The organism is Sulfuriferula multivorans (assembly GCF_003851125.1).
Classification (GTDB): domain Bacteria; phylum Pseudomonadota; class Gammaproteobacteria; order Burkholderiales; family Sulfuriferulaceae; genus Sulfuriferula; species Sulfuriferula multivorans.
Map to the genome: position 1 here is coordinate 1 of NZ_BGOW01000046.1, position 47,417 is coordinate 47,417.

Sequence of the window (47,417 nt, forward strand, 5' to 3'; positions counted from 1 at the left end):
AGATGTCATGTCGTTGATAGGCATCAGCCATTCGCGTCCACCGCAGTTTATGTAAAAAACTATTTTAACATATCACGTGACGACACTGTCTAGTACATTCTTCTGGATGACACGAATCAATCGCTGCAAAGGCCTACTTCATGCGGCTTCAGACTGTGCGCAATTTTCGTTTCGCAAAGTACGGTAAAATCATGCTATTTCAATCCCGGGCTTTTTTACCATGCACGTTCCCCACCAGTTGTTCGACACCCTCTCCGAATTTCCGCTCGGCAATGGCGGCATTGGCCGGTTTTATTCGCTACCTGCGCTGGAAGCCGCCGGGGTAGGGAAAATATCGCGTTTGCCGGTATCCATCCGCATCGTGCTGGAGGCCGTGCTGCGCAATTGCGACGGCCTGAAAATCACCGAGCAGCACATTCGCGAACTGGCCAGCTGGCAGCCCAACGGCAAGCGCACCGAGGAAATCCCTTTCGTGGTGGCGCGCATTCTGCTGCAGGATTTCACCGGGGTACCACTGCTCGCCGATCTGGCGGCGATGCGTTCGGCAACAGCGCGAGCGGGCAAGAATCCCAAGGTAATCGAGCCGCTGGTGCCGGTCGATATGGTGGTAGATCACTCGGTGCAGGTGGACGTGTTCAACCAGCCCGACGCGCTACAAAAGAATATGGAGTTGGAATTCATCCGCAACCGCGAGCGCTACCAGTTCCTGAAATGGGGCATGCAGGCATTCGATACCTTCAAGGTGGTGCCGCCCGGCATCGGCATCGTGCATCAGGTCAACCTGGAATACCTGGCACGCGGAGTGATGGAGAAAGACGACGTACATTATCCGGACACCCTGGTGGGCACCGATTCGCATACCACCATGATCAACGGTCTGGGCATCGTCGCCTGGGGCGTGGGGGGCATCGAAGCGGAAGCCGGCATGCTCGGCCAGCCGGTGTATTTCCTCACCCCGGACGTGGTCGGCGTGCACCTGAATGGCAAAATTCGCGAGGGGGTGACCGCCACTGACGTGGTGCTGACCGTGACCGAAATGCTGCGCAAGGCGAAGGTGGTAGGCAAGTTCGTCGAATTTTTCGGTGCAGGTGCTGCAGCACTGTCGCTTCCTGACCGCGCCACCATTGCCAACATGGCCCCAGAATACGGCGCGACCATGGGTTTCTTCCCGGTGGATGAAGCCACCTGCGCGTATTACGCGGCCACTGGCCGCAGTGCTGAACAGGTCGCTACCATCCGCAATTATTTCCAGGCACAGGGCCTGTTCGGTATCCCCCAGGCCGGCGACTGCGACTACTCGCAAATGCTGGAAATCGACCTGGGCAGCGTGGTACCCAGCGTGGCTGGCCCGCGCCGCCCGCAGGACCGCATCGAGCTGGATCACGTCAAACAGGCTTTCGCCGGGATGTTTGCCAAACCGGTGGCGGAGGGTGGCTACGGCAAGGCAACCGCAACGCTGGCGCAGCGTGTGGCACTCACGCCGGCCCCAGCCGGAACGGATATCGCAGGCGGTGGCGCGCAAAACAGTGACACCCTGCCGGCTGGTGGCACTGATCCGGCAATAGTGATCGAACGCGAAATGGTGGACAACCGCCCCACCCCAGACCATCTTGCCAGCAATGCGGTTTACACGGCTGCACAAGGCGGAACGCTCGGACACGGCGACGTGGTGATCGCCGCGATTACCTCCTGCACCAACACCTCTAACCCCAGCGTGATGCTGGCCGCCGGCCTGCTGGCAAAGAAAGCGCTGGAAAAGGGCTTGACCGCATCCCCCCATGTCAAGACCTCGCTCGGGCCCGGATCGCGCGTGGTGACCGAATATCTGAAAGCCGCTGGGCTGCTGGACGCGCTGGGAGAAATGGGCTTCAAGCTGGTGGGCTACGGCTGCACCACCTGCATCGGTAACTCCGGCCCGTTGCCTGCCGCGATTGAGTCCGCGATTACCGGCAACGACCTGATCGCCGCTTCGGTGCTCTCCGGTAACCGCAACTTCGAGGCGCGCGTGCATCAGAACGTGAAAGCCAATTTCCTGATGAGCCCGCCATTGGTAGTGGCCTACGCCATCACCGGAACCATGAACAAGGATCTGGCAACCGAGCCGCTGGGTACGGGCCGCGATGGCGCCCCGGTATACCTCAGGGATATCTGGCCGTCCCTGGACGAGGTGGCCGCAGTAATGGGCACCGCTACCAACCCGGACACCTACCGCAAACTTTACGCCGATTTCAGTGCCGACAACCCACTGTGGGCCGCCGTGCCGGCGCCAACTGGCGCGGTATACGACTGGGATGCTGCATCTACCTACATTCAGCAGCCGCCGTTTTTCGACGGTGCAGCGGGCGACAGCGGCGTGATTCATGGTGCACGTGCGCTGGCGGTGTTCGGCGATTCCGTCACCACTGACCACATCAGTCCGGCCGGGTCCATCAAGCCCAGTTCCCCGGCAGGAAAATTTCTGCAGGAACACGGCGTGGACCGTGCCGATTTCAACAGCTATGGCGCTCGCCGCGGCAACCACGAGGTGATGATGCGCGGCACCTTCGCCAACGTGCGTATCAAGAACCTGATGTTGCCCGGCAGCGAGGGCGGTGTGACGAAACACCAGCCCGATGGCGCGGAAATGGCGATCTATGATGCGGCCATGCAGTACCAGCAGGAAGGCACTCCGCTGATGATTTTCGCCGGCGAGGAATACGGTACCGGATCCAGCCGCGACTGGGCAGCCAAGGGTACGCGCCTGCTGGGCGTGAAGGCGGTGATAGCGAAGAGCTTCGAGCGCATCCACCGTGCCAACCTGGTGGGCATGGGTGTGCTGCCCTGCCAGTTCAAGGACAGTGTAGGCGCGGACACTCTGAAGCTGGACGGCAGCGAAACTTTCGACCTGCTCGGCCTGGAGCACGGCATCACTCCGCAGCAGGACGTAACATTGGTTATTCACCGCGCGGATGGTTCGACCGATACGGCAGCGGTGAAGCTGCGTATCGACACGCCGATCGAGGTGGATTATTACCAGAGCGGCGGTATTCTGCCCTTCGTGCTGGCGCAGTTGCTGGCTGACTGAGCGGCTACACCATGTCCGACCTGAACGATCCACGCGTATTTTTCGCCGCCGAACGCACGCTGCTGGCCTGGAACCGCACCTGCCTCACGCTGATGGCATTCGGCTTTGTGGTCGAGCGCTTCGGCCTATTCCTGCACATGCTCGCGCCGCAGATGCCCCAGCATCTAGAGCGCGGCATCTCGTTCTGGGTGGGACTGGGTTTCATCCTGCTCGGCAGCCTGATGGCCGTACTCGCAGTGATCCAGTACCGGCGTGTGCTGCGCACCCTCAAGCCGGTGGAAATCCCGGACGGTTACTGGATCAACATGGCAGCACTTTCCACCTTGTTACTCGCCGTGCTCGGCATGGTACTGTCCGCCTACCTGACCATAGGGCTGAAATAAATTTCGCGTATCGCTGCGATACGAAAACCCTCTCCCGTCCAATGAATAATCGACTCCCATGACCCGCAAAATTCTCGTCACCTCCGCCTTGCCCTACGCCAATGGCGCCATCCACCTCGGTCACCTGGTGGAATACATCCAGACCGATATCTGGGTGCGCTTCCAGAAAATGCACGGGCATGAATGCTATTACGTGTGCGCCGACGACACCCACGGCACGCCCATCATGCTGCGCGCCGAGAAGGAAGGCATCACGCCGGAACAATTGATCGCGCGCGTGCATGGCGAGCACCTGCGCGATTTCACCGGCTTTCACGTCGGTTTCGACAGTTATCACTCGACCAATTCCGAGGAAAACTGCGAACTGTCCAGCACGGTCTATCTAAAGCTGCGCGAAGCCGGACTGATCGAGCAAAAGACCATCGAGCAATACTACGATCCAGTTCGGGAAATGTTCCTGCCGGACCGCTTCATCAAGGGCCAGTGCCCAAAATGCGGCGCGCAGGATCAGTATGGCGACGGCTGCGAGGTATGCGGCGCGACCTATACGCCCACCGACCTGGTCAACCCGGTGTCGGCTGTGTCCGGCAGCACGCCGGTACGGCGCGAATCCGAGCATTACTTCTTCAAGCTCGGTGCCTGCGAAGCGTTCCTGCGCGAATGGACACGCTCCGGCGCACTTCAGCAAGAGGCTGCCAACAAGCTGGACGAATGGTTTTCCGCGGGACTGCAAAACTGGGACATTTCACGCGACGCGCCCTACTTCGGCTTTGAAATTCCCGACGCGCCGGGCAAATATTTTTACGTCTGGCTGGACGCACCTATCGGCTATATGGCCAGCTTCAAAAAACTCGCGGCGGAAAAAAACCTGGACTTTGACGCCTGGTGGCACAGTGATTCCGGCACCGAGCTATACCACTTCATCGGCAAGGACATCCTTTATTTCCACGCCCTGTTCTGGCCGGCCATGCTGAAAAACGCCGGCTACCGCACTCCGAACGGCGTGTTTGCGCACGGGTTTCTCACCGTCAACGGCGCCAAGATGTCCAAGTCGCGCGGGACCTTCATCACCGCCGAAAGCTACCTGGCCAGCGGCATGAACCCGGAATGGCTACGCTACTACTACGCCGCCAAGATCAACGGCAGCATGGAAGACCTGGATCTGAATCTGGCCGACTTCATCGCCCGGGTGAACAGCGACCTGGTGGGTAAATACGTCAATATCGCCAGCCGCACCGCGGGTTTCATCGCCAAGCGTTTTGACGGCAAACTGGCGGCCAGCCTGCCCGCCTCGGAATTGCTCGGCGAAGTTCAGCACGCCGCCACGCTCATCGGCGAATGCTACGAGACGCGCGAATACGGCAAAGCATTGCGCGAAATCATGCGTCTCACCGACCTGGCCAATCAGTACGTCAACGACAACAAACCCTGGGAACTGACCAAACAGAATGGTAGCGAGGCGCTGTTGCACGAAGTCTGCTCGGTCAGCGTCAACCTGTTCCGTCTGCTCACGCTTTATCTCAAACCGGTGCTGCCCAAGCTCGCCACCGAAGTGGAATCCTTCCTCAATATCGCCGCGCTGACCTGGACGGATGCCGGCACGCTGCTGACCAACCACAGCATCAACGCCTACAACCACTTGATGACGCGTGTCGAGCAGAAGCAGGTCGACGCTCTGGTGGCTGCCAACCAGCAAAGCCTGGAACCCACAGCCGAGACCCATTCTCCGGCACGGCACGCCGAGGCACAAGCCCACACCATCGCGCCGATTGCCGACACCATCACGGTAGATGATTTCGCCAGGATCGACCTGCGCGTGGCAAAAATCGTCAACGCCGAGCACGTGGAAGGCGCGGACAAGCTGATTCGCCTGACCCTGGACATCGGCGAAGGCAAAACCCGCAATGTTTTTGCCGGCATCAAATCCGCCTACGACCCGGAAAAATTGATCGGCCGCATGACCGTGATGGTCGCCAATCTGGCGCCGCGCAAGATGAAATTCGGCGTTTCCGAAGGCATGGTATTGGCCGCTTCAGGCGAAACGCCGGGCTTATATATCCTGTCGCCGGATGACGGCGCAGTACCCGGGATGCGAGTGAAATAAGACGGTCATGCCTTTTTTCCTGTTCCCTGCGCGGCAAAAATCATCTTGCCGGCATTCGCGCGCCATCTTCAGAAGCTTAGGCTGGTATCTGTATCCATAGTCTGTCCACGCCGCTCCTCTCGTCCCAGAAGCCGCAAACCTGTCAGCGCCTGCTGCAGAAAATCATCATTGCGTGACAGGGGATACACCATGTGCGCAGTCACCGAGAAATGGGGGGTGTCAGGCACACGGTGCAAGCGCTTTTTGGCAAGAAGCGCGCGGATCATACGCAGCGGAAAGTACCCCGAGCCGCCCGATGTCAACAGTTGCTGGATGCCTAGCCAACCAACGTTTGCGCTCAGCGCCGGAGGCGGATGGTCAGGAAAATGCAGGGAGAACTGGTGAAAGAATTCCGTGCCCCAGTCCACATGGACATAACCGGGATCGGGCCAGGGGCGCATCCTGTCGGTCGTTACCAATATCAGTGTTTCATCAAACAAGCGCTCCAGGCCCAGTCCCGGACGCGCTTCGGGCGTGTACATCAAGCCGATATCCAGTGTGTTCTGCACCAGGCCCTGCATGATATCCTGCTCGAAACCGATCTCCAGGCGCAAGGAAACCGCTGGAGCAGTTTCTCGCATCCATGCCACCCAGCGTGATAAAAAACCTTCCCATAAAGCGATCCGTCCGCTGACGGTCAAGCCGCCCGAATAACCATCCGGCAAACCCACATCTTGCCTGGCGATATCCGCGGTGCGCACCAGCGTCTGAGCGTGGCGCACGAAGCGGTGCCCGGCTGCAGTCAATGCCGCACCCTGCTTGCCCCGGCTGAATAATTTAGCGCCCAGTTTCTTTTCCAGATTCTGGATACGGGCACTCACAGTAGATTGGGTAACGTGTAGTTTTTCGGCTGCACCCAGGAAATTCCCTATGGCTACCACATGGAGAAAAGTACGCGCCTGTTCTATATCCATCTATCGATAATTCCGATACAAAGTATCATAATATTTCGTTTTTCTTATAAATAAAAGCATCTTAAACTGCCTGACTTTCAGGCGCCTTCAAGGTCGACATCAAGGACGGCGCCCTCGGAGCTTGACCATTCCCCCCTGAGCACATATCGACGGGATATCAAAGACCGGCGTTTGATCTTGCCTGAAAGGACAATTCGCTCAGCGCCAGGTGGATCACAATCTTGGATCATTACAGGAGCCATACCATGCAACTCTTCAGTTTTTTCAGCAGTTCAACCGCCTTCCGGGTCCGTATCGCTCTTGCGCTCAAAGGGGTTAGCTATGAATACCGAGCCGTAAATCTGCGCGCCGGCGAGCAACATCAGCAGGCATTCCTTGACCGCAATCCTTCAGGCGGCGTCCCGGTGCTGGTTGATGGGGATGTCAGCCTCGGCCAATCACTGGCCATTCTGGATTATCTTGATAGCCGCTATCCGGAGCCCCGCCTGACTCCCGCAGATCCGATACTACGTGCGCGAGTACTGGAACTGGTTAATGTAATTGCCTGTGATATCCATCCCGTCAACAACCTGCGGGTGCAACTGTATTTGAAAAACATCCTGGGCGTGACCGAAGAGCAGAAAAATATCTGGTACCGGCACTGGGTAGAACAGGGTTTTGACATAGTGGAGTGTTTACTCGCACGCCAGGACGACGCACCTTACTGCTTTGGTAACCAACCCACCTTGGCCGATTGTTGCCTGGTACCCCAGGTATGGAGTGCAGCGCGCGCAGGCTGCGATATCGCGGCTTATCCACGTATCGATCGGATCTATCGCCATTGCATGGCTCAGCCCGCTTTTATACAAGCAGCACCAGAACAACAGGCTGATGCGCCGCAGCAAACCTGATTCGCGCGCCACGGGGTTAAACGGCTTTACCAACCGATCCAGCCGCTATTCGCGTAAAACTATCCAACACTATCGTATTAAAGCATCGTCATCAATGAAGCACATTATAAAAAACCTTGGCATTACTCCCTCGCACCAGTTGCCCTTGCCCGGTCACCGTGAAAAATGGATTTCCGGCTTGGGTGGCGCAGTGGGTATTGCCCTGACGCTATGGATCAGCCAGTGGGTTCCGGGCCAACATGCAATTCTGATCGTAGCATCGATGGGCGCCAGTGCCGTATTGCTTTTTGCCGCCCCGCATAGCGCATTTTCCACGCCGTGGGCAGTTCTGGGGGGGCATGTTAGCTCTGCACTGATCGGGATTGCATGTGCGTGGCTCGTACCCAATCTATTCATTGCCACACCGCTGGCACTCGGACTGTCCATTGTTTGTATGTACTACTTGCATTGCATCCATCCGCCGGGCGGTGCCACTGCTTTTATCGCAGTGATGGGCGGACCGGAGATTCACGCGATGGGGTTCGGCTACGCACTTTTTCCCATCCTGGTGAATGCCGGCATTCTGGTAGCGGCAGCGATGGTCTTTAACCATCTATTCCGCGCTAAACAGGAAGCTCACATAGCGGAAGTAGAATCCCATCTGCATCTGCCGGAGAAATATCTTATTCGGCACAGTGATTTGGTCTACGCCTTGTCGGAGATTCAGTCCTACATAGACGTGAGCGAAGAAGATTTGTTGCGTGTTTACAATCTGGCGACAGAGCATGCGCATCCCGGCGAAATGGTGAGGGATAAATGATTTCCCGTATGCCAAAGTGGGGTAGCCGACCAGATCTTTCTTGAAATTCAGGACAAAAAAATGCCCGGCGCGTAACGCTGCCGGGCGAAATCCTCTTATTAAGGAGGAGGAGGAGACAACACTGAGCTCTTGGGAAAGAGCTGAAGATCAGCGTTATAAGAATTTTCTAATATTATTACTTTCATGTCAATTAATTTTCGAAAATTTCTTGCACAGATCGATCAGAAATCATTATCTATTTGATTTATTGTGGAAATAAAAAACGGGTGGAAAATCACCCGTTTTGATTTGCATAGAGTCCGGCTCAGAACTCGACTCGAACATTATCGCGGCTTAACCAGCCATTCAGTCCTTCGAGCAAACCATCATGCAGTTCCACGCGCCAGTTGTCGCCCAGTGCCAGTTCGCAGGCAGCCGGGCCATTGTGATATGCAATTCGTACCGGGCAACCGCCTTCCTGGGAGCGGTACGGCTGCAGTATGTCCAATAGCTTGCCGGCGCTGGATTGCCCGTTCATGGCAAGCTTGAGCGATTTTGCATAACGGGTACGCGCAGCGGCGAGGTCGTAGAGCTTGTCCACCATTACGCGCAAGCCACCCGAGTAATCGTCTTTCGACACCTTGCCTTCTACCAACAACAAGCGGTCTTCCTTGAGCCACTCACGATGCCGCTCGAATACCTCATTGAAGACCGGCACTTCGAGCGTTGCTGTTCCATCATCCAATTGGACAAAGGCCATTTTTCCGCGCCGCGTCATCTGCGCGCGCAACGCCGAGATAATGCCTACCAGCAATACCGGCTGAGGACTGGGTGCAACATCCTTCAGGCGCAGTTTAGCCAGCCCGGCCAGTTCGGGCGCGTATGCATCGAACGGATGCCCGCTGAAATAAAACCCCAAAGCGGTTTTTTCCTGCAGCAATTTCTCTTTCTCATGCCAGCGCGGCACATCCGCCAGAGATGGTTGACTGTCCGGATGATTGTCGAGGTCACCAAACAGGCTAACCTGATTGATATCTGCGGCAGCCTGCTCGGCTATTTCCAGGGCCATACCGACCGAAGCCAGGAGTGCCGCGCGGTGATCGTCGCTACTGTCGAAGGCGCCGGCACGAATCAGCGATTCCAGGGTGCGCCGGTTCACACTGCGCTTGTCCACACGCCGTACAAGATCGAACAGATCCTTAAATGGACCGTCTTTTTCGCGTGCCGCAACAATGGCGCTGATCGCTGCCTCGCCGGTCCCTTTAACTGCACCCAGACCGTAACGGATCTGTTTGTCATTTTCCGGGGCAAAGCGGTAACCGGACAGGTTGATATCCGGCGGCAATACCTCCAGACCATTGGCCACGGTATCTTCGTAGAAATTTTTCACCTTGTCCGTGGCATCCATATCCGCGGATAAGGTGGCGGCCATGAATGCCGCCGGATAGTGAGCCTTTAGATAGGCCGTGTGATAAGCCACCAGCGCATAGGCGGCCGAGTGTGATTTATTGAAGCCATAGCCGGCGAACTTCTCCATCAAGTCGAAGATGTAAGTAGCCTGCTTGGCATCGATTCCTTTTGCTACCGCACCGTTGACGAAAATATCACGGTGCTCGGCCATCTCTTCAGCCTTTTTCTTACCCATGGCACGACGCAGCAAGTCGGCCGAGCCCAGCGTATAGCCGCCCATGACCTGGGCGATCTGCATCACCTGCTCTTGATAAACAATCACGCCGTAGGTGGGCTTGAGGGTGTCTTCCAGCGTGGGATGCATGTAGTCCACACGTGCCTTGCCGTGCTTGCGGTTGATGAAGTCGTCCACCATGCCCGACTCCAGCGGACCGGGACGGAACAGTGCCACCAACGCCACCACGTCCTCGAAACAATCCGGTTGCAAGCGCCGGATCAAATCTTTCATGCCACGCGATTCGAGCTGGAATACCGCTGTGGTATTGCAGGCCTTCAGCAGCGCGTAGCTGCGCCTATCATTCAATGGCAGGGTTTCCAGGCTGAATGGTGCTTTGCCATCGGGCGACAATGCTGCGACATAACGCATCGCCCAATCAAGAATGGTCAACGTGCGCAGGCCCAGGAAGTCGAATTTCACCAGACCTGCTTTTTCCACATCGTCCTTGTCGAACTGCGACACGGCAGAATCCGAGCCTTCGGCAATGTAGAGCGGGCAAAAATCGGTAAGCTTGCCCGGCGCGATCAGCACCCCGCCTGCATGCATGCCAACGTTGCGGGTCAGATCTTCCAGCTTCTGCGCCAGGTCGAACAACTCGCGCACGTCTTCCTCGTTATCGTAACGATCCTTGAGTTGCGGTTCGGTTTCCAGGGCTTTTTGCAACGAGACCGGCTTGACTCCCTCAATTGGCACCAGCTTGGAGAGCTGGTCGCACAGGAGATAGGGCATGTCCAGCACGCGCCCGACGTCGCGGATCACCGATTTGGAACCGAGGGTGCCAAAGGTCACGATCTGCGATACGGCCTCGCGCCCGTACTTGTCCTTGACGTAGTTGATGACGCGCTCGCGCCCGTCCTGGCAGAAGTCCACGTCGAAGTCAGGCATGGACACCCGCTCCGGGTTCAGGAATCGCTCGAACAGCAGGTCGTACGGGATCGGGTCGATGTCGGTAATGCCAAGCACATAAGCCACCAATGAACCCGCACCGGAGCCACGTCCCGGCCCCACCGGCACGCCGTTATGTTTGGCCCAGTTGATAAAGTCTGCCACGATCAGGAAATAGCCGGGAAAACCCATCTGGATAATGGTGCCGAGCTCGAATTCCAGACGTTCCTGATATTCCGGGTAACGTTTTTCGCGTTCGGCAACGTCTGGGTACAGCAACGCCATGCGCCCAGCCAGCCCTTCCTGGGAACGTTCCCGCAAGTGCTCATCGAGTGTCATGCCCGCTGGCGTGGGGAATTGCGGCAGCATGCTTTTCCCCAGTTCCATGCTCAGCGAGCAGCGTTTGGCAATTTCTACACTGTTGGTCAGCGCTTCGGGAATATCGGCGAACAGCGCCGTCATTTCCGCCCGGGTTTTGAAATACTGTTCCTCGGTAAACATGCGCGGACGGCGACGATCGGCCAGCAATGCACCTTCCGCGATGCACACGCGCGCCTCGTGCGCCTTGAAATCCTGGCGTTCGGGAAACTGTATGGGATGGGTAGCCACCACCGGCAAATCCAGCGCCAGCGCCAACGGCAGCGTGGCCTGCAGACAGTTTTCAGCCTCGACATGGCCGCTACGCTGGATTTCCAGGTAATAGCGATCGGGGAACAGCGCCGCCCAGCGGCTGGCCGCAGCTTGCGCCGTGTCCTTATTACCCGCCAGCAGCGCCTGCCCCACATCGCCCAATTGCGCGCCGGACAGGGCAATCAGCCCGGTGGTACCGCTTTCACCAAACCATGTCTGGCGCAGTTCCGCACGACCGCGATACATGTTTTCACGGTAGGCGCGGGTCAGCAATTCAGACAGACGGCGAAAGCCGTCGCGGTTTTGCGCCAGCAGCAAAAGGCGACTGGGCCGATCGCGATCGGAGTCATTGCTCATCCACACGTCGCAGCCCAGGATGGGCTTGACGCCCTGGCTGCGCGCGGATTGATAAAACTTCACCATCCCGAATAAATTGGATAGGTCGGTTAAGGCCAGCGCAGGCATGGCATCCGCCACGGCGCGCTGCACCGCGTCGTCGATGCGTACGATGCCGTCGCTGATGGAGTATTCGGAATGCAGGCGGAGATGGATAAACTCGGGATCGGGCATCTGCTGATTTTACCCGGTTGCGGCAGGGTATAATACCGTCTGTTTATAAGCCTTTGAATCTCCGAATCATGCCAGCCATTCTTAACATCGCTGCTTACCGTTTTGTGCCACTGGAAGACCTGCCCGGCTTGCGCGAAACCTTCCGTGAACGTACCCGCGGGCTCAAGGGTACCGTGCTGCTCACGCCTGAGGGCATCAATATGTTCCTCGCCGGCGCTGCCACCGAATTGGAAGCCTTTATTGACTGGCTCACCGCGGATACGCGCTTTGCCGACATCGCAATCAAACGCAGCATGTCGGACGAAATTCCATTTAACCGCATGCTGGTCAAGCTGAAAAAAGAAATCATCACCTTTCATCAGCCTGATTTCGAACGTACCAGTCACCCTGCGCCCCAGCTCCCCGCCAGCGAACTGAAAAAATGGTACGACGAAGGCCGCGAATTCATCATCGTGGATACCCGCAACGATTTTGAATACCGCGTCGGTACGTTCAAGAATGCGGTAAATCTCAAACTACACAGCTTTGGAGATTTTGCAGCAGCCACCGAGCAGCTCAAGAACTATCGCGACATGCCCATCGTCACGTTTTGCACCGGCGGCATCCGCTGCGAAAAAGCTGCGCCATTCATGGCCGGACAGGGTTTCAGCCAGGTATACCAGCTGGAAGGCGGCATCCTCAAATATTTCGAGGAATGCGGCGCAGCACACTACGATGGCGAGTGTTTCGTGTTCGACAAGCGCGTCGCACTCGATGGCGAACTCAAACCTACGCAAACCAATATGTGCTTTGCCTGCCGGAGCATATTGACGCCTGAAGATCAGCAATCTGCAGACTATGTGCTGGGCGTATCGTGCCCGTACTGCGTGCACAAGCAAGCTGTAGCCTGACCGATTATCGCAGCACATATCCGGACGACATGGAAACGGGGGCCAGCAAGCCGCTGTTTTTCCGGTTATGGTAGATAATCGTGCGCAACAAGTTCAATTCATTTGAATATGAAAATCACCCTGGAATCCCTGCAAATTCTGGATGCGATTGATCGACGCGGCAGCTTTGCCGCAGCTGCGGAAGAGGTGTTTCGCGTACCTTCCGCTCTCACCTATACCATGCAAAAACTGGAAAGCGATCTGGGCGTGGCCTTGTTTGATCGTGCCGGACGCCGCGCCCTGCTCACCCCGGCAGGCCGGGTCCTGCTGGATGAAGGCCGTATTCTCTTGCAAGCTGCCGACGCACTGGAATGCCGGGTACAGCGTGTCGCCACGGGGTGGGAAACGGAACTGCGCATCGCGCTGGATATGATGCTCGATATCACGGCCTTATTCCCTTTGATTGAAACGTTTTATACGCAGATGAGCGGAACCCGCCTGCGTCTTAGCCACGAAGTACTCGGCGGTAGTTGGGATGCTTTGGCGACAAACCGCGCGGATCTGGTCATTGGTGTGTCCGGCGACGGACCACCGGGGGGTGGGTATGTCACACATAAAATTGGCGATGCTGAATTCGTCTTTGCGGTGGCTCCGGGCCACCCTCTGGCCACTGTGGATCAACCCATCACTGCACATGAACTACTCAAGCATCGCGCCATAGCCATAGCTGACACCTCACGTCAGCTTTCCACCCGCAGCAGCGGCCTGTTGGACGGACAAGACGTACTGACCGTACCCGATGTAACCGCCAAGCTCGCTGCACAAATTGCCGGGCTGGGTGCCGGTTTCCTGCCGCGCTCTATGGCTGAGATAGAGGTCACGGCAGGTCGCCTGGTGATATGCGAGGTGGCCGAACCAAAACCGCTGGTACCGCTCTATCTGGCCTGGCGCAGCCGAGACAAGGGCCGTGCGCTGCGCTGGTTCCAAAAACAGCTTGACGACCCCACTCTGGCATCGACTCTATTACGCAACGTCGCCCCTCAATCCTGAAAAACTTCGCACTGCCACTGTATAAAATAATCGATGTAAATGACACAAAAAAGCCGGGAATTCCCGGCTTTTTAAACGCTATTCCATCACCAGCTTGTTTCGCGTTCCGCCGTCGCGGAAATCTTGTGGATGGCAAGGTCTGCGCCGTTAAATTCATCCTCCTGGCTGAGGCGAATGCCGACAAACATCTTCAATAGGCCATAGACCACGAAACTGCCTATCAAGGCAACTGCAATACCCAGCAGGGTTCCCAACAATTGCGACATGAAAGCAACGCCACCGAGTCCCCCTAGCGCTTTTGCCCCGAAAATTCCCGCTGCCAGGCCTCCCCAGGTGCCACATAGGCCATGCAATGGCCACACACCCAACACATCGTCTATCTTCCATTTGTTTTGGGTAATAGTGAACATCCACACAAACAATCCTCCCGCAACCGCTCCTGTCACCAGCGCCCCCACAGGATGCATCACGTCAGATCCTGCGCAAATGGCTACCAGACCCGCCAGGGGCCCATTATGGATAAACCCTGGGTCATTACGACCAAAAACAAGCGCAGCCAGCGTGCCGCCGACCATGGCCATGAGCGAGTTGACCGCTACCAATCCGGTAATCTTGTCTATAGTTTGCGCGGACATGACGTTAAAACCGAACCAGCCCACCACCAGAATCCAGGCGCCCAAAGCCAGAAAAGGAATGCTGGAGGGTGGATGTGCAGCGATCTCGCCGTTTTTACGATAGCGCCCATGCCGCGCACCCAGCAGCAACACTGCTACCAGGGCAATCCAGCCCCCCACTGCATGGACCACAACAGAGCCGGCAAAATCATGAAAATTTGCGCCAAAACTGGTTTTCAACCAGTCCTGAAAACCATAATGGTTATTCCAGGCGATACCTTCGAAAAATGGATAAACAAAACCAACCAACGCAAAGGTTGCCGCAAGTTGCGGGGTAAATTTAGCACGTTCTGCAATGCCCCCCGAAACAATAGCCGGAATTGCAGCCGCGAAGGTCAGCAGAAAAAAGAATTTGACCAGTTCATATCCACTTTTAGCAGCCAGCACTTCAGCACCGCTAAAAAAACTTACGCCGTAGGCAATGCTGTAACCAATAAAGAAATAGGCAATCGTTGAAACACAGAAATCAGTCAGTATTTTTACCAGCGCGTTCACCTGATTTTTCTTGCGCACTGTTCCCAGTTCCAGAAAAGCAAAACCGGCATGCATCGCCAGTACCATAATCGCGCCCAGCAAAATAAACAGTACGTCACTGGAATTTTTTAAATTTTCCATATCTCTCCCCAATGAAAGATTAATTCATAAGCAATTTATGCACCAATATTTTTATATTAAATATATCAATTAGATAACTGTTTACATGTAAAAAATATGGATTTATTTGCATCAATTATGTGCGCTATAAACTAAATAGCACTTTATTGGTGCGCTATAAGTTTTCGAATATCACAACCCTGCTGAATAAGCTGATAATTCATAAGCGAGCAGGGAAATAGAAAAGGAGGGAAGCCAGTAGAGGGGAAAAGCCAGCCCGGGAATTACTTATCGATACGCTTGGCGTCAGAATCCGAACCGAGATTATCCAGTTCACGATCCATCTCTTCTTCTGAAAGCGGCTGATAGGTCTCTGAATTGACCGGTTTTGGCTTGGAAACAAAACTGGCAACAATAATGCCCAGTTCATACAGCAACCACAACGGCACAGCAAGCATGGACTGTGAAATCACATCTGGTGGCGTAAAAATCGCCCCGATGACAAATGCTCCGACAATCACGTAGGGACGAATTTCACGTAATTTGCTAACACTCACCACACCTATTTTGACCAACAACACGACTATGACAGGAACCTCAAAAGTAATCCCGAAAGCCATGAACATGGTCATCACGAAATCTAGGTATTTAGTGATATCGGTCATCACCGCCACACCAACCGGTGCCACGCCGGTAATAAAACCAAACACCACCGGGAAAACCATGAAATAAGCGAATGCCATACCACAGAAAAAAAGCACCACACTGGCGACGACCAGTGGCACACCCAGACGTTTTTCATGCGAATACAAGCCCGGCGCAATAAACGCCCAGATTTGATAAAGTATATACGGCAAGGCAATCAGGAAAGCTGCCATCAGGGTCACTTTAATCGGCACCAGGAATGGTGCAGTGACTTCGGTGGCAATCAGCTGACCTCCCTTGGGTAGGGCGTGCAACAGGGGTTCTGCAAGCAAGGTGTATAGATCATTGGCCCAGTGGAACAGGCCAAGGAAGATCACAATCACAGCAATGACCGAACGTAACAAACGGTCGCGCAATTCGATCAAATGGGAGATAAAGGTTTCCTGCGATGCGGAGTTGCTCATGCTTTGGTTTTATTTGGTTCAGGCGTAACGTTGTGGCTCTGGGGAAGATTGACGGGTTCCAGCTCCAGTTCGGCCTGAGGAGAATCAATGAAGTGAGTTTCTGCTCTTACCTGATTAGGCGCAGTCGTATCTGGCGTGTCAGCCTCTGACTCGGTGTGCACCATCCCTTTCAGGGCATTCTGTGCACCAATAACTTCTTCGGAGATCCTGTTTTCCGTATTCTCCAGGCTTTGTTTGAATTGTTCGCCGGCTTTCTTCAGCTCGTCCAGCTGCATTTCCCGGCTGATGTCGGATTTAACGGTGGATACATAGCGCTGCAGGCGCCCCAGCAAATGTCCTGCTGTACGCGCAACTTTAGGCAAACGCTCAGGGCCAATCACGATCAAAGCCACTACGCCGATCATTACCAGCTCGGAAAATCCGATATCAAACATAATTCAACCTAAGCAAATTACGCTCAAACTTTGGTTTTCTCTTTGACTTCGCCTTCAATGGTCTGGCCGCGGCTCGCGCCGCCATCAATTTTGTCTTGCTCACCCTCTTTCATCGCTTCTTTGAAGTTCTTGACCGCCCCACCCACATCGCTGCCTATATTGCGCAGTTTTTTGGTGCCGAATACCACCAGCACAATAGCCAGAACGATCAGCCAATGCCAAATGCTAAAGCTGCCCATGATTAGTCTCCTTGGTTAAATTAAGTGCGGCATCTTACCACCGCCGAATACGTGTACGTGCAGATGAAATACTTCCTGCCCACCACCACGTCCTGTGTTGATCGTAGTACGAAATCCGTCATTCAGCCCATGTTTGCGTGCCAACTCAGGCGCCAGAAGTAACATACGGCCAAGCAAGCCCTCATGCTGCGTCTCGCATTCCACCAGCGAGGCAATATGCACCTTGGGGATAATCAACAGGTGCACTGGTGCCGCCGGGTGAATATCGTGGAATACCAGCAACTCATCATTTTCGAAGGCTTTTTTGCTGGGCAATTCGCCCGCCACAATTTTACAGAAAATGCAGTCCGTCATTATTTACTCCGTGCTGCCTTCTCCGTGTGTCCGGATACGCCCTCACGGCGTGCCAGTTCATCAAGAACGTCCTGAGGGCCAAGACCCTGGCTGGCCAGTAGAATCAAGGTATGAAACCATAAATCAGCCGTTTCATATACGATTTTTTTCGGGTCGCCATCCTTGGCCGCCATGATGGTCTCGGCGGCCTCCTCGGCAACTTTTTTCAGCATGGCATCCAGGCCCTTGGCATACAGACTGGCGACATATGACGAGCCGGCAGCACTCGATTTGCGGGCTTCCAGGGTAGCGCCGAGACGTTCGAGAATGTCGCTCACTTGTGATAAATCTCCGCAGGATCCTTCAGTACAGGTTCGGTAGTCACCCACTGACCATTTTCATACTTCTTAAAAAAACAGTCATGCCGTCCTGTGTGACAGGCAATGCCGCCCACTTGTTCAACCTTGAGCAAAATCACATCCTCATCGCAATCCAGGCGGATTTCCTTCACCTTTTGCACGTGGCCGGATTCTTCGCCCTTGTGCCATAATTTCTTGCGCGAACGAGACCAATATACCGCCTCGTTGGTCTCTACAGTACGTTTCAGCGCCTCTCGGTTCATCCACGCCATCATCAACACGTCACCACTGCCGGCGTCCTGGGCGATCGCAGGCACCAGACCATCCTCAGTCCAGTTCACTTTGCTTAACCAGTTGTCCGATACGCTCACAATCTTACCTCGATCCCGTTTTGCATCATGTGAAGCTTGGCTTCATGCACGGTGTATTCGCCAAAGTGGAAAATACTCGCCGCCAGTACTGCATCGGCATGACCTTGTATCACGCCGTCGGCCAGATCTTGCAAGTTCCCCACGCCGCCGCTAGCAATCACCGGGATCGTTAGCGCATCCGATACCGCGCGCGTCAGCGGCAAGTTGAAGCCGCTCTTGGTACCATCGCGATCCATGCTGGTCAGGAGGATTTCGCCTGCCCCCATTTGCTGCATTTTTTGCGCCCATTCCACAGCATCCAGGCCTGTGGCGCGCCGCCCGCCATGGGTGTAGACCTCCCATTTACCATCGCTGCTGGCCTTGGCATCTATCGCCACCACGATACATTGTGATCCGAAGCGAGCCGCTGCGTCAGCCACCACCTGCGGGTTGGTCACGGCGGTGGTATTAATACTGACTTTATCGGCACCCGCATTCAGCAGACGACGCACGTCGTTGACCTCGCGTACGCCGCCCCCCACGGTAAGCGGAATGAATACCTCGGCAGCAACGGCTTCGATGATGTGCAAAATCAGGTCGCGCTGGTCAGAACTGGCGGTAATGTCGAGGAAAGTAAGCTCGTCCGCACCTTCACGATCATAGCGGCGGGCGATTTCAACCGGATCACCGGCGTCGCGCAGGCCTACGAAATTGACACCCTTGACTACCCGACCGGCTGTCACGTCAAGACAGGGAATAATGCGCTTGGCGAGCCCCATTATGCTTCTGAAAGCTCATCAGAAAGCTTCTGGGCAGCGGCGAAATCCAGCGTACCTTCATATATGGCACGGCCCGTAATCGCACCCATGATGCCTTCCTTTTCTGCCGCGCACAGATTACGCACGTCGTCCAGATTGGTAATGCCGCCGCTGGCAATCACCGGAATAGTCAACGCCTGCGCCAGCTTCACCGTCGCTTCGATGTTGACACCGGAGAGCATACCGTCGCGACCAATATCAGTATAGATCACCCCTTCCACGCCGTAGTCCTGGAATTTTCGCGCCAGATCAATCACGTCGTGATGAGTCATTTTGGACCAGCCTTCCACCGCCACTTTACCTTCCTTGGCGTCCAGCCCGACGATGATATGGCCGGGGAAAGCATTGCAGGCATCATGCAGAAAACCCGGGGTTTTCACCGCTGCCGTGCCGATAATGACGTAACGAATACCGTCATCCAGGTAGCGCGCAATGGTGTCGAGATCACGGATGCCACCGCCGAGTTGTACCGGCACATCTTCACCCACCGCGTCCACGATGGCTTTAATCGCGCCTTCGTTGACCGGCTTGCCCGCAAATGCACCATTCAAATCCACCAGATGCAGGCGGCGCGCACCTTGCGCAAGCCAGTGGCGCGCCATTTCGGCAGGGTCTTCGGAAAATACAGTGGCCTCTTCCATCAGGCCCTGTTTGAGACGCACGCAGTGTCCGTCTTTCAAGTCAATCGCGGGGATAATCAACATGGTATTGGTACTTGGAATGCCTATAGAGAACAGTGGGTATTGAAAGTGTCACATTGATTGGCAGAAATATTGCCGTCCCAGGTCACAAAATTACCCAGTAACGTAAGCCCGGCCGCCTGACTTTTTTCCGGGTGAAATTGCACAGCAAAAATATTGTTGGATGCCACCGCGCTGGTGAACGGGAACGGGTAGAGGGTAAAGGCTGAAACCATATCCGGGTTGCCTGCTTCCACATAATAGCTATGCACAAAATAAAAGCGCGCGCCATCAACAATGCCGCCCCACATCGGATGCGGCACTGCCTGGTGAACTTCATTCCAGCCCATGTGCGGTACTTTCAGCCGGTTGCCCGCGTTGTCATGCATCGCTACATTTGGGAAGCGCAATACCCGCCCGGGCAATATACCCAAACCGGCGACGTCACCTTCCTCGCTATGCTCGAACAACATCTGCATGCCCAGACAAATTCCCAGGAACGGCTTGCTGGCAGCAGCCTGCCTGACCACCTCGATCAAGCCACGCTCGCGCAGCTCGTGCATGCAGTCGCCCATCGCACCAACGCCGGGGAATACCACGCGTCCGGCATTCAGGATGACATCAGGATCTGTAGTGACTGCGACACTTGCAGCAGGTGCCACATGCTCCAGCGCCTTGGACACCGAACGTAGATTACCCATCCCGTAATCAATGACGGCGATATCCACATTCATGTCAGAGACTGCCTTTGGTGGAAGGCATCACCCCTCCCATGCGCGGGTCGGCTTCCACCGCCATGCGCAGGGCACGGCCAAATGCCTTGAAAATGGTTTCGGCCTGATGGTGGGCATTGGCGCCGCGCAGGTTATCGATGTGCAGCGTCACGCCCGCATGATTGGTGAAGCCTTGAAAGAATTCGTGGATCAGGTCCACATCGAAGGCTCCAATGGCGGCACGCGTATATTTCACGTGATATTCCAGCCCGGGACGCCCGGACAAATCCAGCACCACGCGCGATAACGCTTCGTCCAGCGGCACGTAGGCATGGCCGTAACGACGCACACCCTTCTTGTCACCAATTGCCTTGGCGAATGCCTGACCCATGGTAATGCCGATGTCTTCCACGGTATGGTGAGCATCGATGTGAAGATCCCCGGCAGCGTCAATTTCGATATCCATCACACCATGGCGGGCAATCTGATCAAGCATATGGTCGAGAAAGGGTACGCCGGTCTGGAAGCGGCCATTACCACTACCATCCAGATTGAGCGTCACGCTGATCTGGGTTTCCAGGGTGTTGCGGGTTACTTGGGCTGTACGCATGATTATTTTATTGAATGCTCTTAAACGGGCTTGCGCAGAATATCTGCCAATGCATCCACCAACGCAGCACACTGCACGTCGGTTCCTATAGTAATCCGCATGAATGGTGCAATGCGTTCCGGCTTGCTGAAATGCCTCACAATAATACTGCGTTCCCGCAATTTCGCTGTCAATTCCTTGCCATCATACTGCGGGTGGCGGGTCAGGACAAAATTCGCTGCCGAAGGCAATACTTCAAATCCGAGTGATTGCAGACTTGCAACGAGTTTTTCACGCGTACCGATGACCTTGCGGCAGGTCGATTCGAAGTAAGCTCGGTCCTGCATGGCGGCCGTTGCACCCGCCTGTGCGGGTCGACCCAATGGATAGGAATTGAAACTATCCTTGACCCGGTCGAGCGCTTCGATCAACTCGGCATTCCCCACCGCGTATCCGACACGCAAGCCTGCCAGCGAGCGCGATTTAGACAGCGTATGCGTGACCAGCAGCTGCGGGAAGCGTTTGACCAGACTAACGGACGACTCGGCACCAAAATCCACATAGGCTTCATCCACCACCACCACCGAATCAGGGTTAGCCCGCAACAGTCGCTCAATCTCGCTCAGCGCCAACGCACGGCCGGTGGGCGCGTTCGGATTCGGGAAAACAATGCCGCCATTCGGTCGCAGGTAATCATCCACACATATTTCAAAATTGTCGGTGAGCGGAACTTCGATATATTCGATGCCGTACAGACCACAATACACTGGGTAAAAACTATAGGTAATATCCGGAAACAGAATGGGCAAATCATGCTTGAGCAATGCGTGAAACGCATGGGCCAATATTTCATCCGAGCCGTTCCCAACAAATATATTGGCCAGCTCGATGTCATGATATTCGGCAATCGCCTGCCTGAGACGCTCGCTGTTCGGATCCGGGTATAGACGCAAACTGTCTGCGGCTTCTGCGCGTAGTGCCTCCAGCACACGCAAACCTGGACCATAAGGATTCTCGTTGGTATTCAGCTTGACCAGATTGCCCAGTTTGGGCTGCTCGCCAGGCACATATGGGGTCAGCCCATGTACCACCTGGCTCCAGAAACGACTCATAAAATTAATCCGTGATGATGCGATATTCAGCAGAACGGGCGTGCGCCTGCAAGCCCTCGCCATAGGCCAATGTGGCCGCAATTTTCCCCAACGTCCGCGCGCCTTGCTCCGATACCTGGATCAGGCTGGTGCGCTTCTGGAAATCATATACTCCCAGCGGGCTGGAAAAACGCGCGGTGCGCGAAGTCGGCAATACGTGGTTGGGTCCGGCGCAATAATCGCCCAGCGCCTCGCAAGTAGTGCGCCCCATGAAAATCGCGCCGGCGTGTTTGATCCTGGCCGCCCACACTTCGGGCTGATCCACCGACAGTTCCAGGTGCTCGGGCGCAATGTGGTTGGCAATGGCGATGGCCTCATCCAGGTCGCGTACCTCGATCAGTATGCCGCGATCACCGAGCGAGGCTTCAATGACTTCGCGACGTGGCATTTCAGGCAGAAGCTTATGGATACTGGCGGTCACGGCGTCTATAAAGGCTGCATCGGGACATAGCAGGATGGATTGCGCCAGCTCGTCGTGCTCCGCCTGCGAGAACAAATCCATCGCAATCCAGTCCGGATTGGTCTTGCCATCGCAAATCACCAGAATTTCAGATGGCCCGGCCACCATGTCTATGCCCACAGTTCCGAACACGCGACGCTTGGCAGCAGCCACGTAGGCATTGCCGGGACCGACGATTTTATCCACCTGCGGGATGGTGGCGGTGCCATAGGCCAACGCGGCTACCGCCTGCGCGCCGCCAATGGTGAATACACGCGTGACCCCAGCCACCGCGGCAGCCGCCAGTACCAGTTCGTTCTGCACGCCGTCAGGGGTAGGCACCACCATGATGAGTTCGTCCACACCCGCCACCTTGGCCGGTATTGCATTCATCAGCACCGACGACGGATACGCAGCCTTGCCGCCCGGCACATACAGACCGACTCGATCCAGCGCGGTCACTTGCTGGCCCAGCACGGTACCGTCGGCTTCGGTGTAAGTCCACGACTGCATCACCTGATGCTCATGGTAGGCCCTGACACGCGCGGCAGCGGCTTCCAGCGCATCGCGCTGAATTTGCGGCAGCTTGTCGAGGGCAGTGTGCAAACTTGCGATCGGCAACTCCAGCTGCGCCATGGTGTCAACATCCAGACGGTCGAAACGTTTGGTGTATTCAAGCACGGCGGCATCGCCATCGTGACGCACATGGATCAGGATATCTTCCACCGTACGTTCGATCGCTGCATCCTGACCACTTTCGAAGGCAAGCAGGCGGTCAAGTTCGGATTGAAACTGCGGCGAACGGGTAGTCAGCCGTTGGATAGTCAGCATGGTCTTTATCAATCTATAAACAGCAGTGGGCTTCAGCAATTGCAGTTCGATATTATACCGGCAAAGGCCCTGAATTCAGCGCTATTTATGGCAAAACTCTGAATTAGACAGAGTCCAGATTTTGGATTAATATTGCAATATTCGCAAGCTGGATACAAAAGGCAAACAGAAGCTATGGACATGAAGATGCAACAATACAGTCGCGACAACATGGCGGAATTACTACGCAGCCATGACATCAATCCTACCCATCAGCGTATCGAGATTGCCTACGCGTTATTTTCACGCCAGCAACATTTGTCTGCCGATCAGATCATGGCCATTGTCAACGACCGCCATTCGGAAACTTCCAAGGCCACGGTATACAACACACTCAATCTGTTTCTGGAAAAGAAGCTGATCCGCGAAGTAATCGTGGATCCGAACAAGGTTTTCTACGATCCCAATACGCAATTGCATCATCATTTTTACAATGTAACCAGCGGCGAGCTGACCGACATTGATGCAGAGGGCGTCACGATTTGCGGACTACCGCAATTACCTGAGGGCGTGATCACAGAAGGTGTGGACATTATCGTGCGCATTCGTCCTGGCGCTACCGCTCAAGCCCAGGAGCAGCTAGCCTAACGGCTCAAACATCACCCGCAAATCCTCCGCCGTCAATGTTGTGGCGGCGTGCTCGCCATCTCCCAGAACACCCGCAACCATGCTGCGCTTACGCTCCTGCAGCGCAAGAATCTTCTCCTCCACCGTGCCCTCGGTATAAAGCTTGTACACAAACACCGGATTGAGCTGCCCGATACGATGTGCGCGACCGGTAGCCTGGTCTTCCACCGCCGGGTTCCACCACGGATCATAGTGAATCACGGTATCGGCAGTAGTCAGATTGAGGCCTGTGCCGCCCGCCTTGAGACTGATCAGGAACAGCGGCACTTCACCCGCCTGAAAGCGATTCACCGGCGTCTCGCGGTCACGCGTTTGCCCGGTCAGTTTGACGAAATCGATTTCGCGTTCATCCAGCTCCTGCTCGATCAGGGTCAACATGCTGGTGAATTGAGAAAACAGCAGAATGCGACGGCCTTCCGCAAGCATCTCCGGCAACAACGCCATGAGCAATTCCAGCTTGGCGGACTCCTTCACCTTGCGCGCCGCGGGAATCGCCAGCAGACGTGGGTCGCAACATACCTGACGCAGTTTCAGCAACGCATCGAGTATCACGATCTGGCTCTTTTTGAAGCCCTGCTCGGCTATCGCGTTGCGTACTTTGTCCTGCATGGTCGCGCGTATGGTTTCATACAGATCCCGCTGGGCACCGCTGAGCTCGCAGGTACGCGGAATGTCGGTCTTGGCGGGCAGGTCCTGCGCCACTTCGGCTTTTGTGCGACGCAGCAAAAATGGCGCAACCCGTCGCGCCAAAGCATCGCGGCACAGGGTGTCGTGATATTTTTCGATCGGGTTACGGAATACACGCTTGAACTGCGCCTCGCTGCCCAATAATCCCGGTACCAGAAAGTGAAACAACGACCACAGTTCGCCCAGATGGTTTTCCATCGGCGTGCCGGTAAGCGCCAGGCGATGGCGTGCCACCAGCTTGTGCACCACCTGGGTGGCCTGGGCTTTAGGATTTTTGATGAAATGCGCTTCATCCAGTATCAGCAAGTGAAACTGGCATTCGGCCAATGCGGCACTATCGCGCGGTAACAGGGCGTACGTGGTCAGCACCAAATCATAATCGTTGATATTGTCAAAATGCGCCGCTCGATCCGGCCCATGCAAGACCAGCACGCGCAAACCCGGGGTAAATCGGTTCGCCTCGCGACGCCAGTTGAACATCAGACTGGTGGGCGCAACGACCAGGCTGGGACGATCCGCCCGGCCCGCTTCTTTTTCAGCCAGAACGTGGGCCAAGGCTTGCAGGGTTTTACCCAACCCCATGTCATCGCCAAGCACGCCGCCCAGTTGATATTCGCGCAGGAATTGCAGCCAATTGAGTCCGTCCTGTTGATAAGGACGCAACTCGGCATGCAAGCCGACGGGCGGCGCCACCGGCATTACACCGGAAAATTCACGGAGCTTGCGACCCAGCTCCAGCAACTTGTCACCACTGAGCCAGCGGAGCCGCGCTGCCGAATCGATATCGGCCAGACGCGCGGCGTGTACCGCGTTCATCTCCAGGCGCCCGGCGCCATCCAGCGCATCCCCATCAAACAGCTCCACCAGCACCGACAGCAGGCCGCGCACGCGCTCGGCAGGCAAGGCAATTTTTTTGCCGGAGGGCAACGCCGCCAGATAATGCCCGGTTACCGGCGCCTCACCCCGCAGCAGCGCTGCATGTGCCTCGTCGCTTAAATCGCGGACCAGCCCGGCCAGAATCGGCAGCAGACTGATGCGCTCGCCCGCCACAGTGATGCCCAGCTCCAGGCCAAACCAGTCGGTACCGGAAGTTTCTTCCAGATCGGCATCCCATTCATCTTCCGCCTCGGCAATATCCCAACGGAATTCCGGTGTACTCTCAATGCGCCAGCCAGCCTCAACCAGTTCCGGCAAGTGCTGCATGGCGAAATCCGCCCAGCTATCTTCGTCTTCTAAAGTAAACGCATCGCCAAGCTTGCTCGCACCCGGCAAATCAAGACGCTTGGCAGGAAAGAAATCCAAAGCCTCGAGCCGTTGCAGTGCAGCGCGCTCAGTCGCCTGATGCCGCTGCATGGCGAGCAACTCTTCGCCTACACGGCGATTCACACTGTCGCCTGCAGTATGAATATTGACGCGAGTCCCCTGGTAATCGAACTCCAGTCGCGCCAGATCCACATGTACCGTCTGTCCTGGGCGCTGCCATCCATAATGCACAAGAGGCGGCCCATCCATTTGCTGACTGGTGAGCCTGAGTACCGGTGTCGGGATCACACTGTCGATATGGCGGGTCTGCAAACGCGCCGGCGCCGGCAAGGCAGCAGGAATCTGCGCCAGACGCTGGGCGACGGCTTCCATTGCCTGCACGGGCACAGAGGGCGCGCTGGCAATGGTTTCGGCGACCGCATCAACCAGCCCGGATTCCAGTTCGCCACATTCGTAAGTGGCTGTATCCAGCCACCAAGGAGGCGCCAGCGCCAGTACCTGGGCTGGAGGTTGCGGCTGCAACGTCAAACGCTGGTCACCATCCGTTGCATCTACCCAAACCACTGTGGCCGGACGTACACCCTGATAGCGCAGCGGCGACGTTTCTGCAGATTGCCAGAATGCGCGCCCGGTCGATAGCAACTGGCGTAACGCGAGGGCACCGCGATGACCGCTCAGATAAAAACTCGGATCGATATCCATTCCACGTTCCAGCGTACGCAGCAATTCAACCGCATCCCAGTCGACTGGCGAAACAAATTGCGGCGGATTGGGGTTGTATAAAGACTTGAAGCCCGACCATGGCTTAGCCGAGCCATAGCCGCCCTTCTGCAGCAAGCGCGCCTTCATCAGACGCACCACCAGACGCCCATCAACCAATGGCTCAATCACATACAGCAAACGATCCTGCACTTCCGGAGAAAATTGCCCCTCCGGACTGGCAGCCTGTGCCGCCATCCCGAGTCGCTGCAACCAGTTGTCCAAACCTGGCGGGACGCCTTCCACCGATTGCCCCCCCTCTCCCAATGCCGCAATCAGCACTGCCGCGACGTGTTTGCAGTTGTACCCTACCGGGCATCCGCAGTGTCCTACCGGATACCAGCCTTTCGGGCTGTGATTCACACGGATAGTCACCGGATAAGGCTGCGTGCGCGAACCTTGCACACGCGCTGACATGTAACGCTTGTCCTCACTGCACTCCATGTCCAGCACGCGTTCCCGCCAGACCAGTTCGCGCCCGCGGGCCAGCCACGTCTCGGAAAAATGGTCGCGCAAATCGTGTTCGGATAGCGTCATGGATTTATCTATGGGCGAAAGGCGCGATTATCCCCCGTCTTGCCTATATAGTTCAACCATGGAATCGATTCTGAAGGATTTCCCTCCAAACAAGATTGCCGTATACCCGGCCATTCTCTATAATCCACGCCTTGTGCCGATGTAGCTCAGTTGGTAGAGCAGCGCATTCGTAATGCGAAGGTCACCAGTTCGATTCCGGTCATCGGCACCATCAGCAATTCCAAAGAAGTCCGACAAAGGCCGTAAACCAAAATAAATGCAAGGTTTACGGCCTTTTTCACGTCCAGAGCTGTCAGGACTGGATTTAACATGCAGGCCTACCCCTTCACTGACGGAATACAGCACTTCGGTTTCCTGGATTTACCAGTCCATCCATGCCGCTTTTTTGCCAAACTTGGATAAGTTGGTTTTGGGGAAGGCGATGGCCGGGACCATTCCAGGGTGTTGTGTGGGGAAATGGATTAGACTGGGCTGATGCGCAGACTGTTATGACCCGTTAGGCAGCACCAGTAAATCGTTGTAGCCAGGTGATGATTCGGCGCAGTAACTGTCACAACAATGCGGTAGCAGAGAGCTTCTTTCAATTGTTCAAGCGCAAGACCTATGCTGATTGGGAGGAAGCCCGGCAGGATGTTTTCCATTACATCGAGATGTTTACAACCCAAAACGCCGGCATAGTTTCAATAATGGGCCATCACCGGTAGATTTACGAACGTCAGTATTTCGAGCAGCTCAAAAGTGTCTAGTGAAGCCGGTACGATTCAGTGTGTGGCGGAAACGACAGCTTAAGGTCGGACCATCAATGGTCAACAAACTCGACATTCTCTGTGACCTGAAGCATCCCAAAAGTCCTGGCCTGCTCCTTATCGTGCATCAAAGCCACCTGCACGTTGATTTATTTCCTCTTAATGCAAAGAGGAAATCACAAATCGCCTACAGGCCTTTTTTAAGTCCTTCTACGGGAATTTAGAGCCCTCGATTTTCCGAAATTCGTGGGTTGCTGCCAAGATTATTTGTAGGTGATTCTTGCTTGCTGTCCCCAGTTCCGGGCCATGTAACAGTGCTGTAACACCCAGATTCACACGCTGTGTTAAGCGCTTCTGCTAGATCATTGCGGGGTGAGACCGCCGATTCATACCTCCGCCCAGCCGGCGATCCAGATCCGTCCAGCGACGACGTTCTATCCCTTGCCGCAAGTGAATTGCTTCCCTTTTTCTGCGTTCACTCGTCCTGCGTCGTTCGGACACATTTCGATGGTCGAGGTAGAGAAGGTGATTGATGCGAACAAACCGCACTTTCGAATCCAGCATCCGGGTAATGAAGAAGATCAAATCACGTTCGCGGTAATATGGGGTTTTACCTAACAATATGAACGGAATCACGGGGTCGCGCTGACGATCATGTGCGAGCCAATCCACAGCGGATTTATTGGGCGTGTAAGGTTGTAGTAAAGCAGCAGCCTCCTGCTCAGTCAAAATGGTATGGCTGGATGCGTCATCCATGATTCTGTTTCCCAAGTAAATATATTGTTCTGCATTATAGTAAACGAAGACCGCAACTTGGATGTTTTCGCTGGAAGGTGTGGATCTCCCTCTATGAGCGAGCCGGAGTTTTCCTTTTATGGGAAATGCGAACGGCTGGAATGGGAACAGACTACCCCGACTGGCAGTAGCGAAAGTGTCTATTAAAGCGAGGTTGATTCAAAGCACCGTGATACGCAATTCGTTTCATCATTGTTATCGTTATGTATATTCCCCCCGAATACGTTACCTTTACTTGTAAAAAAGGCTCACTTGGTTACCAAGTGAGCCTTTTTTGGCCAAATATTACGCTTTAATTACCCCATATAGCTCGCATCTGGCCTTCTTGGTTTCATTATGCTTATTGATCCGGCCAGTTGAAGTTTGAAGTTTTCATGCTGCATATTTCACGCGCGCATCCTGGAAATATTTTTTGACGCGTTCAGGTGAATTCTCCAGTGTCTGCATGTGCTCGGTTGTCGCGGCTTTCAGCCTGGCTTTAGTACGCATCGGAACCTTCGAATAAATAGCCTGTTTCAAGTCAGCGTTAAGCCGCTCTTCCGGGTTCAATTCCGGGCTGTAGCTGGGCAGGTAAAACAACTCGATCTGGTCTTTATGCGTCTCCACCCATTGCTTGACTGGCTTGCTGTGATGCACCCGCAGGTTATCCAGAATCAGGAACACTTTCTTCGCTGCGTCCTGGACCAGCGCTGCCAAAAACTCGATCAGCCTGTCCGAGTTGAACGCCTCATCAATGATCATCCAGCGCGTCTTGCCCTGATTGGTAACGGTGGCGATCATCGACAGTTTCTGGCGCGTGCCGCCCACTGCAAAGGTCACCGGTGTTTTACCCGCCGGTGCGTAACACCGGCCACGCACATCGGTGTTCACGACCGCTGTCTCGTCGCCCCAGTGTATCTCGGCCCCTTCGGACTTGGCGCGTTTCTCTATCTCTGGGTATTGCTGGTCTAGCCACTCCTGCACGGCCTCGGGCCGTTGCTCATAGGCTTTCTTGATCGGCTTTTGCGGGGTAAACCCCCAGCGTCTGAGGTAGTTGCCAACACCGCGCACCGACAACGTGATTGCGCATTCGCGCTCAATCAGCTGCATGACGGCTGCCCGGTTCCATAGCGCAAATTCCATCTTCAGTTGCTCCGGTCGCTTGTCGCAGATGATTTGCCGAACCCGGCGCTCTTGTTCATCAGTCAGGCGGCGACCTTCGCCAGCTTGTCTGCCGCGTGGTGTGGGCTTGAGCGTTTCCGATCCGCCCTGTGCGTAGCGGTCAATCGCGCTACGCACGGTCGGGTAGGAGAGACCACTCAACTCGACAATACGCATCACACCCATTCCTTTGCGATGCAATCGCACGACCTGCTTACGCCGTTCGTGCAGTTGCTCCAATGTTTGAAATCTTGCGTCTTCTTTATCCATGCGGGTGGGACTGAAATATATGCCCTAAGTTCAATCTTCATCGTGCCGAGTCAATAGACTTACTGCCGCAGCACAATCAACACCCGGGCGTTGTTAATGCAGCAGCGGCACAATCAGCAACGCAACAATGTTGATGATCTTGATCAGCGGGTTGATGGCCGGCCCTGCCGTGTCCTTGTAAGGGTCACCCACGGTATCACCGGTCACCGCGGCCTTGTGGGCTTCTGATCCCTTGCCGCCAAAATTACCTTCTTCGATATATTTCTTGGCATTATCCCAGGCGCCGCCGCCGGTGGTCATCGAAATGGCTACGAATATACCGGTGACGATGGAGCCCATCAGCACACCGCCCAGCGCCTTGGTGCCGGCACCCGGGCCCATCAATGCCGTCATGCCCAGCGCCACCACGATAGGCACCAGCACCGGCAGCAGCGATGGGATCATCATTTCCTTGATCGCGGCACGGGTGAGCATATCCACAGCTCTGGAATAATCCGGCTTGGCGGTACCCGCCATGATGCCGGGGATTTCCTTGAACTGGCGCCGCACTTCCACCACTACACTGCCGGCTGCACGACCCACCGCCTCCATACCCATGGCGCCGAACAGGTACGGCACCATGCCGCCTATGAACAAGCCGATAATCACTGCGGGGTCAGACAAGGAAAAGTCCACCAGTTTGCCGGCGTGTTGCAAGGTATGAGTGTAGTCGGCAAACAGCACCAGCGCTGCCAGACCGGCTGAACCAATTGCATAGCCTTTGGTAACCGCTTTGGTGGTGTTGCCCACGGCATCCAGCGGATCGGTGATCGCGCGCACGCTGTCAGGCAAATCAGCCATTTCCGCGATACCGCCTGCATTATCAGTAACAGGGCCATAAGCATCCAGCGCCACGATGATGCCGGTCATGGACAGCATGCCGGTAGCCGCAATGGCGATCCCATATAAACCCGCCAGTTGATAGGATACGAGAATGGCCACGCACACGGCCAGGACGGGTGCAGCGGTAGAGCGCATCGACACGCCCAGCCCGGCGATCACGTTGGTACCGTGACCCGTTGTGGAAGCCTGAGCGATATGGCGTACCGGCGCATATTCAGTAGCAGTGTAGTACTCGGTAATCAGCACCATCGCCGCCGTCAACCCGAGCCCGACCAGGCCGCACAGATACAGACTCATCACGCTGTAGCTGCCATTATCGGCCATCAGCCATTGCGTGACCGGGTAGAACGCCACGGCCGCCAGCACACCCGACACGATCAGGCCGCGATAGAGGGCGTTCATGATTTTTCCGCCTTCCCGTGCATTGACGAAAAACGTGCCGATCACTGAGGCGACGATGGATACGCCGCCCAATACCAGCGGATAAATCATCGCGCCGGTTCCCGCGGTATGCAGCATCAAGCCACCCAGCAACATGGTGGCAATGATGGTCACGGCGTAGGTCTCGAACAGGTCGGCTGCCATCCCGGCGCAGTCGCCCACGTTGTCGCCCACGTTGTCAGCGATGACCGCCGGGTTGCGCGGGTCATCTTCGGGAATACCTGCTTCCACCTTGCCGACCAGATCAGCGCCCACATCCGCACCTTTGGTGAAAATGCCGCCACCCAGCCGCGCAAAAATGGAAATCAGCGAGCCGCCAAAACCCAGACCGATCAGCGGCGAAATGTTGACCACCTCACCAGCCGGTGTAATCGCCGTCAGTAAAGCATAAAAACCCGCCACACCCAACAAACCCAGACCCACAACCAGCATGCCGGTAATCGCCCCGCTACGGAATGCCACTTTCAATGCCGGATTCAGTCCTTCACGCGCGGCCTCGGCGGTACGCACGTTGGCGCGCACCGAGATATTCATGCCGATGTAGCCTGCCGCGGCGGAAAGTATCGCGCCCAGCGCGAAACCAGCCGCGGTGAGTTTTCCGAGGAAGATAAAAATGAGCACGAACAACACCACACCCACCATGCCTATGGTGCGGTACTGACGATTGAGATAGGCTTGTGCACCTTCCTGAATCGCCGCCGCAATTTCCCGCATGCGCTCGTTCCCGGTGGGTTTGGCCAGCACCCATTTAATGGAAACCAAGCCATAGATTATGGCAAAAACAGCGCAAGCGAGCGCCAATACTAGACCATCCGACATACTTCATCCCTCCTTGGACTACTTGTGCAAATCGGAGCCTGTTCCGGCCGGCTCATTGCCCTGCGACTTTTTATTTTTTTCAGTACGGCTTGCCGATGGCAAGACCACCCTCAAAACGCATACCCGGCTCAAAGCCGAAAATATCGGTGAGATTCAACTCCTGTATTAATTGGTCGACCGCCTCCTGACCATGCTCGCGCTGCACTTCCGAGAGGATAAGCTTGGCGGAATTGCCGTTATAAAAGCCGCCAAAATCGGCTTGGACAGCAAGCAACTGGCGCGCGCGGTCTAGGGTCATCGTGGATTTTTTTGGTTTAGAGTTGTGCGCGCATCAAATTGAAAACGGCTTCAATTTTTTCGCCACTGCCACATTCTTCAATGTCACATATTGCGGCAAGCCGTTTTCATATTTTGGATAGTCCTCGCCCTGAATCAGCGGCGCCAGGTAACGACGGCATTTTTCGGTAATGCCATAGCCATCCTTGCTGATGAAGTCGCGCGGCATGAATTTCTCGACGTTGGCGACCTTGGACAAGGGTGCCATGCCGATCTTGTATTTGTAGGGCGAATCGGAGATGCGATCCACCGTCGGCATCACCGAATTGTGCCCCTTGATGGCCAGCTCAACGGCCTTTTTACCCAACTCGTAAGCCTGTTTCACATCAGTCTTGGAGGCGATGTGCCGCGCCGAACGTTGCAGGTAATCCGCCACCGCCCAGTGGAACTTGTAACCGTGCGCTTCCTTGATCATATTGGCCACTACCGGTGCAGCGCCACCCAGTTGGGCATGACCGAAAGCATCGCGGGTTCCTTGTTCGGCAAGGAACTTGCCATCTGGATAGTGGCAACCCTCGGACACCACAATCGTGCAATAGCCGAACTCCTCGACTTTTTTCTTCACCGCAGCGAGAAATTTTTTCTGATCGAATTCGATTTCCGGGAACAGGATGACCACCGGGATACCCTGCTCAGCCACCAAGCCGCCCGCTGCCGCAATCCAGCCGGCGTGGCGGCCCATCACCTCGATCACGAATACCTTGGTCGACGTCTTGGCCATGGAACGCACGTCATACGAAGCTTCCAGCGTAGACACGGCAATGTACTTGGCTACCGAGCCGAATCCGGGGCAGCAGTCGGTAATAGGCAGGTCGTTGTCCACGGTCTTGGGCACGTGGATGGCCTGGATCGGGTAGCCCATGGCTTCTGACAATTGCGAGACCTTGAAGCAGGTGTCGGCGGAATCTCCGCCGCCATTGTAGAAAAAATAACCGATGTTATGCGCCTTGAACACTTCGATCAGGCGTTCGTATTCGCGCTTGTTGGCTTCCAGGCTTTTCAGCTTGAAACGGCATGAACCGAACGCACCAGAAGGGGTGGAGCGCAACGCGGCAATGGCCGCATCGGTTTCCTTGCTGGTATCGATCAGGTCTTCGGTCAACGCTCCGATAATGCCGTTGCGGCCTGCATAGACCTTGCCGATCTTGTCCTTGTGCTTGCGTGCGGTTTGAATCACCCCGCAAGCCGATGCATTGATAACTGCGGTGACGCCGCCGGATTGTGCGTAGAAGGCATTTTTTTTCGCCATTTATGTTTTCTCCATGCTAAATAAAAAACGCCAGCGGATTGCTCTGCTGGCGTATGGTTTTAACTGATGTCTTTACCGGTTTTTCCTGAAGTCACTCCGGCCTGTTCTTTTTCGTGGTCGGCCTGCACTCTCAGCAATACCAGCACACAATCGCCGAGGTCATCGTATTCCTCGCGCCCGGTGCCGAACATTTGATGCACCCGGTAAAAAAACATGCTGCGGAAGCGTCCTTCGCCCACCTTGGCGATCACGAAACTGCAATCACGCTGTTTCCAGAACAGGCATGGGCAGGTGGTCAGTTCGCGGTCTTCCGGATACATGCGCAGTTCGGTGTCAGCGACATCCACTGGCACATCGTGCCCGTAGCGTTCCTTGACCGCACTCTCCACAATGCTGCGTTCGGTATCGCTGAAATCCGCGATAGTGTTTCCCATGAAGGTTTAACCCAATGCCTGGAAAATGGAATCGCGAATCCCTTCCACTTTGCCGGTACCTGTCACCTTCACGTATTTCGGCGCCCCCGCCGCACCACTTGCCGCCCATTTTGAATAGTAGGCCACCAGTGGCTCGGTCTGTGCGTGATACACATCGAGGCGTTTTTTAACGGTTTCTTCGGTGTCATCGTCGCGCTGGATCAGGTCTTCGCCGGTGGCATCATCCTTGCCGGCGACTTTGGGCGGATTGAATACCACATGATAAGTGCGCCCCGAAGCCGGATGGACGCGGCGGCCCGACATGCGCTTGACGATTTCTTCATCCGGCACATCGATTTCGACCACGTAATCTATCGGTACCCCAGCGGCCTTCATTGCTTCAGCCTGCGGGATGGTGCGCGGAAACCCGTCAAACAGAAAACCCTTGGCGCAATCAGCCTGTTTGATACGATCTTTCACCAGACCGATGATGATATCGTCTGAAACCAGCTGGCCGGCATCCATCACGGCTTTGGCAGCTTTGCCCATCTCGGTGCCGGCGGCAATCGCGGCGCGCAACATGTCGCCCGTGGAAATCTGCGGGATGCCGTAGCGTTCCTTGATGTAATTGGCTTGTGTACCTTTGCCCGCACCGGGGCCGCCCAACAGGATCAGTCTCATCTCTTCTCTCACTCCATGATTTATTTGCTATGACAGCCCAAGAGGGTATTGGATTTAGGGCCGATTTGAACAGTCAATTTTTTTTATTCAAACATAAAACCAGTTTCAAACCCATAGCTGGCGCACCATTGCGAGATCTTCAGCGGTATCTACGCCGGGCTGCGCAGGCAACTCGCTCACGGCCACACTGATTTTATGGCCGTGCCACAGCACGCGCAGCTGCTCCAGCGATTCAAAACGTTCGATGGGTGCCGGCGTGAGCCCGGCGTATTGTCGAAGAAAACCTGCCCGATAGGCATACAGTCCGATATGGCGAAACACCGGCAGACCGTCCGGCAAGCTTTGTCCCGCCGCAAAAGCATCGCGCGGCCAGGGAATCGGCGCACGGCTGAAATACAGCGCGTAGCCTTCAGCGTCCATGACCAGCTTGACCACGTTGGGATTAGTCAATGTCGCGTAATCATGAATGGCATGGCAGGCGGTCGCCATCACTGCCTCCGGGTGCAATCGCAGCTCGCGCGCCACGGCATGAATCAGAGCGGGATCAATCAACGGCTCATCACCCTGTACGTTGACGACGATGGTGTCATCATCCAGGGACAGCATGTCCGTCACTTCCGCCAGGCGATCCGTGCCGGACGTATGATGGCTCGCGGTCAGCAAAGCCTGATAGCCGTGTTCCTTAACCGCTGTGATGATGCGCTCATCGTCTGCCGCCACCCATACCGCACTGGCGCCGCTCTGCGCTGCGCGTTCCGCCACACGCACCACCATCGGTTTGCCGGCGATATCAGCCAGCGGCTTGGCAGGCAAGCGCGTGGAAGCGTAACGTGCCGGGATGACGGCGATAAAATCGGACATCAGACTTCTTCGGTTTCTGCCAGCCTGCGCGCTTCGCCCTCCAGCATCACCGGAATATCGTCACGAATTGGGAAAGCCAGGCGGTCGGGTTTGCAGATCAGTTCCTGTTCGTTTTTTTTATAGACCAGTGGACCCTTGCACAGCGGGCAGACAAGAATATCCAGCAGTTTGCTATCCATGGCGTTTTCCTAGTTTGGTGAGCACGAGTCCGATCAGGTCGGGTTGTATGGACGCCTGTACCGGTAGCGCCCACATGTTTTGATGCGCGAATGCGCTACATTTTACCGCATCTTTACTGGTCATCAGTATCTGGCCAGGGTAAGCCAGATCGGCGGCCCGGTAGACATGATGGTCCGGGAAAATATGACACTGGGCGCTGATGCCCAAGCCAGCAATCTGGTCAAAAAAGCGCTGCGGATGGCCGATGCCGGCTACGGCATGAATTTCCTGCCCGGCCAATTCTGCAGCACTCACACTACGCGAAGGATCCGCGAGGTTTACAAAACTCGTGCCTTCCATGTGCATCGAATAAACGGGTAACAGCGCAGGCAAATTCAGCTGCGCCGTCTCGGGCTGGTTCACTACAATGGCATCCACGGCATCCAACCTGGCCACTGGTTCGCGCAGCGGGCCCACCGGCAGCAAGCGGCCATTGCCAAATCCGCGCGCCCCGTCCACCACGGCGATTTCCATATCGCGCGCCAGACGGTAATGCTGCAAGCCGTCGTCGGAAATCAGCACATTCACTTGAGGATGGGCAAGCAGCAAGGCGCGTCCTGCGGCATGACGGTCACGCCCCACCCATACAGGACATTTGAGCAACTTCGCCAGCAACACGGGTTCATCGCCCACGTGCGCCGCATCGCTGTGTATGCCGACCTGCTGCGGAATGTGGGTACTGCCTCCATAGCCGCGACTGATCACACCAGGATGCCAGCCACGTGCTGCCAATTCCTGCGCCAGCCAGGCGACCAGCGGAGTTTTGCCGGTGCCCCCGGCGTTGATATTGCCGATCACGATGACGGGCACCGGCAACTTCAGCGTGCGCAGCATGCCGCGCCGATATAACCGCCTGCGCAGAGCAGCCGCCAGACCAAATACCCAGCTCAACGGAATCAACAATGCATGCCAGAGTGTAGTGCCCTGCCACTGCCGCGTGATCCAGGTACTCACCATTCAAATACCCGTTCCACCAGTTCGCGGCTCACCGATTCCGCCAGCCGCCGCTCCTGCCAGAACAGACGCCGCGCAGTGTCGGCTTGATTGCGAGCGGCAATCGGCGCATCCCGGTAGCTGAACCATAACGCGGCGATATCCGCCATCTCCGGCACGGCTTCTGCCAGCGCAGCTTTGGGCAAAGTCATGCCGGGCGAACGCGACAATGCCGCACCGCCCGCCATGGCCTGCCACAACACTGCCGCATCAAACCGCGCCAGATGAGCCGCCGTCACCGCTGCCGCAATCCCCGGCAACCACTTGTTGTCATCCACCCATAGCACGCTGCCGCCCGCAGGCGGTTCACGGTTCCATCTGCTCATCGCGATCACAGCCGCGTGCGGACGTTCACCGCTGACAAACAGGATATCCTGCGGCGCGTGCGCGAAGAGCGCCTGCGCCAGTTCATCCGCAGCGCCGGGGCTGGCGCCATGCAGCCACCATAAGTGGCGTTCAGCATTGCCATTAACCAGCGATTTGAAATTGGGATCGACCTGTGCCTCGGTCAGGATTGCATGCATGTCAGCGACGGGGGCCTGGTGGATCGCGGTAGCGGATTCATTGCTCGCATAGACACGCTCGCAAGCGAAATCGATTTGACCGGGAACATTCACCGCCAGCAAATGTGCCCGACCCGCCAGCGCCGCCAGCAAATTCGGCCGCTGCCGGGTATCTACCAACACCACGCCATACGGCTCGAAGCGCTCGAGTACCCGCGCGATTGCCTTGGGATGATCGCACGGCGCATACCCCCATCCCGTCTTGTCGCAATCATCCAGTAACGCCAGCAGTTCCGGGTATTCATGCTCGTAAGTCAGTACCAGGCGAATATCCAGCCGCCGCGCCCGGATGGCGCGCAGCAGTTCGACTGCCAAGCGCACGCTGTCGCGTTCCGCCCCGGCGATGATCCACACCACTTTGCCGCGTTCACCCATTGGCTTTAACCAGCCCCACCGGGCAGCAACGCGGTGCAACAATCCTGCCTTGCGGTCGCGCCGATCGGCCAGCCACAGGCCAAGGCGGTTGCTGCCAAAGGGGTCGGACCAGGAATTGGCTGCGGGATGATTCATCGGGAATCGGGAAACATCGGCTGGCGGTAGCCAGCCAGGAAAATTAACGGACTTGGCCCCGTTCGGTAGCAAAGGTGACGCGCACCAAGCCCGCTTCACGCGCGGCTTCCATCACGTTGATCACTGACTGATAGTTGGCTTTGGCGTCGGCATTTATAACAATCACCGGAGCAGTCGTACCGCTTGCCGCTTTTTTAAGGGCGTCGGATAAACTCGCCACATTGGCGAAATTCACTGTGGCATTATTGATCTGGTAATTTCCTGCGGCATCGACAGCCACATTGATTTGAGCCGGTTTTTCCTTGGCTGGCTCACCGGCTGCCTGGGGAAGATTGATTTGCAGTTCCGAGAATTTTGCGTAGGTGGTGGTCACCATCAGAAAAATCAGAATCACCAGCAACACATCGATCATCGGAATCAAATTGATTTCCGGTTCATCCCGATGTTGTCCGCGCTGGAAATTCATGCCCGCTCACCATGCACCATTTCCACCAGCTTGATGGCCTGCTGTTCCATCTCAACCACCAGGGCTTCTACGCGGGTGCGAAAAAAACGATAGAAAATCATGCTGGGGATGGCCACGATCAAGCCAAATGCAGTGTTGTATAGCGCAATTGAAATACCATGTGCCAGTACCGCCGGGTTTCCACCTGATGGCGTTTGCGCACCGAATATTTCCACCATGCCGATCACCGTGCCGAGCAGTCCCAGCAAAGGCGCAATCGAGGCAATCGTGCCCAGTGCGGTGAGAAAACGTTCAAGATCGTGAGCTGCTGCGCGTCCGGCTTCCTCGATGGACTCTTTCATGACCTCGCGCGGCGCTTTGGCATTGCGTAAACCCGCGCCAAAAATGCGCGCCAGGTGTGAACCCATGGACAAACGATCCAGCATTTCCGCAGTCACACCTTGCTTGCGGTATTCCTGGATGACACCTTCAAGCAGGCCACGGGGTGCAACTTCTTTATGGCGCAAAGAAATGAAACGCTCAATGATGATGGCAAGCGTCAGCACCGAGGCTAAAATCAGCGGCCAGATCGGCCAACCCGCTGCTTCAATTATGGCTAACACGCATGAACTCCCGGAATCGAAAACGTGCGTCACTTTAGCTCGGCAAGCCAGTTTGGGCAAGGGTCGTTACTGAACTATCGATATTGCCATTTCCAATTTGCGCTGCTTAGCGCATATTGCTCATAATGCAACTGCAAAGAGAAGGCTAACATGCCAGCTCGTAAGCATTTTTTCAAGTTGCCCACAAAACCTGTGGATAACTTTGTGGGTAACCTGTTCGGCACGCCCCTAAGTAACCAGCGGATAAAGAATTTTTATCCGTCGCTGTATTTTTAATCTAATAATTTTCTTTTAAAAACATAAAGTTACAAAAAACACCTATTGCATCAACCCACTATGCTCAAAGCCCATGTTAAATTCCTGTGACTGTGGAAGAACTTCTTGACAAAAACATGATCACCCCCCTGTTATCTCCTCTCACTCCACCGCTTAGTGTCAGCGCACTCAATCGCCTGGCACGCGAAATGCTGGAACAAACGCTTCCGCTAACCTGGGTCGCGGGCGAAATTTCCAACCTCACGCGGGCGACCTCGGGGCATTGGTATTTTTCGCTCAAAGACGCCAGCGCCCAGGTACGCTGCGTCATGTTTCGAGGGCGCAATCAATTTATTGACTGGCGGCCGGAAAATGGGATGCAGGTGGAAGTACGCGCTACGCCAACGCTATATGAAGCGCGCGGCGAATTTCAGCTACAGGTGGATACGCTGCGCCGCGCCGGACTGGGTGCGCTGTTCGAAGCATTCGAACAACTCAAGGGAAAATTGGAGCGGGAAGGCCTGTTTGAGTCAGCCCGCAAACGCAGTCTGCCCCGCTTTCCACAGTGCATTGGCATTGTCACCTCGCTCCAGGCGGCAGCATTGCGTGACGTGCTCACCACCCTCAAACGCCGCATGCCGGGTTTGCCGATAGTGCTATATCCCACACCCGTTCAGGGAGCGGATGCGGCACCGCAGATCGTGGCCGCATTGCAAAGCGCATATCGAAGAGCCGAATGTGATGTAGTGATTTTGTGCCGGGGTGGTGGCAGTATTGAGGACCTTTGGCCGTTTAACGAAGAAATGGTAGCGCGTACAATAGTCTCAAGCCCGATTCCCATCGTGTGCGGTATCGGCCACGAAACCGACTTCACTATCGCCGATTTCGCTGCCGACCTGCGCGCCCCAACTCCCACGGCGGCGGCAGAACTGGTCAGCCCAAATCGCACCGACCTGATCCACAAACTGGTGCTTCACCAGACCAGACTGCTGCGTCAGGCACGGCATCAGCTTGATACCCTCAGCCAACACCTCGACTACCTGGCACGTCGACTCATTCATCCGGGCCGTAGACTGGAAGCACGCCAAGCTGCCCTTGGCAATCTCAACCAGCGCCTGCATCAGGCGATGGCAACTGCACAGGAACGGCGCAACTGGCACCATCGCGCACTCGCCCGGCGACTGCAGCAGGCGCGCCCCAACTTCTCCACCTGGCAGGCTATACTGGCTACCCAGGCTGCCGGACTGATACGGGCCATGCACCAGCATCTCACCCATACCCGACAGAATACCGCTCGTCTTGTCAGCCACCTGTCTCACCTCAACCCGGAAGCAGTGCTCCAACGCGGTTACAGTATTGTGCTAAACGAGCATGGCGTTATTGTTCATGACAGCGATCAAATTCGCATTGAAGAATCCCTCAACATCCGATTGGCGAGTGGAAGTGCCCGGGTAAGAGTCACAGACAAATCCACATAACAAAATCAAGCTCAACGAGACAGGCCAAGATATTAGTGACTGCGAGCAAAAAAAACGTTAATTTACCCGAGAGCAACATACTGTCTGGTACCGATTACTTATATGAATCGATCTGCTGAAAGACGCCAATACAAACGGTTCTGGGTATTGCAACCCGCAACTCTTAAAAATAGCTGGGCTGGGCTATTCCAATGCGAGATCCATGACTTTTGCCCTAAAGGCATTCTCGTCTCATTAACGGGATCCAGTGCAAATCTCGCATCCATTGCCCAACTCCAGGATCAGGCAGTAACCATTGAATTTCGTCCGGATCCGGCAGGTGAGGATGTATATCGACTCGCAGGAAATGTCGTAAGGATTAACCAGAATTCGCTGGGAATCGCCGTAGAAAACTTCCCGATGAATGCGTTCCTTGACTTGACACGCATAGCCAAAGAAAGCGCGTCGGATAATGAATCGATTTCTACGAATGCCTTTCCGCAACACCAGCTGGATGCAGCAAAAATCTCATGCCACAAGCAATTTCATGCATTCATTAAAGAGGCGATCCAGAATTTTTATGAAACCGTGGATAACAAACTGACTATAACTTCCAGCAATATTTCTGATTTCACTGCGATCAAATTCATCCAAAGCCTCTATCCGCTGCTTTCTTCCCGACGCCCAGAAATCGAGCAGGCATTTCTGGGGGCGTCATATCTCCAGCAATTATTCGATCAACGCCCCACTTCACCGGATAAGCAGCAAAGCGAAAAATTATCGCTGGTCGATATTGACGACTTTGAGGACTGGCTAAATCTCTCCCAGGTAATCAATGAATTGGGTTTTGAGCACCAGTCTGCAATAGAAAATTTTCTAATCCGATTTAAGGTGCTGGTTTCAAAAGCCGCCACTGCACACGATAATCCATACGGCCCGTATTTCATCTTTCAAACTTTTCGCAAAGCCATATCAGATATCAAGCTGAGCAATCCAATCAGAGCAGTTCTGTACAAGGCTTTTTTTGAATCCTTGTCCCGTTCTTTTGAAGAATTTTATCAAGGTCTGAACGAAGCTGTCGCATTCGTGCCATCGATCAGAAATGCCAAAATCGCTGCCGCGCAAGACCGTGCAATGGCTCAGAAAACAAAAGATTTCGATACCGCCAAAAATCCGGGCCAGCAGGTCCACGAATCCGATCTGGAGAGTAAACCGGCATCCACCCGACACCCAGCGGGCGCGGCTTCAGACTCCGATAACGAGCAGCGTGAATACCAACTGGACAATCTGCTCCAGTATTTGAGCAATCCTAAAGCGGAGTTCAAAACACCGATCGACCATTCCGTTTTCGGCGGCCACCCGGGTTGGACAGACGCACTTGCCAACCGTGCGAACAGCCTGATACCAGCGATGAACAGCCTGTTCAATGCTGCCCACCACACACAGGAATATAACGCCGGATATGGCATGCAGCCTTCCTCGAGCGTCAACATCATTGAGGGTGGAGCCAATCTGAAACAGATCCTCGATGTGCTGGATAACGTCAGGCTTCGGCAGAGCAGCGGGGCCGAACAGAACGGTCATATTTCAATCAAGCGGCGACTGACTGCGGAGTTACCCCAACTTGATGACAGCGAGACCAGCAAGGATAAGCATTTCCAGGCCATTCGACTGTTTGACGCACTGGTCAGCAAACCCCTTGCGGACGATGTACTGGGTTCGGACATTCGTTCCATACTCAAAAAGCTCGAGGTGCCGCTGCTCAAGCTGGCTTTGCTGGATGAAAAATTTCTGGAATCGGATGCGCATCCAGCCCGCCATACGGTAAACCTGTTCGAGCGCTACTACGTGGCCGCCGATGATTTCGGGAAAATTTTCGATCCCAAGCTGCTCAAGCTCCTGCATCAATTGGCCAACCGCGTAGTAGACAATTACGAGATCAACCCCGCGGTCTTCGACGAAGTCAACGGAATATTGGCGAACCTGCTCAAACCCGTCGAAAATGTCCGGAAAAAAAATGCAAACCGGATTCAATTGATCAGTGAGGGCGGAGAAAAAATCTATCTGGTTCGGGATCAGGTTGAACAGGAAATTCGTTCATCCCTGGGCGGCAAAATGGTGCCGAAAATCATCCCGTTTTTACTCGATGCAGGTTGGCGCCATTATCTTCAATTGACCTCCCTGCGCAAGGGCCAAGACAGCACGGAACACCAGCGCGCCCTGACGCTCCTGGATGACTTGCTCGAATTGCTGGCTCCGGATGTGATCAACGCGGGAATCGACGCAAAAAAAATTCAAAACCTTGTCACCTATATCTCTGCAAAGCTGAAAGAAATACTGCACAACGAAGACGCCATTGAAGAAATCACGCAAAGCTTGTCAAAACAACTGCAAGGGAAACAGCCCATCGAATTTCAGTTCCATGGCTCGGATCACGTCAATACCACAAGCAAAAACAACCCAGGCGACGCTGAAATCCATCAGATACATATGGGGGACTGGCTGTCCTTCGAGCAGGAGGGCATCCAGGTACCTCACCAGCTGGTCTGGTCAAACATTTCGCAAACTCGATTCGTGTTTGCCAATCGCTCGGCAACCAAAAAACGTCATCTGGAGCAGCACGAACTGCATCAAGCTATCCAGAACGGTATGGCCATCAAAATACCTGCGCTCGATGCGCCATTCATGGAGCGCTCGGCACACAAGGTGATGCTCGATGCCTACGAACGGCTTTACCACCAGGCAACGCACGATCCCGAAACCGGCCTGTTAAATCGCAAAGGCCTGATCAATCAGATTGAGAAAATCATAGCTGCCGGTGTCGCAGACAATCAAAGCGATATTCTGTGCCTGATGATGTTCGACCAACTCAAGGCCATCTACCATAGTTGCGACCAGAACGAGGCTGAGGCATCGTTGCTGGCCATAGTGGAGTCTTTAAGCAAGGAGATTCAGCCCATCGACCTGTTTTCACGTTTGGGCGAAGATACCTTTGCAGTCCTGTTCAGAGGCCGCACCCTGGATAAAGCCAATTCCGCTGCCCAAAACATGGTCTCTCTGATCAAGGAACACCGCATCACATGTCAGGGAAAAAGCTTTGTATTAGGGGTAAGCGCAGGCATTGCCGAGCTTACTGCAGGTATGGATTCCCCATCCACGCTCATGCAAAATGCGGGCTCGGCTTGCGTGGCTGCCAAATCGATGGGTTCAAATACGGTTCAGCGTTATGAGAACAGCAACTTGCACATCCGGTCCGAGCAGGCACTTTTCGAGTGGGCCGGGATAATAGACAAGGCACTCAGCGAAGACCTGCTGTATTTGCGTTGTCAAAAAATTCGGCCGGTGCTTGCCGATAGCGGTGCTTTACCCCATTACGAAATTCTCCTTGGCCTGAACGACAGTTTGGGTATCCAGCCATTTGACCTCATTCGCGCCGCCGAACGCTGGAAACGCAGTCCCGATCTTGATCTCTGGGTACTGCGAAACAGCTTCCAATGGATACGGGAAAACGCCACACGGCTTGGCGCCCTGAACGGCTTCTCGATTAATCTCTCCGGACTGTCGCTGGTCAATGAAAACATCCTTGATTTTATCCAGGATGCGCTGGACAAAAACGACCTTCCGACTGAGAAAATAATATTCGAAGTAACTGAGAGCGCAGCCATAGAAAGACTGGATGCCGCTCAAACGTTTATAGACAAAATCAAGGCTTACGGCTGCCGTTTCTCACTGGATGACTTTGGCAGCGGCTATTCTTCCTTCGCCTATCTGAAGGGGCTCAAAGTGAATTACCTGAAAATTGACGGCGCATTTGTCCGCGATATGCTGAAGGATCCTGCTGACTATGCCATGGTCAAATCCATGCACGAAATCGGACACTCGCTTGGCCTGCTCACCATCGCAGAATATGTGGAAAACGACGCCATTCTCGCCAAGCTCAAAGAAATCGGCATCGATTACGCACAAGGTTACGGGATTGAAAAACCCATGCCCTTACACCAGCTGCTTCCCATTTAAGTGGATTGCCCCCGCTCGCGAGCCAGTTCAGCAGCCACCATCGACAATACCTTCTGGCCGGCCTCGGCCGCACCGGGTTCGATCTGGATGATGTCCTGCATCCCGCGTAGCCAGGTCAATTGACGCTTGGCCAGTTGCCGCGTGGCAAAAACGCCACGATCACGCATCTCGTCCCGACCATACCCACCTTCCAGATAATCCCACACCTGCCGGTAGCCGACACAACGCATGGATGGCATCGCCGCATCCAGTGGGTATTTCTCGCGCAAGGCGCGTACCTCGTCAATCAGTCCGGCGCCAAGCATGGCGTCAAAACGCTGTGCTATCCGTTCATGCAGCAACGCTCGGTCTGCCTGCACCAGTGCAATCGGCAACAGTTGATAGGGCAATGCGGCCGCGCGGCCGGCGCGCCAGTAATCCGACATCGGCCTGCCGGTCAGCCGTACCACTTCCAGCGCGCGCTGGATACGCTGCGTATCGGTCGGCTGCAAACGCGCTCCGGATTCAGGATCCAGCCGCGCCAGTTCGGCATGCAATGCCGGCCAACCCCGATCTGCAGCCTCGGCCTCGATGCCTGCGCGCAAGCCCGCATCCGCCTGCGGCAAATCCGTCAACCCCTCGCGCAGCGCCTTGAAATACAGCATGGTACCGCCCACCAGCAACGGTACCCGCCCGCGCGCGGTGATGTCCGCCATCAAGGTCAGCGCATCGTCGCAAAAGCGCGCCGCAGAATACACCCCGGTCGGGTCAATCAGATCGATCAAATGATGCGGCGCGGCAGCGAGCGTCGCCGTATCCGGCTTGGCCGTACCGATGTCCATATCGCGGTAAACCAGCGCTGAATCCACGCTGATGATCTCCACCGGCAACCGCTGCGCCAGTTCCACCGCCAGCCCGGTTTTTCCGGAAGCCGTCGGCCCCATCAGGAAAATTGCCGGCGGCAGTCCCGTCACAGCGCGTCCAGCGGGCTGGCCACACCGCGCCCGCCCTTGTTCAGCACATGGGTGTATATCATCGTGGTGGCCACATCCGAATGACCCAATAGCTCTTGCACGGTACGGATGTCATAGCCGCCTTCAAGCAAATGCGTAGCGAATGAATGGCGCAGCGTATGCGGCGTAGCAGGTTTAGTCAGGCCCGCATCGCGTACCGCCTGTTTGATCGCACGTTGCACGGATTGATCCTGCACATGATGGCGACGCACCTCGCCACTGCGCGGATCTGTTGAAAGCTTGCCCGCCGGGAAAACATATTGCCATGCCCACTCACGTTCAGCCGCCTGATATTTGCGCGCCAGCGCATTCGGCAAATACACAGCCCCGTAGCCTTGCTGCAAATCCGCTACATGCAGTTCGCGCACCCGGCTCAAATGCGTTTGTAAAGCTACAGTCAGCGAGATGGGCAACATCGTCACCCTGTCTTTAGCGCCTTTACCATCACGAATCAGAATTTCATGGCGCTTGAAATCCACATCCTTCACCCGTAACCGCAAACCCTCCATGATGCGCATCCCCGTGCCATAGAGCAGGCTGCCAATCAGCCAATGCGTCCCACTCAAACGGGTCAACACAGCCTGCACCTCGTCGCGCGTCAACACCACAGGCAAACGCCTGGAGGTCCGCGCCTTTTCCACCTTATCCAGCCACGGCAATTCCATATCCAACACTTCTTTGTAGAGGAACAGCAAAGCACTCTTGGCCTGATTTTGCGTACTGGCAGCCACATTTCCGTTCACGGCCAGATGCGTCAAAAACTGCTCTACCGCCGCCGCGCCCAAATCGCGCGGATGACGCTTGTCAAAATACAGTACAAAGCGTTTAATCCAATCCACGTAAGCCTGCTCAGTACGGATACTGTAATGCTTGAGGCGGATTTTTCCCCGCACTTGATCCAGCAATTTGGGCGCTGTTAACGGTGAAGAAATTTCCATAATTCGTAGGATAGGCTAAAACAATGCAACACAATGAAATTATTATAATTTTAATTTTTAAAATAAAAATAGGCAACTATTTGACGCAATATCTTGCGTCAAATAGGATGCCTACATTACGTTAGGGAGCTCGCCACGTGGACACATCCACTCTTGCAAATGAAATCGCTGCGAAGGTCATCGCTGACACTTCGTTTTGGGTTTCTGTTGTTGGGCTTGTTGGCGTTGTTGTGGGAGCAGTCATCACTGTTGGAGGAAACTTTGTTCTTCACTGGTTTCAAGACAAACCACGCCGGGAGCTTGACGAAAAAAGAAAAAAACTCTTGGACAAAATGCTTCGCGATTTACGATTCAAAGAGCATTGGCGCAAACTCACAACGCTGTCTCGCGTAGTCGGTGCAGATGAAGAAACAACAAAGCGACTGTTAATTGAACTCGGAGCCCGAGGCTCCGAAAAAGACGATGATTTATGGGGGTTGCTTGAGTACCACCCACTTGAGAAGCTCGACCAATAGCTCCCTAACATGGCGTTCCAGCGGACCGGCTGCAAGCGGCGCTGCGCGCCACTCGCAGCCGTCCGCTGAACTTCAACGTTAGCCCTTAAAATGCCACGCAAGCCTGCTCATCATTCATTTATTAAAGCCATTATTGAAGGCCAAGTTAAACGCGTTCGAAATATGTGTC

The 47,417-nt window shown here is 55.2% G+C and carries 42 protein-coding genes, 1 tRNA gene and 1 pseudogene; 13 read left to right on the plus strand and 31 right to left on the minus strand.

Annotated features, from left to right (window positions below; translation table 11 throughout):
- Positions 1-220 precede the first annotated feature (220 nt).
- The 3 genes from EI185_RS16595 to metG are packed head-to-tail and all read left to right on the plus strand — an operon-like array spanning position 221 to position 5,551.
- A complete protein-coding gene (locus EI185_RS16595) occupies positions 221-3,064 on the plus strand; it encodes an aconitate hydratase (protein ID WP_124706269.1) in 2,844 nt (947 codons plus the stop codon).
- 11 nt (positions 3,065-3,075) lie between these two features.
- On the plus strand, positions 3,076-3,447 hold the full coding sequence (locus EI185_RS16600; protein ID WP_124706270.1) for a YidH family protein: 372 nt from the start codon (positions 3,076-3,078) through the stop codon (positions 3,445-3,447).
- 58 nt (positions 3,448-3,505) lie between these two features.
- Positions 3,506-5,551, plus strand: a complete 2,046-nt coding sequence (gene metG, locus EI185_RS16605; RefSeq protein ID WP_124706271.1) for a methionine--tRNA ligase — start codon at positions 3,506-3,508, stop codon at positions 5,549-5,551.
- A 68-nt stretch (positions 5,552-5,619) separates the two neighbouring features.
- On the opposite strand, the gene EI185_RS16610 is transcribed toward metG, so the two are convergent.
- Positions 5,620-6,504: a LysR family transcriptional regulator gene (locus tag EI185_RS16610; protein ID WP_124706272.1), complete on the minus strand. Its 885-nt coding sequence runs from the start codon at positions 6,502-6,504 to the stop codon at positions 5,620-5,622.
- A 245-nt stretch (positions 6,505-6,749) separates the two neighbouring features.
- Here EI185_RS16610 and maiA point away from each other — a divergent pair, with 245 nt between their 5' ends.
- The gene (gene maiA / locus EI185_RS16615) at positions 6,750-7,394 is read left to right on the plus strand and encodes a maleylacetoacetate isomerase (protein WP_124706273.1); all 645 of its coding nucleotides are present in this window, start codon (positions 6,750-6,752) and stop codon (positions 7,392-7,394) included.
- Positions 7,395-7,488: 94 nt separating this feature from the next.
- The gene (locus EI185_RS16620; protein ID WP_223247900.1) at positions 7,489-8,193 is read left to right on the plus strand and encodes an HPP family protein; all 705 of its coding nucleotides are present in this window, start codon (positions 7,489-7,491) and stop codon (positions 8,191-8,193) included.
- 304 nt (positions 8,194-8,497) lie between these two features.
- Here EI185_RS16620 and dnaE read toward each other — a convergent pair whose 3' ends face one another.
- The gene (gene dnaE / locus EI185_RS16625) at positions 8,498-11,944 is read right to left on the minus strand and encodes a DNA polymerase III subunit alpha (protein WP_124706275.1); all 3,447 of its coding nucleotides are present in this window, start codon (positions 11,942-11,944) and stop codon (positions 8,498-8,500) included.
- Between the two features lie 68 nt (positions 11,945-12,012).
- Here dnaE and EI185_RS16630 point away from each other — a divergent pair, with 68 nt between their 5' ends.
- Both EI185_RS16630 and EI185_RS16635 read left to right on the plus strand, forming a co-directional pair.
- The gene (locus tag EI185_RS16630) at positions 12,013-12,834 is read left to right on the plus strand and encodes a sulfurtransferase (protein ID WP_124706276.1); all 822 of its coding nucleotides are present in this window, start codon (positions 12,013-12,015) and stop codon (positions 12,832-12,834) included.
- 108 nt (positions 12,835-12,942) lie between these two features.
- On the plus strand, positions 12,943-13,863 hold the full coding sequence (locus tag EI185_RS16635; RefSeq protein WP_189836448.1) for a LysR family transcriptional regulator: 921 nt from the start codon (positions 12,943-12,945) through the stop codon (positions 13,861-13,863).
- An 86-nt stretch (positions 13,864-13,949) separates the two neighbouring features.
- Here EI185_RS16635 and EI185_RS16640 read toward each other — a convergent pair whose 3' ends face one another.
- The 13 genes from EI185_RS16640 to hisD form a co-directional block, all read right to left on the minus strand.
- Entirely contained in the window at positions 13,950-15,152 is a 1,203-nt protein-coding gene (locus EI185_RS16640; RefSeq protein ID WP_124706278.1) for an ammonium transporter, read from the minus strand.
- A 263-nt stretch (positions 15,153-15,415) separates the two neighbouring features.
- Complete coding sequence (gene tatC, locus EI185_RS16645; protein WP_124706279.1) at positions 15,416-16,240, minus strand: twin-arginine translocase subunit TatC; 825 nt, start codon at positions 16,238-16,240, stop codon at positions 15,416-15,418.
- On the minus strand, positions 16,237-16,674 hold the full coding sequence (gene tatB / locus EI185_RS16650; RefSeq protein ID WP_124706280.1) for a Sec-independent protein translocase protein TatB: 438 nt from the start codon (positions 16,672-16,674) through the stop codon (positions 16,237-16,239). Before tatB ends, tatC begins: the two co-directional genes overlap by 4 nt.
- A 23-nt stretch (positions 16,675-16,697) precedes the next feature.
- Entirely contained in the window at positions 16,698-16,913 is a 216-nt protein-coding gene (tatA, locus tag EI185_RS16655; RefSeq protein ID WP_124706281.1) for a Sec-independent protein translocase subunit TatA, read from the minus strand.
- A 15-nt stretch (positions 16,914-16,928) separates the two neighbouring features.
- A complete protein-coding gene (locus EI185_RS16660; protein ID WP_124706282.1) occupies positions 16,929-17,267 on the minus strand; it encodes a histidine triad nucleotide-binding protein in 339 nt (112 codons plus the stop codon).
- Positions 17,267-17,584, minus strand: coding sequence for a phosphoribosyl-ATP diphosphatase (locus tag EI185_RS16665; protein ID WP_124706283.1), 318 nt, complete (start codon positions 17,582-17,584; stop codon positions 17,267-17,269). The genes EI185_RS16660 and EI185_RS16665 overlap by 1 nt, the downstream gene beginning before the upstream one ends.
- On the minus strand, positions 17,581-17,976 hold the full coding sequence (gene hisI, locus EI185_RS16670) for a phosphoribosyl-AMP cyclohydrolase (protein ID WP_124706284.1): 396 nt from the start codon (positions 17,974-17,976) through the stop codon (positions 17,581-17,583). The genes EI185_RS16665 and hisI overlap by 4 nt, the downstream gene beginning before the upstream one ends.
- The gene (hisF, locus tag EI185_RS16675; RefSeq protein ID WP_124706285.1) at positions 17,973-18,734 is read right to left on the minus strand and encodes an imidazole glycerol phosphate synthase subunit HisF; all 762 of its coding nucleotides are present in this window, start codon (positions 18,732-18,734) and stop codon (positions 17,973-17,975) included. Before hisF ends, hisI begins: the two co-directional genes overlap by 4 nt.
- Positions 18,734-19,477, minus strand: coding sequence for a 1-(5-phosphoribosyl)-5-[(5-phosphoribosylamino)methylideneamino]imidazole-4-carboxamide isomerase (hisA, locus tag EI185_RS16680; RefSeq protein ID WP_124706286.1), 744 nt, complete (start codon positions 19,475-19,477; stop codon positions 18,734-18,736). Before hisA ends, hisF begins: the two co-directional genes overlap by 1 nt.
- 20 nt (positions 19,478-19,497) lie before the next feature.
- Positions 19,498-20,187 (minus strand): imidazole glycerol phosphate synthase subunit HisH, encoded by a 690-nt coding sequence (gene hisH / locus EI185_RS16685; RefSeq protein ID WP_124706287.1) that lies wholly within the window; start codon positions 20,185-20,187, stop codon positions 19,498-19,500.
- A 1-nt stretch (position 20,188) separates the two neighbouring features.
- Entirely contained in the window at positions 20,189-20,776 is a 588-nt protein-coding gene (gene hisB, locus EI185_RS16690; protein WP_124706288.1) for an imidazoleglycerol-phosphate dehydratase HisB, read from the minus strand.
- 20 nt (positions 20,777-20,796) lie between these two features.
- Entirely contained in the window at positions 20,797-21,867 is a 1,071-nt protein-coding gene (gene hisC / locus EI185_RS16695) for a histidinol-phosphate transaminase (RefSeq protein ID WP_124706289.1), read from the minus strand.
- A gap of 4 nt (positions 21,868-21,871) precedes the next feature.
- Positions 21,872-23,176 carry a histidinol dehydrogenase gene (gene hisD, locus EI185_RS16700; protein ID WP_124706290.1) on the minus strand — a complete coding sequence of 435 codons (1,305 nt, stop codon included), beginning with the start codon at positions 23,174-23,176 and terminating at the stop codon, positions 21,872-21,874.
- A 180-nt stretch (positions 23,177-23,356) separates the two neighbouring features.
- Between hisD and EI185_RS16705 the strand changes: the two genes are divergently transcribed.
- Positions 23,357-23,803 carry a Fur family transcriptional regulator gene (locus tag EI185_RS16705; RefSeq protein WP_124706291.1) on the plus strand — a complete coding sequence of 149 codons (447 nt, stop codon included), beginning with the start codon at positions 23,357-23,359 and terminating at the stop codon, positions 23,801-23,803.
- Here EI185_RS16705 and EI185_RS16710 read toward each other — a convergent pair.
- Entirely contained in the window at positions 23,795-27,088 is a 3,294-nt protein-coding gene (locus EI185_RS16710; protein WP_124706292.1) for a DEAD/DEAH box helicase, read from the minus strand. The two genes, EI185_RS16705 and EI185_RS16710, sit on opposite strands and share 9 nt — an antisense overlap.
- A 135-nt stretch (positions 27,089-27,223) precedes the next feature.
- On the opposite strand from EI185_RS16710, the gene EI185_RS16715 reads away from it, so the two are divergent.
- Both EI185_RS16715 and EI185_RS16720 read left to right on the plus strand, forming a co-directional pair.
- Positions 27,224-27,299, plus strand: a tRNA-Thr gene (locus tag EI185_RS16715).
- Positions 27,300-27,618: 319 nt separating this feature from the next.
- Positions 27,619-27,834: pseudogene (locus tag EI185_RS16720) on the plus strand (IS3 family transposase); the annotation flags it as partial.
- Between the two features lie 357 nt (positions 27,835-28,191).
- On the opposite strand, the gene EI185_RS16725 reads toward EI185_RS16720, so the two are convergent.
- From EI185_RS16725 to EI185_RS16785, 13 genes are all read right to left on the minus strand, one after another.
- Positions 28,192-28,590: a hypothetical protein gene (locus EI185_RS16725; RefSeq protein ID WP_124706293.1), complete on the minus strand. Its 399-nt coding sequence runs from the start codon at positions 28,588-28,590 to the stop codon at positions 28,192-28,194.
- A gap of 411 nt (positions 28,591-29,001) precedes the next feature.
- A complete protein-coding gene (locus tag EI185_RS16730) occupies positions 29,002-30,039 on the minus strand; it encodes an IS630 family transposase (protein ID WP_124706294.1) in 1,038 nt (345 codons plus the stop codon).
- Between the two features lie 93 nt (positions 30,040-30,132).
- The gene (locus EI185_RS16735; protein WP_124706295.1) at positions 30,133-32,181 is read right to left on the minus strand and encodes a sodium-translocating pyrophosphatase; all 2,049 of its coding nucleotides are present in this window, start codon (positions 32,179-32,181) and stop codon (positions 30,133-30,135) included.
- Between the two features lie 79 nt (positions 32,182-32,260).
- Positions 32,261-32,479 carry a hypothetical protein gene (locus EI185_RS16740; RefSeq protein ID WP_124706296.1) on the minus strand — a complete coding sequence of 73 codons (219 nt, stop codon included), beginning with the start codon at positions 32,477-32,479 and terminating at the stop codon, positions 32,261-32,263.
- Positions 32,480-32,512: 33 nt separating this feature from the next.
- Positions 32,513-33,766 carry a 6-phosphofructokinase gene (locus EI185_RS16745; RefSeq protein ID WP_124706297.1) on the minus strand — a complete coding sequence of 418 codons (1,254 nt, stop codon included), beginning with the start codon at positions 33,764-33,766 and terminating at the stop codon, positions 32,513-32,515.
- 59 nt (positions 33,767-33,825) lie between these two features.
- A complete protein-coding gene (locus EI185_RS16750) occupies positions 33,826-34,200 on the minus strand; it encodes a hypothetical protein (RefSeq protein WP_124706298.1) in 375 nt (124 codons plus the stop codon).
- Between the two features lie 6 nt (positions 34,201-34,206).
- On the minus strand, positions 34,207-34,860 hold the full coding sequence (gene adk, locus EI185_RS16755; protein ID WP_124706299.1) for an adenylate kinase: 654 nt from the start codon (positions 34,858-34,860) through the stop codon (positions 34,207-34,209).
- 105 nt (positions 34,861-34,965) lie between these two features.
- Complete coding sequence (gene kdsB, locus EI185_RS16760) at positions 34,966-35,721, minus strand: 3-deoxy-manno-octulosonate cytidylyltransferase (RefSeq protein WP_124706300.1); 756 nt, start codon at positions 35,719-35,721, stop codon at positions 34,966-34,968.
- On the minus strand, positions 35,721-35,900 hold the full coding sequence (locus EI185_RS16765) for a Trm112 family protein (RefSeq protein WP_124706301.1): 180 nt from the start codon (positions 35,898-35,900) through the stop codon (positions 35,721-35,723). Before EI185_RS16765 ends, kdsB begins: the two co-directional genes overlap by 1 nt.
- The gene (gene lpxK, locus EI185_RS16770; protein WP_124706302.1) at positions 35,893-36,897 is read right to left on the minus strand and encodes a tetraacyldisaccharide 4'-kinase; all 1,005 of its coding nucleotides are present in this window, start codon (positions 36,895-36,897) and stop codon (positions 35,893-35,895) included. Before lpxK ends, EI185_RS16765 begins: the two co-directional genes overlap by 8 nt.
- A complete protein-coding gene (locus tag EI185_RS16775) occupies positions 36,891-38,006 on the minus strand; it encodes a glycosyltransferase N-terminal domain-containing protein (protein ID WP_124706303.1) in 1,116 nt (371 codons plus the stop codon). The genes lpxK and EI185_RS16775 overlap by 7 nt, the downstream gene beginning before the upstream one ends.
- Before the next feature lie 43 nt (positions 38,007-38,049).
- Entirely contained in the window at positions 38,050-38,472 is a 423-nt protein-coding gene (locus tag EI185_RS16780; protein ID WP_124706304.1) for an ExbD/TolR family protein, read from the minus strand.
- Positions 38,469-39,074 (minus strand): MotA/TolQ/ExbB proton channel family protein, encoded by a 606-nt coding sequence (locus EI185_RS16785; RefSeq protein ID WP_124706305.1) that lies wholly within the window; start codon positions 39,072-39,074, stop codon positions 38,469-38,471. Before EI185_RS16785 ends, EI185_RS16780 begins: the two co-directional genes overlap by 4 nt.
- Positions 39,075-39,466: 392 nt before the next feature.
- On the opposite strand from EI185_RS16785, the gene xseA reads away from it, so the two are divergent.
- Positions 39,467-40,807, plus strand: coding sequence for an exodeoxyribonuclease VII large subunit (xseA, locus tag EI185_RS16790; RefSeq protein ID WP_124706306.1), 1,341 nt, complete (start codon positions 39,467-39,469; stop codon positions 40,805-40,807).
- Between the two features lie 399 nt (positions 40,808-41,206).
- On the plus strand, positions 41,207-44,803 hold the full coding sequence (locus EI185_RS16795) for a DUF1631 family protein (protein WP_189836449.1): 3,597 nt from the start codon (positions 41,207-41,209) through the stop codon (positions 44,801-44,803).
- Here EI185_RS16795 and miaA read toward each other — a convergent pair.
- Both miaA and EI185_RS16805 read right to left on the minus strand, forming a co-directional pair.
- The gene (miaA, locus tag EI185_RS16800) at positions 44,800-45,726 is read right to left on the minus strand and encodes a tRNA (adenosine(37)-N6)-dimethylallyltransferase MiaA (protein ID WP_223247902.1); all 927 of its coding nucleotides are present in this window, start codon (positions 45,724-45,726) and stop codon (positions 44,800-44,802) included. The genes EI185_RS16795 and miaA overlap by 4 nt on opposite strands.
- Positions 45,727-45,752: 26 nt before the next feature.
- Positions 45,753-46,733, minus strand: coding sequence for an integron integrase (locus tag EI185_RS16805; RefSeq protein ID WP_124706309.1), 981 nt, complete (start codon positions 46,731-46,733; stop codon positions 45,753-45,755).
- Between the two features lie 137 nt (positions 46,734-46,870).
- Here EI185_RS16805 and EI185_RS16810 point away from each other — a divergent pair, with 137 nt between their 5' ends.
- Positions 46,871-47,248, plus strand: a complete 378-nt coding sequence (locus EI185_RS16810; RefSeq protein WP_124706310.1) for a hypothetical protein — start codon at positions 46,871-46,873, stop codon at positions 47,246-47,248.
- Positions 47,249-47,417 lie beyond the last annotated feature (169 nt).

Coding starts and splice junctions, on each gene's coding strand:
- EI185_RS16635 (WP_189836448.1), top strand. CDS start 12,943: ATGAAAATCACCCTGGAATCCCTGCAAATTCTGGATGCGATTGATCGA.
- EI185_RS16740 (WP_124706296.1), bottom strand. CDS start 32,479: ATGACCCTAGACCGCGCGCGCCAGTTGCTTGCTGTCCAAGCCGATTTT.
- EI185_RS16780 (WP_124706304.1), bottom strand. CDS start 38,472: ATGAATTTCCAGCGCGGACAACATCGGGATGAACCGGAAATCAATTTG.
- EI185_RS16775 (WP_124706303.1), bottom strand. CDS start 38,006: ATGAATCATCCCGCAGCCAATTCCTGGTCCGACCCCTTTGGCAGCAAC.
- EI185_RS16595 (WP_124706269.1), top strand. CDS start 221: ATGCACGTTCCCCACCAGTTGTTCGACACCCTCTCCGAATTTCCGCTC.
- hisB (WP_124706288.1), bottom strand. CDS start 20,776: ATGCGTACAGCCCAAGTAACCCGCAACACCCTGGAAACCCAGATCAGC.
- EI185_RS16725 (WP_124706293.1), bottom strand. CDS start 28,590: ATGGATGACGCATCCAGCCATACCATTTTGACTGAGCAGGAGGCTGCT.
- kdsB (WP_124706300.1), bottom strand. CDS start 35,721: ATGTCCGATTTTATCGCCGTCATCCCGGCACGTTACGCTTCCACGCGC.
- tatB (WP_124706280.1), bottom strand. CDS start 16,674: ATGTTTGATATCGGATTTTCCGAGCTGGTAATGATCGGCGTAGTGGCT.
- maiA (WP_124706273.1), top strand. CDS start 6,750: ATGCAACTCTTCAGTTTTTTCAGCAGTTCAACCGCCTTCCGGGTCCGT.
- miaA (WP_223247902.1), bottom strand. CDS start 45,726: ATGGGGCCGACGGCTTCCGGAAAAACCGGGCTGGCGGTGGAACTGGCG.
- hisD (WP_124706290.1), bottom strand. CDS start 23,176: ATGCTGACTATCCAACGGCTGACTACCCGTTCGCCGCAGTTTCAATCC.
- EI185_RS16805 (WP_124706309.1), bottom strand. CDS start 46,733: ATGGAAATTTCTTCACCGTTAACAGCGCCCAAATTGCTGGATCAAGTG.
- EI185_RS16750 (WP_124706298.1), bottom strand. CDS start 34,200: ATGGGAAACACTATCGCGGATTTCAGCGATACCGAACGCAGCATTGTG.
- EI185_RS16705 (WP_124706291.1), top strand. CDS start 23,357: ATGAAGATGCAACAATACAGTCGCGACAACATGGCGGAATTACTACGC.
- hisF (WP_124706285.1), bottom strand. CDS start 18,734: ATGGGGCTCGCCAAGCGCATTATTCCCTGTCTTGACGTGACAGCCGGT.
- hisC (WP_124706289.1), bottom strand. CDS start 21,867: ATGAGTCGTTTCTGGAGCCAGGTGGTACATGGGCTGACCCCATATGTG.
- tatA (WP_124706281.1), bottom strand. CDS start 16,913: ATGGGCAGCTTTAGCATTTGGCATTGGCTGATCGTTCTGGCTATTGTG.
- hisH (WP_124706287.1), bottom strand. CDS start 20,187: ATGAATGTGGATATCGCCGTCATTGATTACGGGATGGGTAATCTACGT.
- EI185_RS16630 (WP_124706276.1), top strand. CDS start 12,013: ATGCCAGCCATTCTTAACATCGCTGCTTACCGTTTTGTGCCACTGGAA.
- hisA (WP_124706286.1), bottom strand. CDS start 19,477: ATGTTGATTATCCCCGCGATTGACTTGAAAGACGGACACTGCGTGCGT.
- adk (WP_124706299.1), bottom strand. CDS start 34,860: ATGAGACTGATCCTGTTGGGCGGCCCCGGTGCGGGCAAAGGTACACAA.
- xseA (WP_124706306.1), top strand. CDS start 39,467: ATGATCACCCCCCTGTTATCTCCTCTCACTCCACCGCTTAGTGTCAGC.
- dnaE (WP_124706275.1), bottom strand. CDS start 11,944: ATGCCCGATCCCGAGTTTATCCATCTCCGCCTGCATTCCGAATACTCC.
- EI185_RS16610 (WP_124706272.1), bottom strand. CDS start 6,504: ATGGATATAGAACAGGCGCGTACTTTTCTCCATGTGGTAGCCATAGGG.
- EI185_RS16795 (WP_189836449.1), top strand. CDS start 41,207: ATGAATGCGTTCCTTGACTTGACACGCATAGCCAAAGAAAGCGCGTCG.
- EI185_RS16620 (WP_223247900.1), top strand. CDS start 7,489: ATGAAGCACATTATAAAAAACCTTGGCATTACTCCCTCGCACCAGTTG.
- EI185_RS16660 (WP_124706282.1), bottom strand. CDS start 17,267: ATGACGGACTGCATTTTCTGTAAAATTGTGGCGGGCGAATTGCCCAGC.
- EI185_RS16710 (WP_124706292.1), bottom strand. CDS start 27,088: ATGACGCTATCCGAACACGATTTGCGCGACCATTTTTCCGAGACGTGG.
- lpxK (WP_124706302.1), bottom strand. CDS start 36,897: ATGGTGAGTACCTGGATCACGCGGCAGTGGCAGGGCACTACACTCTGG.
- EI185_RS16765 (WP_124706301.1), bottom strand. CDS start 35,900: ATGGATAGCAAACTGCTGGATATTCTTGTCTGCCCGCTGTGCAAGGGT.
- EI185_RS16600 (WP_124706270.1), top strand. CDS start 3,076: ATGTCCGACCTGAACGATCCACGCGTATTTTTCGCCGCCGAACGCACG.
- tatC (WP_124706279.1), bottom strand. CDS start 16,240: ATGAGCAACTCCGCATCGCAGGAAACCTTTATCTCCCATTTGATCGAA.
- EI185_RS16730 (WP_124706294.1), bottom strand. CDS start 30,039: ATGGATAAAGAAGACGCAAGATTTCAAACATTGGAGCAACTGCACGAA.
- EI185_RS16745 (WP_124706297.1), bottom strand. CDS start 33,766: ATGGCGAAAAAAAATGCCTTCTACGCACAATCCGGCGGCGTCACCGCA.
- metG (WP_124706271.1), top strand. CDS start 3,506: ATGACCCGCAAAATTCTCGTCACCTCCGCCTTGCCCTACGCCAATGGC.
- EI185_RS16735 (WP_124706295.1), bottom strand. CDS start 32,181: ATGTCGGATGGTCTAGTATTGGCGCTCGCTTGCGCTGTTTTTGCCATA.
- EI185_RS16640 (WP_124706278.1), bottom strand. CDS start 15,152: ATGGAAAATTTAAAAAATTCCAGTGACGTACTGTTTATTTTGCTGGGC.